This window comes from Prevotella sp. P4-119 (genome assembly GCF_002251345.1).
GTDB lineage: Bacteria > Bacteroidota > Bacteroidia > Bacteroidales > Bacteroidaceae > Prevotella.
The window spans coordinates 1-51,024 of sequence record NZ_NPJB01000007.1 but is presented as its reverse complement, the minus strand read 5'-3'; the positions used below and the strand labels follow the sequence as shown (position 1 = coordinate 51,024).

49 protein-coding genes and 1 riboswitch are annotated in these 51,024 nt (G+C 42.3%); of the genes, 11 read left to right on the top strand and 38 right to left on the bottom strand.

The genetic code is table 11. The features are described 5' to 3' along the window. Positions 1 to 330: 330 nt before the first annotated feature. The gene (locus CIK89_RS00975; RefSeq protein ID WP_094389569.1) at positions 331 to 1,080 is read left to right on the top strand and encodes a replication initiation protein; all 750 of its coding nucleotides are present in this window, start codon (positions 331 to 333) and stop codon (positions 1,078 to 1,080) included. A gap of 11 nt (positions 1,081 to 1,091) precedes the next feature. Here CIK89_RS00975 and CIK89_RS00970 read toward each other — a convergent pair whose 3' ends face one another. The 5 genes from CIK89_RS00970 to CIK89_RS00950 form a co-directional block, all read right to left on the bottom strand. Beyond that, positions 1,092 to 2,075: a leucine-rich repeat domain-containing protein gene (locus CIK89_RS00970; RefSeq protein WP_094389568.1), complete on the bottom strand. Its 984-nt coding sequence runs from the start codon at positions 2,073 to 2,075 to the stop codon at positions 1,092 to 1,094. 20 nt (positions 2,076 to 2,095) lie between these two features. After that, positions 2,096 to 3,292 (bottom strand): toprim domain-containing protein, encoded by a 1,197-nt coding sequence (locus tag CIK89_RS00965; protein WP_158214950.1) that lies wholly within the window; start codon positions 3,290 to 3,292, stop codon positions 2,096 to 2,098. Between the two features lies 1 nt (position 3,293). Further along, positions 3,294 to 3,875, bottom strand: a complete 582-nt coding sequence (locus CIK89_RS00960) for a DUF4099 domain-containing protein (protein WP_094389566.1) — start codon at positions 3,873 to 3,875, stop codon at positions 3,294 to 3,296. Positions 3,876 to 4,383: 508 nt separating this feature from the next. Continuing rightward, positions 4,384 to 4,788 carry a helix-turn-helix domain-containing protein gene (locus CIK89_RS00955; protein ID WP_094389565.1) on the bottom strand — a complete coding sequence of 135 codons (405 nt, stop codon included), beginning with the start codon at positions 4,786 to 4,788 and terminating at the stop codon, positions 4,384 to 4,386. A gap of 396 nt (positions 4,789 to 5,184) precedes the next feature. After that, positions 5,185 to 6,948, bottom strand: coding sequence for a DNA topoisomerase 3 (locus CIK89_RS00950; protein WP_094389564.1), 1,764 nt, complete (start codon positions 6,946 to 6,948; stop codon positions 5,185 to 5,187). A 194-nt stretch (positions 6,949 to 7,142) separates the two neighbouring features. On the opposite strand from CIK89_RS00950, the gene CIK89_RS00945 reads away from it, so the two are divergent. After that, positions 7,143 to 7,742: a hypothetical protein gene (locus CIK89_RS00945; RefSeq protein WP_094389563.1), complete on the top strand. Its 600-nt coding sequence runs from the start codon at positions 7,143 to 7,145 to the stop codon at positions 7,740 to 7,742. On the opposite strand, the gene CIK89_RS13275 is transcribed toward CIK89_RS00945, so the two are convergent. From CIK89_RS13275 to CIK89_RS13745, 4 genes are read right to left on the bottom strand one after another with little or no spacing between them, the layout of a single operon-like run. Then, a complete protein-coding gene (locus tag CIK89_RS13275; protein WP_144007319.1) occupies positions 7,699 to 7,881 on the bottom strand; it encodes a hypothetical protein in 183 nt (60 codons plus the stop codon). The genes CIK89_RS00945 and CIK89_RS13275 overlap by 44 nt on opposite strands. A gap of 14 nt (positions 7,882 to 7,895) precedes the next feature. Further along, positions 7,896 to 9,656 carry an AAA family ATPase gene (locus CIK89_RS00940; RefSeq protein WP_094389562.1) on the bottom strand — a complete coding sequence of 587 codons (1,761 nt, stop codon included), beginning with the start codon at positions 9,654 to 9,656 and terminating at the stop codon, positions 7,896 to 7,898. A 19-nt stretch (positions 9,657 to 9,675) separates the two neighbouring features. Further along, a complete protein-coding gene (locus tag CIK89_RS13750) occupies positions 9,676 to 10,182 on the bottom strand; it encodes an exonuclease SbcCD subunit D C-terminal domain-containing protein (RefSeq protein ID WP_254046580.1) in 507 nt (168 codons plus the stop codon). Then, positions 10,122 to 10,841 carry a DNA repair exonuclease gene (locus CIK89_RS13745; RefSeq protein ID WP_254046579.1) on the bottom strand — a complete coding sequence of 240 codons (720 nt, stop codon included), beginning with the start codon at positions 10,839 to 10,841 and terminating at the stop codon, positions 10,122 to 10,124. Before CIK89_RS13745 ends, CIK89_RS13750 begins: the two co-directional genes overlap by 61 nt. A 136-nt stretch (positions 10,842 to 10,977) precedes the next feature. On the opposite strand from CIK89_RS13745, the gene CIK89_RS00930 reads away from it, so the two are divergent. The 5 genes from CIK89_RS00930 (at position 10,978) to CIK89_RS00910 (ending at position 13,656) form a co-directional block, all read left to right on the top strand. Continuing rightward, positions 10,978 to 11,418, top strand: a complete 441-nt coding sequence (locus CIK89_RS00930) for a SprT-like domain-containing protein (protein ID WP_094389561.1) — start codon at positions 10,978 to 10,980, stop codon at positions 11,416 to 11,418. 121 nt (positions 11,419 to 11,539) lie between these two features. Beyond that, complete coding sequence (locus CIK89_RS00925) at positions 11,540 to 12,286, top strand: hypothetical protein (protein ID WP_094389560.1); 747 nt, start codon at positions 11,540 to 11,542, stop codon at positions 12,284 to 12,286. Between the two features lie 125 nt (positions 12,287 to 12,411). Beyond that, complete coding sequence (locus CIK89_RS00920) at positions 12,412 to 12,957, top strand: 2'-5' RNA ligase family protein (RefSeq protein ID WP_094389559.1); 546 nt, start codon at positions 12,412 to 12,414, stop codon at positions 12,955 to 12,957. 13 nt (positions 12,958 to 12,970) lie between these two features. After that, on the top strand, positions 12,971 to 13,162 hold the full coding sequence (locus CIK89_RS00915) for a hypothetical protein (RefSeq protein WP_092069963.1): 192 nt from the start codon (positions 12,971 to 12,973) through the stop codon (positions 13,160 to 13,162). 26 nt (positions 13,163 to 13,188) lie between these two features. Then, complete coding sequence (locus CIK89_RS00910; protein ID WP_144007317.1) at positions 13,189 to 13,656, top strand: hypothetical protein; 468 nt, start codon at positions 13,189 to 13,191, stop codon at positions 13,654 to 13,656. A gap of 14 nt (positions 13,657 to 13,670) precedes the next feature. On the opposite strand, the gene CIK89_RS00905 is transcribed toward CIK89_RS00910, so the two are convergent. Together CIK89_RS00905 and CIK89_RS00900 are read right to left on the bottom strand one after the other, a co-directional pair. Next, the gene (locus CIK89_RS00905) at positions 13,671 to 14,057 is read right to left on the bottom strand and encodes a hypothetical protein (protein WP_144007316.1); all 387 of its coding nucleotides are present in this window, start codon (positions 14,055 to 14,057) and stop codon (positions 13,671 to 13,673) included. Positions 14,058 to 14,254: 197 nt separating this feature from the next. Next, on the bottom strand, positions 14,255 to 15,886 hold the full coding sequence (locus CIK89_RS00900) for a tetratricopeptide repeat protein (RefSeq protein ID WP_158214949.1): 1,632 nt from the start codon (positions 15,884 to 15,886) through the stop codon (positions 14,255 to 14,257). An 81-nt stretch (positions 15,887 to 15,967) separates the two neighbouring features. Between CIK89_RS00900 and CIK89_RS00895 the strand changes: the two genes are divergently transcribed. Together CIK89_RS00895 and CIK89_RS00890 are read left to right on the top strand one after the other, a co-directional pair. Further along, positions 15,968 to 16,288, top strand: a complete 321-nt coding sequence (locus CIK89_RS00895; protein WP_094389554.1) for a hypothetical protein — start codon at positions 15,968 to 15,970, stop codon at positions 16,286 to 16,288. A 33-nt stretch (positions 16,289 to 16,321) separates the two neighbouring features. Then, positions 16,322 to 17,521, top strand: a complete 1,200-nt coding sequence (locus tag CIK89_RS00890) for a WG repeat-containing protein (RefSeq protein WP_094389553.1) — start codon at positions 16,322 to 16,324, stop codon at positions 17,519 to 17,521. Positions 17,522 to 17,745: 224 nt separating this feature from the next. On the opposite strand, the gene CIK89_RS00885 is transcribed toward CIK89_RS00890, so the two are convergent. The 10 genes from CIK89_RS00885 to CIK89_RS13740 all read right to left on the bottom strand — a co-directional run bounded on the left by CIK89_RS00885 (position 17,746) and on the right by CIK89_RS13740 (position 32,683). Then, complete coding sequence (locus CIK89_RS00885) at positions 17,746 to 18,054, bottom strand: hypothetical protein (RefSeq protein ID WP_094389552.1); 309 nt, start codon at positions 18,052 to 18,054, stop codon at positions 17,746 to 17,748. Beyond that, positions 18,051 to 18,767 (bottom strand): restriction endonuclease, encoded by a 717-nt coding sequence (locus tag CIK89_RS00880; RefSeq protein ID WP_144007315.1) that lies wholly within the window; start codon positions 18,765 to 18,767, stop codon positions 18,051 to 18,053. Before CIK89_RS00880 ends, CIK89_RS00885 begins: the two co-directional genes overlap by 4 nt. Positions 18,768 to 18,827: 60 nt before the next feature. Further along, complete coding sequence (gene brxL, locus CIK89_RS00875; RefSeq protein ID WP_254046578.1) at positions 18,828 to 20,864, bottom strand: BREX system Lon protease-like protein BrxL; 2,037 nt, start codon at positions 20,862 to 20,864, stop codon at positions 18,828 to 18,830. A 13-nt stretch (positions 20,865 to 20,877) separates the two neighbouring features. Further along, entirely contained in the window at positions 20,878 to 23,433 is a 2,556-nt protein-coding gene (locus CIK89_RS00870) for a PglZ domain-containing protein (protein ID WP_094389549.1), read from the bottom strand. 6 nt (positions 23,434 to 23,439) lie between these two features. Further along, positions 23,440 to 26,937 carry a BREX-1 system adenine-specific DNA-methyltransferase PglX gene (gene pglX, locus CIK89_RS00865; protein ID WP_094389548.1) on the bottom strand — a complete coding sequence of 1,166 codons (3,498 nt, stop codon included), beginning with the start codon at positions 26,935 to 26,937 and terminating at the stop codon, positions 23,440 to 23,442. A 13-nt stretch (positions 26,938 to 26,950) separates the two neighbouring features. Further along, positions 26,951 to 30,637, bottom strand: a complete 3,687-nt coding sequence (brxC, locus tag CIK89_RS00860) for a BREX system P-loop protein BrxC (protein ID WP_094389547.1) — start codon at positions 30,635 to 30,637, stop codon at positions 26,951 to 26,953. 20 nt (positions 30,638 to 30,657) lie between these two features. Then, complete coding sequence (locus tag CIK89_RS00855) at positions 30,658 to 31,263, bottom strand: BREX protein BrxB domain-containing protein (RefSeq protein WP_094389546.1); 606 nt, start codon at positions 31,261 to 31,263, stop codon at positions 30,658 to 30,660. A gap of 12 nt (positions 31,264 to 31,275) precedes the next feature. Next, positions 31,276 to 31,866 (bottom strand): BrxA family protein, encoded by a 591-nt coding sequence (locus CIK89_RS00850; protein ID WP_094389545.1) that lies wholly within the window; start codon positions 31,864 to 31,866, stop codon positions 31,276 to 31,278. Next, positions 31,867 to 32,121, bottom strand: coding sequence for a helix-turn-helix transcriptional regulator (locus CIK89_RS00845; protein ID WP_094389571.1), 255 nt, complete (start codon positions 32,119 to 32,121; stop codon positions 31,867 to 31,869). A 292-nt stretch (positions 32,122 to 32,413) separates the two neighbouring features. Then, a complete protein-coding gene (locus CIK89_RS13740) occupies positions 32,414 to 32,683 on the bottom strand; it encodes a hypothetical protein (protein ID WP_254046577.1) in 270 nt (89 codons plus the stop codon). Further along, positions 32,681 to 32,792: riboswitch (SAM-I-IV-variant riboswitch) on the bottom strand. (Overlaps the previous gene by 3 nt.) A 97-nt stretch (positions 32,793 to 32,889) precedes the next feature. Between CIK89_RS13740 and CIK89_RS00835 the strand changes: the two genes are divergently transcribed. Further along, positions 32,890 to 33,348 carry a hypothetical protein gene (locus tag CIK89_RS00835; RefSeq protein WP_094389544.1) on the top strand — a complete coding sequence of 153 codons (459 nt, stop codon included), beginning with the start codon at positions 32,890 to 32,892 and terminating at the stop codon, positions 33,346 to 33,348. 78 nt (positions 33,349 to 33,426) lie between these two features. On the opposite strand, the gene CIK89_RS00830 is transcribed toward CIK89_RS00835, so the two are convergent. From CIK89_RS00830 to CIK89_RS00770, 13 genes are all read right to left on the bottom strand, one after another. After that, complete coding sequence (locus CIK89_RS00830; protein WP_094389543.1) at positions 33,427 to 34,068, bottom strand: hypothetical protein; 642 nt, start codon at positions 34,066 to 34,068, stop codon at positions 33,427 to 33,429. A gap of 116 nt (positions 34,069 to 34,184) precedes the next feature. Further along, on the bottom strand, positions 34,185 to 35,669 hold the full coding sequence (locus CIK89_RS00825; RefSeq protein WP_094389542.1) for a hypothetical protein: 1,485 nt from the start codon (positions 35,667 to 35,669) through the stop codon (positions 34,185 to 34,187). A gap of 61 nt (positions 35,670 to 35,730) precedes the next feature. Next, positions 35,731 to 36,366: a hypothetical protein gene (locus CIK89_RS00820; protein WP_144007314.1), complete on the bottom strand. Its 636-nt coding sequence runs from the start codon at positions 36,364 to 36,366 to the stop codon at positions 35,731 to 35,733. A 223-nt stretch (positions 36,367 to 36,589) separates the two neighbouring features. Next, on the bottom strand, positions 36,590 to 39,427 hold the full coding sequence (locus tag CIK89_RS00815) for a leucine-rich repeat domain-containing protein (RefSeq protein ID WP_094389540.1): 2,838 nt from the start codon (positions 39,425 to 39,427) through the stop codon (positions 36,590 to 36,592). A 94-nt stretch (positions 39,428 to 39,521) separates the two neighbouring features. Next, the gene (locus CIK89_RS00810; protein ID WP_094389539.1) at positions 39,522 to 40,052 is read right to left on the bottom strand and encodes a leucine-rich repeat protein; all 531 of its coding nucleotides are present in this window, start codon (positions 40,050 to 40,052) and stop codon (positions 39,522 to 39,524) included. Positions 40,053 to 40,065: 13 nt separating this feature from the next. After that, positions 40,066 to 40,443 carry a hypothetical protein gene (locus CIK89_RS00805; RefSeq protein ID WP_094389538.1) on the bottom strand — a complete coding sequence of 126 codons (378 nt, stop codon included), beginning with the start codon at positions 40,441 to 40,443 and terminating at the stop codon, positions 40,066 to 40,068. Positions 40,444 to 40,519: 76 nt separating this feature from the next. Further along, a complete protein-coding gene (locus CIK89_RS00800) occupies positions 40,520 to 40,963 on the bottom strand; it encodes a SprT-like domain-containing protein (protein ID WP_094389537.1) in 444 nt (147 codons plus the stop codon). Positions 40,964 to 40,969: 6 nt separating this feature from the next. After that, positions 40,970 to 41,386 (bottom strand): hypothetical protein, encoded by a 417-nt coding sequence (locus tag CIK89_RS00795; protein ID WP_094389536.1) that lies wholly within the window; start codon positions 41,384 to 41,386, stop codon positions 40,970 to 40,972. Further along, positions 41,383 to 41,775 (bottom strand): SprT-like domain-containing protein, encoded by a 393-nt coding sequence (locus CIK89_RS00790; protein WP_094389535.1) that lies wholly within the window; start codon positions 41,773 to 41,775, stop codon positions 41,383 to 41,385. The genes CIK89_RS00795 and CIK89_RS00790 overlap by 4 nt, the downstream gene beginning before the upstream one ends. Continuing rightward, the gene (locus CIK89_RS00785) at positions 41,768 to 42,685 is read right to left on the bottom strand and encodes a leucine-rich repeat protein (protein WP_094389534.1); all 918 of its coding nucleotides are present in this window, start codon (positions 42,683 to 42,685) and stop codon (positions 41,768 to 41,770) included. Before CIK89_RS00785 ends, CIK89_RS00790 begins: the two co-directional genes overlap by 8 nt. A gap of 10 nt (positions 42,686 to 42,695) precedes the next feature. Next, a complete protein-coding gene (locus CIK89_RS00780) occupies positions 42,696 to 44,450 on the bottom strand; it encodes an ATP-binding protein (protein ID WP_094389533.1) in 1,755 nt (584 codons plus the stop codon). A gap of 89 nt (positions 44,451 to 44,539) precedes the next feature. Then, positions 44,540 to 45,238 carry a sigma factor gene (locus CIK89_RS00775; protein WP_094389532.1) on the bottom strand — a complete coding sequence of 233 codons (699 nt, stop codon included), beginning with the start codon at positions 45,236 to 45,238 and terminating at the stop codon, positions 44,540 to 44,542. Between the two features lie 13 nt (positions 45,239 to 45,251). Next, positions 45,252 to 45,809 carry a hypothetical protein gene (locus CIK89_RS00770; protein ID WP_094389531.1) on the bottom strand — a complete coding sequence of 186 codons (558 nt, stop codon included), beginning with the start codon at positions 45,807 to 45,809 and terminating at the stop codon, positions 45,252 to 45,254. Between the two features lie 214 nt (positions 45,810 to 46,023). Between CIK89_RS00770 and CIK89_RS00765 the strand changes: the two genes are divergently transcribed. Next, positions 46,024 to 47,400 carry a hypothetical protein gene (locus tag CIK89_RS00765; RefSeq protein WP_094389530.1) on the top strand — a complete coding sequence of 459 codons (1,377 nt, stop codon included), beginning with the start codon at positions 46,024 to 46,026 and terminating at the stop codon, positions 47,398 to 47,400. Positions 47,401 to 47,439: 39 nt separating this feature from the next. Here the strand turns inward: CIK89_RS00765 and CIK89_RS00760 are convergent, their stop codons facing one another. The 4 genes from CIK89_RS00760 to CIK89_RS00745 form a co-directional block, all read right to left on the bottom strand. Further along, entirely contained in the window at positions 47,440 to 48,756 is a 1,317-nt protein-coding gene (locus tag CIK89_RS00760; RefSeq protein WP_094389529.1) for an ATP-binding protein, read from the bottom strand. 261 nt (positions 48,757 to 49,017) lie between these two features. Then, positions 49,018 to 49,662, bottom strand: coding sequence for an HAD family hydrolase (locus CIK89_RS00755; protein ID WP_094389528.1), 645 nt, complete (start codon positions 49,660 to 49,662; stop codon positions 49,018 to 49,020). 173 nt (positions 49,663 to 49,835) lie between these two features. Then, complete coding sequence (locus tag CIK89_RS00750) at positions 49,836 to 50,543, bottom strand: Sir2 family NAD-dependent protein deacetylase (RefSeq protein WP_094389527.1); 708 nt, start codon at positions 50,541 to 50,543, stop codon at positions 49,836 to 49,838. Between the two features lie 83 nt (positions 50,544 to 50,626). Further along, positions 50,627 to 51,024: YafY family protein (locus CIK89_RS00745; RefSeq protein WP_144007313.1), on the bottom strand; the 398-nt coding region annotated here is incomplete at its 5' end.

The window sequence follows — 51,024 nt, the reverse complement described above, 5'->3', positions numbered from 1 at the left end:
GAAATATAGCAATATATAACATCATCAATTTATAATTTTTTTTTTTAAAGAATTGCTTTGAATATATTATTCGGCCTTAATTTTGAATTATATCTTTAATAAAGAAAAAAACATATACTTTAATAAAGAATAAATAATACATGAGATTCGAAATACATGAATTATGAACAACTACATATTACTTTTTGATTGTAAAATAGGGTAGGGGAGGGGAGTTCAAATAGACCATTAACACCCCATTCCTATTACAAATAACCTTAAAATTTTGGCGATATTTTCAATCAATTGAATTTTTCTTCGTAAATTTGCAAGTTATAAAGGGTTATAGAGATGCCTACGAAGCGAGAATCGAAGAAAGAGCAGGGTAGGGGAGAGTCACTAATCGTCCCTATGACTGTTATTATGATGCGCCAGGGTTATGACTACTGGCAGAACAAAGTATTGCTCGCTATCATTGATAAATTACAGCCTTATATTCGTGAAGGGCTTCAGATAGATTTGTTTGGAATTCAGGAGGACATTATTCTGTCTATCCGCTATAAGGATTTAGGTATTCGCAGAGCAGATTATTCTAAGTTCCGTTCCCGCTTGGCTACGCTTTCTCTCATTCCTGTTATTATTCCAAGCACGCTCAATAATGAGTCTTATCATCGCTATCATCGCCTTGGTACTGTGTTCTTCGAAGAGGGAGATAGTAAGGACTTCATGATCCAGTTGGATAAAGATGTGGTACATCATATCATATCAAAGGAGTATGGATATTGTGAATTGAGTAAAGATGCTTTCCTGGCGTGTAAGTCACGATACAGCCAGCAGATCTATCTTATGCTTGCCAGTTGGAGAAATGAAGTTGAACATAGGATTCCATTAAAGGAATTAGAGGCACAGATGAATCAAGATGGTAATAGCCTGGAGTTGAGTCGTACATCTTCAAAGAAAGCTCAGCCAGCACCCACGATTCAAAACATTCTCAATGATGTCAAATCTGAACTCGACGCACTGAAAGCAGAAAATAAAAGTGACCTTTCCTTCACCTATGAAGAGGGTGGGGGAGAGGTCACCTTCAAGATACTGGTTTGAAGCCTTATTGCCTAATTGTGTAGGTGCATCGTAACACCTTCCATGTTGCTTTCGTAGCTATCGATGATACAGTTCTCGCGCGTACTACGAACTCCCTTTCTTAGACCGGCTTTCTGCATATCTTTCAAGTTCATGAAATTTGATTTTCTCGGACCTGAAATACGTGTAAGTGACGGACAACCACTAAACACGTTATACACTATATTCTTCAATGTCTTTGGGAAGACGACGGTTATCAGATTATCGTTATGCCCCAACGCACTATCATCGACATTTACAACTCCTTCAGGAACGATAAAAACCTCCAGCCGGCAGTCGTAAAAACATTCTGCTGGAATGCGGTCGATATTTTGTGACAGCTTCACTTTCTTCACCCCAGAGCAATGGAAAGCGCCGTCACCCATAACGGTAACAGAATCTGGTATAGATACAGATCTAAGATGTGCGCGATGACTCATAGCACCATTGGCGATAGCCTTTACACCTTCAAGAATCTCAAGTTCTTCTGGATAGTCTTCTGTCACTGCTCCATAGAATATGACGTTATCCTTGCTGTAGAGAATACCTTTAACCACTTTGAAGTATGGTGACAGACATTCGAACTTGTCAAGCAACAATTGATTGGTGGCGATAGGATTCACAGGCGCGATATGTCGCACGTTCCTTGGGATGGTGAGTGCCGTCAGTCTTGTGTTGCCAAAGGCATTACATCCGATGGCCAGCAGTGAATCGGGTAACTTGATGCTTTCCAGCCCGCTAAAGCAAAACGCTCCGTCGCAGATGACCTCCACGCCCTCTGGAACCTCGTAGTGTTTCAGTTGACGGACAGTATCGAGCAGCCGTTTTCCATCAGGGCTATACATAACACCATAATCATCAATAATGGCGTGAAACTTTTCATCATCGCTTGCATAAGTACAGATGCACTTATGGTTCATATAGGTTCTGGCACTAAAATTGATGATAGTGCCAGTCTCGTTATATCTATTCATCATTCAATCTTTTTACCTATCTGTTACCTATTTTGTTCTTTCATTAGGACATCGTTCCAGTCCTTATATCCGTCAGGAGCTATCCATTCCTCCACCTTATTCTTATAAAGTCCTGTCATGGCCCGGAAGGTGTCGATATCCAAGAGGACTGCTGCAATTTGCATATTACGATTGCCGATCTTGAAGTTCACGATGCCGTTCTTCACCTCGCATTTCAGGTCGTCCATCTTCCATTGTCCTTCGAGCAATGCTATCATCCGACATCCATACAAACGTCCCTGCAGATCATTGTCAAAGCAGTCGACGGCTGTAGCTCTGGCGAAATAATCCATTGTTCCCTTCACTTGCAAGTCAGAGAAACTGCCACCTGTCGATGCAAATACGCATTGCTCCAGATACAGCTCTTCCTGTTTCTGCTGATAGAAGGCCATCGCATCGAGCGCACTTTCGAAGAAGAACACCTTTCTCACTCTGCTGGGTCTGCCACCAGAGAAGTCTGCAAGCCATAATCCGCTCCGGCTATTCGTTCCCTCGGCCTTTCCTTTGAAGCCGCCGAATCCTCTCAGTTCGTAACCAGCAATGCAGTTACTCCTGGGCACTCTGTAAGGGAATCCGATATTAGTAGGGTAGGGGGCACCGTCTGGCATCTGGCCTTTGTTCTTCACCAGTTCGATAAACTCAGCGAAGTCCTCGACCGTTTCATGTGTAATTCCTCGGCCAGTGAAGAATCCCATCATATCGTCGATATGCTCTTTCCCTGACAGTCGTTCCCATTGTGCCAGATCAAACTCCTTTGCCTCACGAATACCGTTGTCATCGAGCCACTGATCCAATTCGTAGTCTTCAAACAAATCTTGCTCTGAGGTATCTGCAGATGCCTTCTCCTTCTTTCTTTGTTCTTTCTCCTCCTCAATGTTCATCAACTTCGCCAAGACCTTCGTCACTGTGTCCGTCTCGTTGCGTCCTACCACACCAAACTGGTTCAGGTTCTCCTTGATGAACGTAATCAGGTCTCCTTTCCCGCCGTCGCGCCTCCAGTACCCCTGTTCCTCTGATTTCTTGGGGTTGGTGATGATCACGCGGTCTATCTCCTTGCCGTGTTCATCGCGCAGCACGAAGTTTGGACTGATTTTTCCCTTCGACTTGTCGAACTTGTAGCCCCAGTCCCTTAGTATGCTGATGATACTTACTTTCTTCTTTGCTTCCTTATAATCAATCATACTATTCCTCTTTTCGCTTTTCACTGACATTGAATCCACCTTCCGACAGCAGGTCAATACCTATTGTATATTCTTTATTACCGCTTTTCACTGTAACCTGTTTCCCTTCACGTATCTGGTCACGTAATTCACGGTCTATCTTCACTCCAAAAATGTCTTCAGGAATATTCTGCCCAATACGATCTGCTTTCTCATACAGCAGGCAGTTGGTCTCTCTATCTAATTGCACGAAATATCTGTTCCTGCTGCCACCGATGTTCAGCTCCGTGTAGATTACACCTTGCTCCTGTATCTTTTCCAGGTCATTCTTCGACAGCTTTAATTCATCCGATTTCACTTCATCGTTGCGGTAGTAAACCTTCATTTCTACGCTGCCGTCAGGGTTCTTCTGCATCCTCAGTCGGCCAACTCTTTCTATAGTTTTGCCTTCACCGTTTTCTGCTTTTAGCGTCACGTCAATGGTTTTGCCTTGCGTCAGTCGGTTCATGTCCTTCCACGAAAGGTTCCAAAACTCGCACTCTGAGATGCCGAACTTCTCAAACTGCGGTTGAAGATTGTTTGTGACCAAATGAGATTTGCTCATTAAATTTTATTTATATGAAAAAACTCCCAAATTTGCGTGCAAAGATAGCAGAAAAATTTCATGTTACTGTAATAAACCTCGTAATATTATCATTTCTTAACAATTCGAGAATATGGATTATTGAAATGCTCATGGGCATAGGGAAGCTGCATTCTACAATATTCTAACAGCAAAGTTGGATAATTATAGCCTACTATTGAAGATGATTTATTAGAAGGACTACAAAAGAAAAGAGTGCTTATAACTGGCCAAATCAATGCATCTTTGCCGCCATTTGGCCATATATAGACATATCGACAGCGATCCGAATGGGAGGGTGCCTAAAAACTCTATTTATCATAACAATAATTATGCGCAATTTCTAAGACGTCGATTTTCGGCTTTACAACTTTCACCGAGAACCACAATTATGATAAATAGAGTGTAAGCAGAACACCTAAAAGAATAGCGTTTATTCCGCTAAACATCGTCACAATTATGGTGCTGTAGCGAAATAAACGCATTCATGTTACTCTGGCTCAGACTTACAGAAGTCTATAGTGTTGTTGATGATTTCCTCGCACTTTTGACTGTATTCTCCAGAAATCTTTCGGAGTTCCTCCAATGCGAATCGACGGCGATTGTCGAGAACGATATCCCGGACTTTGTCATTAGAGAAACGGTGACGTTCATCATTCAGGCTGTAGTCATCGCCTGGTTGGAGCAGATAATTGATGTTGATCCTGTCACGGAAATAACAGAGCACATCAAGCAACACTGATGCATAGACCATACCGCCATTCTCGAATTTAGACAGAATCGCCTGGTTCATATCCAAATCCTGTGCCAACTGTTTCTGCGTGATTCCTAACTCCTGCCGAATGAGTTTCAGCCGGGGACCTATTTCTGCTATTGTTACTTTACCATCCTTCATACCTTCTTTATATTAGGATAGCCCGTTGCACCATTCACAGGCTGGTTCTTAGTTAAAAAGCGTGGTGCCATACAGATTCCTAATTAGGCATCGCCAAACACCCGTGTTAAAATCCGACGCACCACGCATGAGATATAATGAATCCTTGAGGATACAATAATCCCATCTGGCGCATCTTTCTGTCTAACACTTATGTCTAGGGAAATTGGCGATTTCTTTAGGACATCAGAATGCGCTTTTGCTCATGCAAATATTCGCTTTAAACGAAATTATGCCATATTGCGAGTGCAAATATACAACAAATATTTCATTTAAACGAAAAATTATACTGTTTTTTTATGGTTATCTGTGCAAATCCATTTGTTGCACACAGATTAATCCACAAAATCGAGCTGATTATGTAGATTGTACCTCCCTAATCATAGTCACAAGTTGGTGCTCCAGCTCTTGCATGAAGTCATGAAGCGAATAGCTTCCTCGTTCTATCTGGCGCAGTTTGTGTTCCCACTGGCCAGTGAGTTCAGGACTCTTCAAAAGAGTCGAATGAATCTGTACTATCAGATTTCGACCTGCTTGATTCGAAATCAGATTGCGATGATCACGACGAACATAGTCACGCTTCACCAATGTTTCAATGATAGAGGCACGACTTGATGGGCGGCCAATGCCGTTTTCCTTCATGGCCTCTTTCAAGGTCTCGTCCTCGACGAACTTTCCGGCTGTTTCCATTGCCTGAAGGAGCGAGGCCTCAGTATAATGTTTGGGTGCAGCTGTCATCTTCTTCTCGATGGAAGGAGTGTGCTGACCTGACTCGCCAATCCTGAATGACGGGAGGGTTACCTTCCCATTGCTCTGACTGTCATCGTCTATAAGTTCCTTACCATAAACAGCACGCCAACCTTCGAAGAGGATGGTACGACCTGTGACCTTGAACGTAAGAGAACCAGCATTGGCCAAGACAGTTGTATTGGCATATTCGCAAGCCGGATAGAACCCCGCACAAAAGCGACGGACTACTAAGTCATAGACTTTATGCTCAAAGTCATTGAGGGTGCCAAGGTTTCGAGTGTCACCAGTCGGGATGATAGCATGATGATCTGTCACCTTACTGTTGTCGAACACCCGCTTGCTCTTTGGCGGCTGATGGCCTACCAAAGGTCGTGCTCCAGCACACACATCCGTCAGATTGGCGATAATGCCAGGACACTTGGGATAGATATCATCCGTCAGGAAACGGGTATCGACACGCGGATAGCTGGTCAGTTTCTTCTCATACAGGCTCTGCAGATTCTTCAACGTCGTATCGGCAGAGAATCCGAACTTCTTGTTGCAATCGACCTGAAGCGACGTGAGGTCATAGAGCTGTGGCGGTTGTTCACTGCTGCGTTTCTCCAGCACATCTTTTATAATTAAAGGACTGCGACGGGCAACGGCCAAGGCTTCTTCAGCAGCTTGCTGAGTCTTGAACGAACTGTTGGTAAACACCGTATCGCGGTATTTCGTAGTCAACGTCCAGTAAGGTTTTGGCACGAAATGCTCAATCTCATTGTCACGAGCAACAATCATCGCCAATGTCGGAGTCTGCACACGCCCAACACTAAGCAGCTGTTTGTACTGACCATACCTGAGAGTATAAAGTCTGGTGCAGTTCATACCCAACAGCCAGTCACCCTCGGCGCGAGCCAGTCCTGCCTCGAAGAGCGAGTCATAATTGCTCTGAGGTTTCAAATTCTGGAATCCCTGACGAATGGCTTCTTCTGTCAGCGACGAAATCCATAATCTCTTGACGGGACACTTCACTCCCGCGAGCTGCATCACCCACCGTTGGATGAGTTCACCCTCCTGACCGGCATCACCGCAGTTAACTATGTTATCGGCCTTCTTATACAGATCCTTGATGACCTTGAACTGTTTCTTAATGCCTGGGTTATTGATAAGTTCAACCTCATACTGAGGTGGAATCATCGGCAACACGGACATGCTCCACTTCTTCCACTGAGGATAATACTTATCCGGCGATTTCAGTTCACACAAGTGACCGAAAGTCCACGTTACCTGATAACCATTACCTTCGTAATAGCCATCTTTCTTCGTTCTCGCTCCCAATACCTTGGCGACCTCCAAGGCCACCGAAGGTTTCTCACAAATACATACTATCATATCGTTTTTTCCTGCAAAGGAACTGCAAACCGATGGAACATCAGCCTTACGAAATTATCATTCCTGGTTTAACAATTCAGATTGGATTTCATTCGTGAATTGTTAATTCACGCAAGAAAACTGAAACAGCAGGCCAGAGCCAGCAGATTGTTGTAGTTTTGCGCCGCGAAAGCGATAAAGAAACAAACAGCGAAATGAAACAGAGAAATCCACAATGGAAACGCCACCTTATTATATTAATAGGTGCAGCGATGATTGCAGGTCTGACGGCTTGCAACAGTAAGAAACAGAAGTTCGAGTTCGACCACGCACAGGAGGCCATAGCCGCCTGTCATCAGGAGTTGGCGACAGTCAAGGACCAGAAGGATGCCACCATCGACGAACTGGTGGCCCGCATCAACATCTGGCAGGAACTGCAGGACTCGACACTCACCCTGATGGTGCGGGATTCCACACTCCAGAACGATGCCCGACTCGCCTCGGAGTTCTTTGCCGTAACCGACAGCTTCAGGATGGTTATCACCCGTCTGGCACTTGCCAAGCAGCGCTCGATGGCCGACGTAGTAAAACTGAAGGTAGGCACCTCTGCCAGTCGCAAGGCCATGCTGACCTCCGATGAATTCCGTTCGGCGCGTCAGTATTACCTTGACTTCAACCGCCGCATCCTCCAGAGCGCCGAGACATGCCGTAACGACATCAAGGCCCAGAAACCGTTGGATGCCAAACAGTCGGCCAACTACCGATGGCTGCTCATTCAGCCTTTCCCTTCAACTCATTCAGAGCCGCAGGAGTAGCATCATCATACTCACCAATGCCACAAGCCTTACATGCAGCCACAACCCTCTGTTCGGCAGTCTCAACAGACTTGTCTTTATCAAAAGCCTCTTTGGAGGTCTGATAATTCTTAGCCGCTGTCTTTACCTCGGCCTCCAACCTATTTCTCTCATCTACCAGTTTCTTGTACGCTGTCTCTGCTTCATTGAATGCATCACTGAGGCCACGAACAAGTTTGGCCAGTTCATCTTCATGAGGCAGTTCACTCTTGATTTCTGTCGGCAAACAGGACAGATGTCGCCTATATGTAGTTTTTGGCGCAATGTCTTGGCAAACTTGTTGATGGTGTCGCTCTGCTTGTCAAGCATCTCCTTACGGTCCTCCATCTTCACCTTGGCATCATGGATCTGTGGTTCCATCAGCTCCAAGGCTTTCTGTTTCTTCTCTGTTTCGACACGGGTTCCTTCAAGAGACGCTGAAGTTTCTTGTTTGCGTTTCCTTTCTTTGTCAAGCAAGTCTATACGGTCGAAAGCGATGCCAATGTTTTGGATCAGTTCTTTGTTCTTGTCACGCTGTGTACGCAACCCACCAAGATTGAGTGCAACAAGAGCTTTTTCCTGTTCGTTTATCTCTGCCTCTTGTTTTCTATAGGTCTCTTGTGCCTCTTTCAAGATCTCTTGGGCCTTGTCAAATGCAGGTTTCAGTTCTTCCGTCAGGGCCTTGTTTTCGTTAGCGATAGCCGTTTGGCTCGCTGCAATCTTCTTCCGGCCATCAGCAATCGTGCTCATATAGCCAGCAATAGTTTGGCCATTCTCATAAACCTTGTGCTTGTCCTTCTCAGTCTCAATAAGAGCAGTTATGGCCTTGATGTCCGCCTCCGTCTGTTGCTTCTCCTGCTCTGAAAAGGCATACCCGCTAAGCACACCGACATAATCCGATTCCAATGCTGACAGAGCCTTCTGCTGTTGTACCTTGCTGCTTTCAGCACCTTTCTTCGCTGTCAACCAGCTGCGGGCATCAATTGTGGTGTTCCATTGCCTGACCAACAACTCCTTTGTCTTGAAGTCATCACTGTCCACTACAGACTGAGCCTGTTTGTGCTCTTCGGTAGCCTTGTCGATGGCCTTTGCTAGGTCCCAATCAGTTTTTATCCACTGGAGTTTGGCTCTGTCCACATCGACACTATCCTTGAGAACTTTATACTGTGCATCAATGCCTGCAATTTCTTCTTTTTTGGCAGCGACCTCGCCATCTGAGAGCGTTCGAATACCCTCCACCTGCTGCTTGGCATCTTTCCACAATTGTTCCTTCTGGCCTGTCACTTCAAAAACCTTCTTACCGACCTTCGCATAGATATCCACGCCGGTTATTTTCTCCAGGATAGCAGCTTTTTCATCATCCTTACTATTCAGGAACTTGGTAAATTCTCCCTGGGCCAGCAACGTGGTACGGCAGAACTGGTTGAAGTCGAGACCAATGGCAGCCTTCATCTCAGCCCTGATTTGAACGTCTTTATCGATGGTGTAGCCCGTATCGAGATTCTTCAGACTCCACGATTTTCCTTGAAGATTACCCGTGGGTTTGTTCCTGGAGCGCCATACCTTCCATTGTGCTTCATAGTGAATGGCATTGCTGCCAGTAAAGGTCAGAGAAACATACGCTTCTCCAGTATTTCTGCGCATCAGCTGGCGGGTGTCGTCTAATTCCAGTTTACTATCCACATCCTTGGTTTTTCCTTGCATCTGCGTGTTCTCCAGTCTTGGAGTGTCGGCAAAGAGTGCCAGACAGATAGCATCCAGAATTGTTGATTTACCCGCACCTGTTTTACCCGTTATCAGGAATACCTCACTGCCAGCCAATGGCTGTGCCTCGAAGTCAATGACGGCATCCTCAATAGATGCAATATTGTGTATGATCAGTTTTTGTAACTTCATCGTGACGGTCCTCCTTCATTTAATCATTACGTGATTCTTCGGCCACCATATCCATGACCTCATTAAACATAGTCTGCATCTCCTCATCGAAACTGATGCCCTCGTATTCTGCATAACGTCTGGCAATCTCGATGGGTTTCTCCTCCTGGAACTCTTGTACGGTCAATACCTGTACATCGTCTTGTCTGACAGCCTTTCTCTTGGCATTGATACAGCAGAACCGACATTGTTTCCCCTCCGCTAGGCTTGCGGCTTCAGCGTTGGCTTCTACAGGCAGGAAATCCTCAATCTCCACGTTCAGACGTATATAGGCAGGAATATCGTCAGGGAATTTACTCAATAGTTCCTTTGCCTCTTCCCACGTAGCCAGTCCGTCAGTCGGCAGCGTCACCAGAGGATGCGGGTTCTGAATCTCAATCTCCTTGACCGCTGGTGTCTCTCCATGCTGGCCTATCTCCACGATACTCACTGAGTGAGTGAAATTCTCGTCGAAGCTGACAGGCAGCGGGGTGCCGCTGTATCGCACGTTGTGCTCCCACTATGTACGAACTGCTCATGGTGAATGTGTCCGAGAGCCAGATAGTCGTAACCCTCTCCCATTTCTTCAAGTTCCAGTGAGTCGATACCGCCTACCGTATATTCCGTTGCATGGTCATGTCCCGTAAAGTCACAGCCTTTCACAGTCGTATGGGCTGTCATCACCACAGGAAGATTCTCGGTATTCTTTTCTGCTACTCTATCCAGCAACTGTTGGAAGAAACCTTCAGGGATGTTTCGTTCATTGGCATATGGAACAGCAACAATCCACCCTTTTCCAGACACTTCGATGATATGCTCATCCAGGTCTTCCTTTTCCAGTTGACCGATGGCATACACTTTCAGCGCTTTCCAGGGAGTCTGGAATATCTCGTGCTTTGTACCGCTATCGTGGTTGCCAGCAGTCATCACTATCGTCATCTGAGGGTTTGCCTCATGAATTCTTACGAGTCCGTCAGACAGCATGGTTTGTACTGCAGCCGATGGCTGTGGCGTATGATAAACATCTCCACACAATAGGAACACATCAGGCTCCTGCTCTTCTACGATGCTAACCATCTGTTCAAGCATAGCCTGTTGCTCTTCCGCCCTATCATAGTTGTATAACGTATGACCAAGATGCCAGTCGCTAGTATGTAATATCTTCATATACTGATGAGTTTGCAATTATGGTGCAAATATACGAAAAAACTTTGAGAAGAAATAGTACCTATACCTATAAACTTACAATGTGATTGCAATTTAATCGCTAATTTTGCAGCGTCTTACTAAATATTGATTGATAATGATAGCAGATTACAACACGATGCCTCACATGTTCTGGGAGTGCAACCGCCTGTATTTTGACCACCAGTTGCGAACGCCCAAGTTCGGTCTCATGCATTCCTATCGTACCCTGGGGAAGTTCGCATATCAATGGGGAGAAAAGAACAAGCCGGTCAAAAAGCGTCACATGGCGATTCTTATGTCCGACTACTTCGATTTCGATGAAGAGACATTCAGGAACATCATGGTTCATGAGATGATTCACTACTATCTGTATCTTAATGATCCCAGTGAATGTTCTGCCTTTAGCCATTTCCTTCGTTTATTTGGTTTTAAGAGTTCTGACCATGGCCCTGAGTTTATGGCGATGGCTCAGAAGTTGAACGAGCAATATGGGCTGAACATCACTGTGACCTACGATGCTTCGTCCATCCCATTAGCGCCCAATGCTCCACACTAATCATTGTGACGTTAAAGAGAGCACTGTGTGTTATACGTATAAATAAAAAGCCTATCCCAATTATAATTCGTAATTTTGCACCACGAAACAAATAGTAGTAACAGTATTAAATATAATGTGTATGCAAAAAGTAGAGAAGAAGTTGCCCAAGGCAACAGCCGAGATTGTAAGAGAGTATGATGAACTGCAGCAGAAGCTGAACGGTCTTGACCCTTCATGGTCTGACGAAGAGGTGAAAGCAGCATCTGAGCGACTGTATGAGTTGGAAAACAACTACGACTGGTTCAACGTCGAGTTCACTGACTCTGCAACAGGGAAGAAGGGGCTGAAGACTGTTTCTGGTGAGGTGATTGCCCCTGCGCTTTATGACGGGTTCAATGAATTCCATAGCTATACCTTCGCCCCTCATTCGCCTGTAATTGCCATCAAGGATGGTAAGTGTGGCATTGTCAAGGGTGATGGTTCTGGGTTGCAGCTCTGCGATTTTAAGTTCGACTTCATTCAGTCCCTCCCTTTCTGTACGCTTTTCGTGGCTCGTTGGGACGGGGAGAAGGAACGTTTCGGTATCATAGCAGGCAATGGTGAGATTATCTGCCCCAACATTCTGACAGGTGTAAGTGAGGCTGTCAACGGTATCATGTCTATTGAGAGTGGTGACAAGTGTGGTGTCATTGATATCGATACCTATCAGTGCGTACTCCCTGAGTATGATGACCTGGAAATGGATGCCGAGGCAGACATTGTCTTCGTCAAGGGAGATAAGAGAGGCTATGTCACTGAGGATAAGGGTGAGTTCGTTACTGTCGAGCAGTATGAGACCGACGAGAACTTCATCGATGTGCCAGTATTCGCAACTCGTCTGCCTTGATACTACGCTTTCCCAGCCCAGGCCAGATGAGGTTTGGGCTGGGGGTGTTTGTTATAGGTATAAATAGATGGTCAATTCAAAAAGCTTTTCGTACCTTTGCACCATCAAACAATAAATGTTAGTATATGGCAAACTTTTTTGAGATTAAGATTCCTGTAAGAAAAGATGAGGGTTGGAATGAATGGGCCAAAGAGATGCGGTCAAAGATCAAGGCTGCAGGAATTCCTGTCAGATGGCAAATGTTCCATTACCACATGACCCTATTGTTCCTCGACGATGACAACTGGATAGAGGATCTAAACCAAGAATTTGAACAGTGCATGTCTGTGTTCTACTCTTTTCCAATAACTATCGATAAACTGGATGCCTTCACTACAGGTGACGGTGCCAGCCATATCATTTACTTAACATCTTCTCAGGTTCCGTCACAGATTCTTACTCTTGCAGAGGATGCCAGAACGCTGGCTGATAGTATGAATGCGAACTACGACAAACGTCCATTTAAGCCCCACGTAACGTTGAGCCGGGTTCCAGCCGACAAGGTTTCGCTGGAACAACTGCAATCAGTCCTTCATAGAATAGAACAACCTGTGTTCAGATGTGTTCTCAATGAGGTGGAACATCGTTATTTCAAGGGTGATATAATTAAAACTTGGAAACTCAAATATTAAAAACTTCAGAATTATGTCAAGACAAACTTTAAGAGACCGTAACCAGCATGTCATTGGTTACATCGACGTAGAATTCAGTGGACGCCAGTGCCTGCGTGATAGTAACAACCACGTCCTTGGCTATTATGAGCCAGGGCGCAACCAGACTCTCGACTCCAACTACCATGTCATTGGTAATGGAAACATCCTCACAACTCTCCTATAAGAGGTGATAACTCGGTAACAATACAGGTGAATATCATTGAAATAACAGGATCAAATTATAGGGAGTATCAGTCTCTCGATATTGTGGCTTTTTCCTTTGCCTATGAGGGGGCAATGGGAGAAATGGGTGCCATCTATATTATTGATAGGGATGGGAAGATATACCATGCTAACTATTGTCAAGGAGATGAACGTATCGATCCAAGCCACATCAATGATATCATTCCTGTATTTAAGGACATCTCGTGGCGTATGTTTGATTGTCTGTCAAATAATCCTGATTGGAAACCTGTCGACCTGTTCGCTGGGAATAATCTTCTGATGATTAATGAAATCTATGATGATTTTATGAAGAAGGTTCAAGAAGCAAACTTAGAACACCCCAGCAGATTATTTCAACGATGGCCCGGATTTGTATTGTGCTTGCTTGGGAAAGAGCGTGGAAGCCTTACCATGAAGGATATATGGAATCTTAGGAGAGCCCAGAGAGGATAATTCCTAACAAAAGCCTATTCTTTGACAGGTAACCACACAGATGCTTTTGGCCTGTAGTTAGCGATTTCTTTCTGGGCCGGGAGGCAGTCCAGATATACCTGAAGCGAGTTGGGCAGCTCAATCTGCGATGAATCAAGTGATATTGTTGTAACTGCAGACCTTCCTCCAGTACTTCTTAGCTTAAAAGTTTCAAACTCTTCATTGGTCAAACAGCAGGCCTTAATGGCCCTGTTTGCTCCACTAAAGGCGTTGGAATATCTATAGGGGTTATATGAGCAATAACCGAGTGTTTGGAATTGCTCTACTCTACGCATGCTTTGCGCATTTTCATCTTCTGCATAGATGAATTCGTCAATCCATTCCTCGTACGATTTAGTGTCCACTCTGACATCACTTGCCATATCCGACAGGTCATCGCGCATATAACTAAAATGCTTCGTCGTCAGTCCATTTACCGACTTCCCTTCGTGTCCTACCAACAGTGCCAGCAGGTATAAGAACTTATTCCTGCCTTGGAATCTGACAACACTTTCTTCGCCATCAGCATGATGCAAAACGACCTGGTATCGCTCCCCCTTATGACTGTCCTCTCTTACTTCTACGTAGCAATCAACGGTGTCACTATATCTTCTTTCTCCGATTCCTGAATAACCTTACCGAGGAATTTCTCTGCAGTTTCTTCAGGTTTCTCCTCATTGGTATAACCTAATCTGTCGGCCATACGAAGCAATCTTATGGCCTCTCCTGTATTTTTGTCAGTGCCGCTTCCGGAATAGTACAATGTTGCCAACAGATAATATGCTTTGGCGTAAAGAGGTAGATCTTCTTCGTCCAAGGGATTCCTCAGGAACATGTGGCCATTCTCGTCCTCACGTATGACCATTGTTACCAGATTCTCTCTGAAACTCTCTTCGTCACTACATACAGATACCAGAATCTGATGCGCTTTACCATAGTCGATAGCTGTCCCCCAACCTTCAATCAGACTTTCTGCCATAGACACTTTCGACTGAAGATCTCCCATGTCTGATCCTTTTCGATAGAGTTCAAATGCTTTCTTCACATCCTTATCCAGGCCAAGTCCCTTCCTGTAACAGTCGCCCAATGGTCCGTATGCCGATCTCTCACCATTCTCACAACTCTTTTTCAGCCAAGAGGCGGCTTTCGTGTAGTTCTGCTCGACGCCATCCCCTTTCATATACATCTCGCCAAGCACTTCCTGACTGTTGGGATAACCTAGATTTGCAGCTTTGGTATGATATGCAACCGCTTTATCATAGTCTTGTTTTACACCTCGTCCCAAATAGTAATAATTGGCCACATTGCCCATTGCCTCCAAATGCATCCTTTCAGCTGCCTGAGAATACCAGTAAAAAGCCTTTTCATAGTTCTGACCGACGCCAATGCCAAAAGCATACAGATTACCAATGTTGTTCTGAGCATGGTCAAATCCGTTCTTTGCTGATTTCTCATACCATTCTGCTGCTTGCGTATAGTCTTTGTTAATACCGATCAATGGCATTCCTGAGAAATAAAAATTGCCCAGTCTGAATTGTGCTTCGCTGTTATCTTCAGTAACGGCCTTTTCATAATAGAAATCGTATGCTTCTTGGTCTAAAGCTTTTGCTTTCTCGAGGTCTTTCTCAACAACAAGACCTTCTTCATAGAACGTGGAAAGCAGCAACTTCGATGTGTGGTCACCTAACTCGGCACCTTTTTTGTAATATTGGAATGACTTTTCCAAATCTTTCTCAACATACTCACCTACGAAATACAAATCGCCAAGTTCCACAAAAGCAGTAGGATATTCCTCTTCGGCAGCCTTCTCTAACCAGTATAATGCTTTCTCGATGTTCTGGCTTACGCCATAGCCTCGTTCATAGTTCAGACCGGTATCGTACATGGCCCTTTCAATACCAGCTTTAGCGGCCTTTTCAGTATAAAAAGCAGACTTCTGGATATCTGTATCTACGCCGTGTCCCCAGAAATAGCACATACCCAAATTGTCCATGCAATAAGGTTCTCCAGCTTTAGCTCCTTTTTGATAATAGTCAAAGGCACGCTTATAGTTCTTTTCTACTCCGTTTCCTTCAAAATAGAGGTTTCCCAAATCGCAATAAGCCTCTATTTCTCCTTCTTCAAGAGCTTTCTCCAGATACTCTTTTGCTTGTGCATAGTTTTCTTTTTCCATGCACTCCAAAGCCTTATCATACCATTCTAATTCAGCCATAACTTCATTTTTCCTGCAAAAATAACTAAAAAATCTCATATTCTGAGGAATTTTTTGTATTTTTGCAGAAAATTGTGAGATATGGCCAAAAAGGAAACTACAAAACCGAAAAAAGATAGCGAACTCGACGATTCCATCCCTTTAAGGGTTTCTCATGGAGAAAGGGCAGATATTGGAGTCGCTCGTGGTATAAGAGCTTGTAGAGATGACAAGCCTGAATCACCTCGAAAAAGAAGAATTCCGAAAGTAGAGGATGATGTTACATTAGACAACAAACCAGATTTCGGCTTTGTACTAGACCGCGCTCCTCATAGGAACCCTGACGTTGCTACAGCAGCTCGTTTGAAGAAAATGGTAGAAAGAATGGAAGTGAAGAAGAAAAAGGATGATGACATAAGGTAATAAAGAATCTATTTATAACATAAAATTACGACAATGAATAACAACGAAGATTTAAAGCTCCATTCTATATTGGATGAAAATATAGGGAAATTTGGATTCGCAGATGAAGCAGGGAATGTTGTTATTCCTTGCAAATGGAGAGACGTTGGAGAATTCTCAGAGGGTTTGGCACTGGTAGCTGATGATGAGATGAATTATGGTTACATCGACAAAATAGGAAAGGTCGTTATACCTTGTAAGTGGGCCGATGCATGGGAATTTGATAACGGCATAGCTCGTGTGTTTGATGAAAACTTCGACGATTTTCTCATTGATAAGTCAGGTAATATAATAGATGATATGGAAGAACTATCAGAAATGAGTTTTTCTGATGGGTACGAACTGGCTGAAAAGGAGTACAGCAAACTGACAACACCTCCTCAGACCAGCGAGGAATGGGTGGCATTCTTCCATCATGTTATTCGAGGTCATTCTGACTTACAAGGAATCAGCGGTGTCGCAGCCTTTATTACGTCAGAGGAAATAAAGGCAATTAATGTTGGCCAGTTTAGTAAAGAATTAAAATCGCTGGGAAAAGTGGCAGAACAATACGGCCACGACACTCGAATGGTCGACTGTTTGTTGCCGCGTCCAGATGATTATGAAGAGAATGGGCCGGTCGTTGAGATTCCTAAGGATCTCCGTCCAGACTATCATTATGACTCAATTTTCGATGAAGGAACTGGCAAATTAGGAAGAATATACATGCAAGAGGTTGGGATGCACATGTATCTTCCCCACTGCGACATCTATGATGTAGATGACCCCGACACAATCATTTGTGAAGGTGATCAACTTGATAGTACATCTGTAAAAATATCAGAACTTTTGTCCGTCCTTCAGGGAATCCTTGACCCCGAAAAGGAGAATCAGAAATTAGCTCAGGCAATAGAACGATGCAGACAATATGAAAATGGCGGTTCTCCCCTTCCTGCACTACTGAAGAAATATGGAATAGGTGTGGTTAACCTTTCCTCGAATGGCTGGCATCGTGTCAACTATCAAAATATACATGCAGAGGCACTATATGTGGAACTCGATGAGGATAATCATCTTCAAGTCGTGTTGCAGCCTGAGCCATATGGCGATGATTTTGACAATCCATTCGACGCAACCGAGACCGGCTTCGGGGAACTCTCTGATTTCATAAAAGAAGCTCTCAATAGAGCACGCAATACTCAAAGAGTAAAATAGATGATTTGAATTCTCACTTAAATACTTTGCTTATGTTTATACCGTGTATGTGTTGTGGAAAGGAACTGCCAGACAATTGGTCTTGGTGGGTATGTGATACTTGTGGCTATCGTGTCTGCCCTTCATGTTTCCCCAGTTATAAATGCCCGAAGTGTACTTGGGGCCATATGAAAAGAACATAGGATTAACAAGAATGCCGGGTCAATATGACTCGGCGTTCTTGTTTAAAATACATCTTCGGTTTCTTTCGAAATCTCCCAATACACATTTATTGGATCTGCAAAATCTGGCTCATTTTTCTTAACCAGATCGTTCAATGCATTAATGGCAGGAGTATTTATTCTCTCAAACAGTTCGTCATGTCCATCCCATTTCGAATCCCAACTGTTAAGATGACTCCCATTATCAAACCACACCTGATACAGTTCCTCATAGGATACGTCTTCAAGTTCTATTTCAAACCAATACCTGTGACATACGTTCGCATCACCTGCTTCGAGCAGCCAGTCAACCCAAAATTTCACTTTCTTCATATTTTCTCATTTTGCAAGTTATAATCTTTATTGAACTCTATGCGTCGCGGGTTATATGTAACCTTAAACATGGGTATTTGACCAAAAATCAGAGTGACAAAAGATGATGCTTGGGTGTGAAACTCATTTCTAAGGTCTACTGCTTCTGCAAATCCATAGTGCCGAATCCGATCTACAATCCACTTGAACCAGTCCTTCTTCACCCTTGATTGATTGCCTTTCTCCGATTCTTTAAGAATATATGCATCTGTCACTTGTATCACCTTATTCCCAAAACCTTGTGTGTTCACAAATGACTGTCCTTCTAATGGGCGGATAAACGTATCCCATATGTAGTCAATAGTTATTTCATTAGGAATCGCATTCTCTTCGAGTTTCTCATCCAATTCCATATGATTCACTTCATACCACTCTATTCCCAACTTTTCTGCTGCAAGAAGCGCCTCAGAGGTTCTTTTCCCGCTATACAAGAAAAAAGCGCCCTGACAATCGAAATATGCCATCACACCATAAAGTTCCATCACATCCTTCCGGGATATCTTGGTTTTTGATGTTCCATACATCTTCACTTGACCAACATATTTTACACCATCTTTTTCGCAAAACACATCGGCACCCCAATCGGCAACGCCTCGGGTGACATCAATGTTCACATAGCCCATGCCTTCTAAGACTTTGGCAGAACACAATTCAAAACTTCTATATCGTTTCACTATATAGCACTATGACTGGTTATAACCCATTTAAGTGACGATGTATCCGTCGGCACAAATTCATTCTTCCAAATAAGTTACTGAGAATGCTCTACATCTTCTTAGTTCTTGTCGCTGATTGGACAGCGAGAATCTGTCAAACTTCTCGAATATATCAATACCGCGACTTAGCACCATACGCCATCCATTATCCAGTTTAATACACCTGTCGTGATCTGCATCGAATGCATATGTAAACTCAATATTATATCTTGCGAGATCATCTTGAATTTGATCAAGATTGTCTATAAGATTAGGACGTTTTTCATCCGTTTCATAGGTATGTAGCTCAATCTCTAGTCCTTCAAGCTCTGTTGTCGACTCGATAAAAGTACGTATCAGGTCAACCAGATTGTCGATTTGGAATACTGCACGTATATAAGGGTCAATGATGGTCATCTTTTTGGCTGTACGCATATAGTCACCAAAGAGTGACTTGTAACTGACACCTTTTTGGTTTTCCCTGATGTCAATATGCTTGGAAGTAAGTTTGGGCTCTTCTTTAACTGGCTCAGGAGCAGGAGCTTCTTCAGGCTCAGTTTCTGGTTCTGGTGTAGATTCACCAGAATACTTAATTATAATATTGGGATTCTCCAACCGCTCCAATGTTTCCACCTGTACTTTCTGGCCATTTGGTTTTGTGTATTCAAATTGGGCGATTCCTTGCTCTACGAAAGTTGCATCAATAATATATATTTGGTCTTTTACACGTTTACGACATTCTGTAGCATAGTCAATAATTTCGTATGCTTCTTCATCCGTGAACTTCCCATCAGGATAGAGCAACTTTATGAAGCCAGAGAAAGTCTTGTTGATTCCTTCCATGTCACGTTGCGACAACGTCTTGCTGAAATCTGCATATTGCGAAATGAGCTGAGAGTAATCTACTTTGCGCAGTTCGTGTAATACAGCAGCAATATAATCAGTAATCAATCCATAGTCTTGTGAGAAAGAAGATTTCTTTAGAATGCTTACCTCCCATCCCGGATTATATAAGTGAATACGGTCAAGGAACGCACTCTTTATGAAAGAGTTAGGTATTGACTCAAACAAGTGTGAATTCCTGAGCATATAAGGAACAGTATGCTTGGTGTTACCAACAAAGCACATTGAGGCCGATGCTTCGTGTGTTCCCTTTCCTCGATTAAACTTCTTATTAGCCAGATAATTCTGCATTATGTCAATAAGTTTGCCGTCAGTTGCCGTTCCTTTTTGTTGTTCAAACTCGTCCCATGCCACAACATCCCAGTAGCCCACAAGTCCAATAATTTCTTTATTGCCGCTCATCTTTACGAAAAGACGGGCACTTGTCACATCGCCACCACTAACTAATACACCGTATGGAGAAAGTTCCTGGTAAATATGGCTCTTACCTGTTCCCTTGGGGCCAAGTTCCATCAAGTTAAAGTTGTTCTCAACATGCGGGAGCAGACGACTCAAGCAGATAAACTTCTCTCTTCTGTTCATAACGTCAGGATTCAGTCCGACAGTATGTATCAGGAAATCAATCCATTCATCTGTAGAGAACTTTTGCCTTTGTGCGATGTAATCCTGTACATCAATGTTGGATATTTGAATGGGTTTCAATGTTTGAATCTCCCATCTCACCTTGATGTTCTCACCAGGAATATAGCCTACAGTTACAATACACCACACGCCATTACCGCTGAGCAATTTGGGATTCTGCTTTACATATTGTGCACCTATGGGAACGTGGGAGATACCCAAATTGGCAAAGCTGGCATGATACTCGTCATCACGTTCGCTTAATTGAACGCTTATGTTGTCAATAATGCGGTAACGGCCTTGATCGTGAATCAGGCCTTTTATCATTTCTGCATCTTGCCGCTGGACATAGTTGTTGGTGATGACTTCCTTCACTTTTTCCAGTCCCTGTTTAATCTGTTCCTGATCATCGCTGGCGCAATATTGTCCCAACAAATACTCGAGTACATACGTAGGAACTGGCAGGTTACCACGAACCAGAAAAGCTAAATCTTTACGGACAACCTTTCCTATAAAGGCATCCATTATCTTTTTTTGTAATTCCGTATTCATAGTTCTATCTTATTTAAAAGTCCATTTCATCATATATCCCAGACATACTGTTCCTAACATTTCTATTAATGATAGGATTCAGTGGGTCTTCTTTATCATAGACACGCAGTTCTATAACGTCCTTACTGCTTGGTATTGTTGTCAGTCTTATTGTCAACTCTTTCACTCTATCTTTCCAGTCCTCGCTCTTCATGTCCAAAGTCATTTCTTCGAGTTTTCCCAAAGGCTGACCATTGATATAGACACCATAACTGATGTCAAGTGCTCGAAGATTGGCATCCACTGGATCGTTTTGGAGTAATGCAAACTTAATAGCACTTGATACTAAAGTCAGATCATTATTACCTGTCAAGCTCACAGAAACTTTGCCTCGTCTTTCCCTTCTTACAAGTTTGCTATGGATCACTGGGGTGATAATCTCTTGTAGCGAGCCGCCTCCGTGTGCAAAATTATAGCCGCCTTGTCCATAAAGTCTATTTGTACCATTAGGCACTGCAATGTATACACCAGGATCTGTCATGCCAGAAACATTCTCTACCTTAAACTTCGTAATTCCTTGTACAGTCGAATCGCTCTCAGTCAAGTAATAGCGTGTTTTCTTATCTACATTATCTTCCTGGACTTGATGTTTGTCCTTCTCTTCAAACTTCTTGTCCTCAAACAAAAAACCGTGGTCAGAGGTGATATATACGTCAGCAACGTTATAGCTCATGTGAATGCTGTGCACCAAAGCAGCCAGATCTTTGATAGTTTCCCTACAGGCTTTTGTCATCTCGATAGCGCTTTGATCATGTCCTTCCTTGTCTATCTTATCATGCATGACATAGACAACTGGTTTCTTAAATAATTCGCGCATGTCTTTTTGACTCGACTCTGACACAAATTTATAGTCTTTGCAATCAGAATCGGGCTTGAATTGCGATAATTGTTGGCCTCGTTGCTCATTTGAGGTTAGTACCTTATCGTCAATGAGCAACTTTGCTCCATCCAATTTCAGTTCATGGTGAGGTAACAATGCCGTTTTGCAATAGGCCGTTTCAGTTGGCATCATTGCAATCTGACAGGAGAAGTCGATATTATGTTTGTTTTTCTCCATTTCTTTTATCAGTTCAGCCGCTACCTCATAGCGTAGGGCATCACTGACAATAACAACTTGCTTGTTGTCTGCAGGTTGAATTACGGTTTCGTAAAAGTTCTCCTGTCTCGGATAAGTAAGCACACTATATTTACCACCAAAATCGCGTAAACAATTAATCCACTCCTCATTTAATTCATGCTGCTTCCTCGTATAATGGAGATCCACTTCCTTTTTCAGACCTTCAATCTTTGCGTAAATCGGGCAGTCTACAACCTTAATGGCATAATAAGCTTCCAAATACTTACGATAATAGAAGTCCATCAGATAGAATGAATCAGTGTATCTCTTAATGTATTCATCTGGAGTGTTCAATCGTAGCGTACCCGTCTGATTTGCTGATACCAGATATTGGCTCATATTAAGAACTGCATCAATGGCTGTTAAAGCAGATGAATCTTCTGGGAGCTTGGCTCTGAGGTCCTGAAGCCTTTCTGTAGCACGGATGGCATCGCCGGGCAACAAGTCTGTTATAATTTGCAGAATGATAGGCCATACCAAAGCTGCCGTTACCATGCTGTACGGCTGGTCTGCACCATAAATCTTGATGATTTCCTCTTCCTTAATGCCACTTGCCAACTGCATGACAGTCTCAAAGAATGGCTCTCCCAGCTGGGCATCATTCCTAATATTTTCAATAAACTGATTAAAGCGTCCCTGTTCTATCTGGGTCTTTAGTTTATAGAACCGGTAGTTGTCGTGCTGATCTTCGCTAATGAACGACATAATACAGTTGTACTTGATGGATTCTGCAATCTTGCGAACTTTCTCTGTAGTATTCATCTCGCAAAGCTGACCAGTTATTTTTTCCAAATAATTCTGTAGGGATTCTGTAGCATCCATATTGCTCTGCAACTGCCGGAAGAATGTATCACGTTTCTTTTCCTCTCCTTTCTTACCTAGGCACACAACTCTTGCAATGATTCTATCCCAGTTGAGAATCTGCTTCTGGCCTAAGTACACAGAGATAAATCCACGGTTCATTATGTCTATACTGAAGTCCTGGGAATTGAAATATGGAGCAAGAACGTCGTTGAACTTCTTAAATTCAAAGTCCTTCATGTGGTTGCTTACATACACTTGTATCTCTTGTGTGCGCGGCAGATTATGCTGTTCGATAAAAGCAGCATAGCTTTCTTCACGAAATACAGAATTAGCCGTCAGAAGGTCTGCCAAATAGAACTGACTAAGAGTCGTTGAGTTGGTAGGTTCTATCATCCTGAATAGCAGTATCATTTTTTTATGTTGCCATTCATTCTCAACCTTGTATTTCAGGTTAAACCACGACTTACCGTCAAACTCATGATAGATATAATTATCTGGCCAGTCCTCGTTCTCCAGCTCATAGCAGAAATCTCCTCCTGGATCGAAAATGAACAGGATATGAAGCTGGGGATTGTTATTGAAATAACTATATATTTTATCTTGTATCATACGCTTTTAACTGATTGCTGCTAAAACATCACCAAATTTTGCATAGTTCACTTTCACACCGTCGTCAAGGTCGAACGCTATCTGCTGATTGGCCACATGATGAAGTCGCTCTTCGTAACTCAGGCATTCCTTCAAATTATCTTTCATTTTGATCAACTTTCGGGTTTCTGCAGGGCTAAGAGTACCTTCATTCTGCTCTAACTGATTGATACGCTGCTTCAGGTAGTCTATATAGCTAAGCAGATAGGTACGTACCTTTTCACAGCTATAAGCATCCATACGGTGCATGTAAACGACAACCTGGAAAGCAGGATTTCTATTGTTACTTTGGAACAACCAGTAAATAGGTCGCTTTTGATATCGAGCCAAATGGTCTTTCCAAAATACTGTCTGGAAGAACTTCTCCAAGGTCATTCCTAAGCATTCACGGATGTAATTCAGGTTTTCTGCTAGATGATCTTCTCCGAATACTGCGCCTACAAAATCCTTCATTCGACTAACTGCATTATCGGCAAACGGTGACTCTTCGTCCATCAAAGGAACGATACCATCGTCATCTATATCAAATGTCTTTCCATTCACCTCATAAGTAGCAAGTTCCTCAGCAGAAGGATTGGGATGTGCTATATTTAAGCCAGGCTTGTCCAAGCGATAGCGTCCCATCCAGCAGCCCATAGCATATGAAATAAATTGTTTGATAAGAACACTTTTATCCCATTGAACTTGTTCATTCTCAATCCTTATTTCTTTCTGCTGGAGAATTGAGATTTGATCAAGAGGTACATTAGGGATTAGTTCATTCTTAAGACCATAAATGTCGATGAGCTGACGGTTAAGTTCCTCCTCGTTATTATGGAGTTTTTGGAACAGATCTGACCACTTCTTAATGTAGCGATTAACTGTATCCTCTAATTTTCCACCATACTGTGTATATATTTGGATTAACTCATTTTCTCTAAAATCCCATGATGTTTCATGAGCATCCCAATCTTGTTTGGAGATTTTGAGACAGTCTTCTGCTAAAAACTTTAGAGAGTGGATGTCACAAAGATTGTTATAACAAAATGGTAGATCCTCAAAATTTCCTGGAGTAAAGTGAAGACCAGGATTTAATACTTTTTTAAAATATGGTGCTATACAAGAATTTGCAAAAGCAAGTAATAAATCTGTATATTTGTGATTATTAGGGAATGCCGCATTTGATGTGAATAAAAAGCCTTCAGGATAGTATCTAAAAGTGTTTGCACCAGTTGTTATATCCGACCATCCTATATGTTCGCGGAATATTTGGTCGAGATTAAAATTATGTGCCCATATTCTTTTTCCAGAAGGATCCAATGTGTTTTGCATCTCAAATCCATCATTGTACCAATTTATAATATCTGTTTGAAACCCATACCATTTACGGAAACCACCAGCACAGTTATAAGGGAACCATTTTAATTGCGAAGATTGCGCAGAAGTACGATTCATAAATCGCCCAATCTTAGAATAGTTAACCTCGTGCCATTTCCTTATGTAGTAATCGTTTCGACCTGTTGCTAAACCACAACGGGTAGTACACAACGATGATAGTTCTCTATTTGCGAAAGTAGATATCACGTTGTCATTCAACCAAAACCCAAAGACATTATTTGGAATAGAGTTGAATTTTTGTTGGTCTATGTTCTGGAATACCCCATGCTTATTTAAGAATAAGGCTTCTTTTTCGGAACAATTCTTACCTTCAATAAGTCGGAAATATGTTCCGCCAGTTGTACTAATATGCTTTGTTATTATGAATGATACACTTTGAACTCTTTCACCGTTTAATTCATCAAAAAGATGTGTACCAAGTTGTATTAATGAATCAATATGGTATTGATCTATAATTGTTGGACGCAAATTCTTAAATGCAGGAATAAACATCCAATTTTGCATATTAATCATTCCATATTTTGCATCATCTTTTAATCTTTCTATCGCGACGTCCATAAATACTGCAAATAAGTCAGCTTTAGTGTCTGGATAGTTGTCACCCACATAAGATTTCAAGAATGTATTCATATGGGTACTACCCATATATGGTGGATTCATACATATAGCAGAATAGTGCTCTGTAAGGGTCAACATAAGATCTATAGACTTGATAATCTCTGTTTCCGCATTCAAATCTTGTCGGTAAGAATTAACTACGGAAGATAACGCTTGACGAGAGGATTCAGAAAGTTTAAATTTCATAATTGATCCTAGCTCATTGGCATTCTCCATCAGTTTAAACGCATCTACAACTTCTTTTTTGATATCTGCATTGTAGTTAACAAATAACTTGTTAATTATTGGTAGAATGTTGATATATTTAACTGATGGCATGTCTAAAACTTGTGGCATTACCTCTGCATCCACAAAAGATTCGTCTTTCTGACAAGCTTTTAATAAGAGAGAAAAAGTAGATAGTTGTTTGGCACGTGTATCAAGGTCAATTCCCACAAGATTATATTTGAAAATGTTTTCTATAGCTGTCCTATTGTCATACCATTCTTCTTCATATAGACGAAATAGCAGCTCAAAGAATTCTGCTAATATGTGTCCAGAACCACTACTAAGATCAGCGCAGCGAAGATCTTCAATTCTTTCAAATTTGTAAATAGAAGCATTTTCAGCACTTTGCTGCACAAGATACTTTAATTCATTTTTTAAACCGGCGTCAGGATACTTGTCTAAATAGATTCGCCCTAACGTATTCTCAACCATATACTTTACAATCCAGTTTGGTGTAAATATCTGGGTGCCAGCCTCGACTTCCTCTACACTCCATTCACCATTGTTTTGATATGCTTCAACTTTGCGATCAGAGATATAGAATTGGTATAGCCATCCAATTAACTCTGTCTTTAAATAATCTTCATCTGTAATATAGGTGGAATTATTTAATAAATCTATAAATCCTCCTGAATTTAAGATATCATTAGGCAACAGCAGTTCTGTGTAGTCGTTAATGCGTCCGAAGATCTTACTTAGCAATGGTGTATCCTCACAGAATGCAGAGATAAGAATGGAGAATTGCTCGGTGGTCTTAGTATCGTCGAGCAACAGACGATCCAACTCTCCTCGCATGGCATCACTAACTCCATTTATAATACCATGACGGGCATCATGCACAATGGCCGGAGTGCGACTGTCATCTACGAAATCGAGCACATTACGAATCAGGTTTTTCTCTTGTTTCTGCAAAATACGTATGGCCACAAGGCGGTTGAACCAAGTATATGCCGCTTCCTCGCAGATGTTACTGATGCCTTTCTCGTTGATAGCACGTTGAAGGGCAGTCCATTGATAGTAGAAACTCTTTCCTGGGATAATGCGACCATTGAAGTTGGTGTCATTATAAGCCAAAACCGGCAGCTGTGCTAATGTCACCTGTCCCTGCTCATTGAAGCCAAGAGTCAACAGTTTATCTCGTACGCCTTGCAGTAATAATCTTCGAGCTGCAGTGGCAAATTTCTTTATCTCTGATGTATTCATATTATAATGTATTTTACATGATGATGACGGCCTGCTTGCCTTCAATCAGTTTTGCCATGATTTGCTGCTTCAAACCAGCAATATATTCATTCACTTCCTGCTCATTGTGAAGCGTCTTGTTAGGCGTAACTAATGAAACAGGCTCAATGGTGATAGGAGAAGCTGGCTGAGTTGGCTGTGATGATGGTGAAGAACCACCAGACGGTGTGCTACTGTCAGCTGCAGCTGCTGCAGTTGCTTTACGCACACGATCATTGTGTTCGTCGATAACCAGTTTCACTTTCTCGTCACGATATTCATCTGTGTTGGCATTCTGCCTGAGCAATAACAGATTCTCTTCCTTCTGCTTTTCCTCCACTATCTGCTCGATGGGAGCTAGGAATGAGTGTTCGATACCATTCTGGTCACAAATATCATAGAGTTGCTTATAGGTTGCCTGATATGCAGTGAGTATCTGTTTGCGGTATTCCGTCTTCTGCTCATTGATGGCCTGTTCCATCTGTCGCATGAGTTGTCCGTAGGTCTGCATTGTAGGCAGGGGGTCTTGTTTCAGTGCCAACAAAGCCTGTACTCCTTGTTGTCTATCTGTAGGCAGACAAGTGAAGTTGACAGAGTTGCGGTCAATGAAGTCGAGTACTTTACGGTAGTTCTGCAATTGGCTATCAACGAACTTGATACATTTCTTTGCCTCTTCGATAACATTACGTCCAGTATCACTGCCGGTGATTATCGTCTCGAAGAACACCTGCGGGTCACGAACCAACTTCCAGGCTTCCATCGTCCTTATGGCATCTACGATAGGTGCAGCAAACGGATAGTTACCAGCGAGACGTGCCTTCTCGTTGTATTCCTTGATCCGACTTTCCAAACTGTTCGCGTCAAGTCCTTCACGGCAATGTCGGCACAGTTGACGCCCATCGGTCGTAGTGTTGGTATTTGCTAAACCGAAGATATTGTTCCATGCTGCAATGAAATTATTGATTAGCTGCTGAGGTATCAGTTTGGCAGCTCGCAAGGTGATGTTCTTTCCTTGACTGTCAATCTGATTGGCAATTGTTGACAGGTCCACATCGGTACTGTTGTTCATCACGTAGTCGTACTGACGACGACGTACTAGTTCGTTGATGATATAGTAAGTGCAATGATCAACCCATCCGAAAGGAGGTTCAGCAAATTTACGCTTCAGCTCGTCAATGGTTATCTCACGTGTGGCAGCAGCGCGGTTCACAACAAGCATTACCTCATTTTCCGCATCGGTCATTGGGTTCTGAGGTCCATACTCACCATCGTTGATAGGACGCAGGATTTTACTCCTTAGTTCTACCATGTTCTTGGGCATTTCAATACCTTGAACCAGATGTGCCTTATGGAATAGACGGTTGAAATGTATGTCAAAAGCCTTGCGCAAGCGGTCTGTTCCTTTGAGATTACCCAGCTCAACCGAGTTTACTTCGCTGGTTCCTGTTGCTACTGGACAACTGTTGAACATCTCCTTTAGTGCTGGTATTATACGCTCCTTACGCATTTCTGACGCTCGCGTGATAAAGCCTTGCAAGACCTGTCGCTTTTGAGGATCTCCTGATTGTGAGCTAAAGGCCTTTTGTACCTTGCAATACCATTCGAGGTCTTTGACAAGTGCTTTGTTATCAGCATACAACGGATAGAGGAAGAACGTTAGCTGGTTGGGGGTGACATTGGTATGAATAACATGCTTATTGATGGTGTCCTGCCCTGAATCAAAACAGAAATCTACAAGCACGTCTTTGTTACCCGGGTATAGTGCCGTCTCTAAGAACTGGTATCGCATGGCAAAGTCACGACCCAGATATCTTTCCTTATTCTTTAACGAGCCTACAATGTCTTCAGTAAAGAATTTCAGTAACTGTTCTCCCTTATAGTTGAGGTCTATCAGCTGAGACTCGATATTCTTGGCCACCTCACGTTCTGCTTCCGTAAAGAATGTAAAGCAGTCAATGCCTTCCTGATTCTTTTCAAGTCGAATGACATGGCGATCAATGAGGAAATCAGTTACTGCCTGTATGCGGTTCTTCAGTTGCAGTTTGTTTTCATCAATGTTGTCCATCAACAAGATGGTGATATTATCGAGTGAAGCTGGGAAATCTTTTCTGTCGTTTTCAAGCAGATTGCAAACCATGAACAAGACATACACTACTCGTTCACCAAAAGCAGCATCGGTGTGAGTCCTCACTACTTTCAGGGCACTGTCAACTGCCTTGGTTCCCAAATTTTGGAGCGAGTTCTTGAACATGGTGTTGTAGAACTGGTCAAACGACATAAACTTTCCGACCTCCTCGTTCTGATTCTTCTTGGCTGTAGCATGAGTAACGCGGATAATGGAACGTGAGTTGTCCTTAACCTCTTTCATCACGTATCCATGATATTGGAAGGCTTCGAAAACCTTCAGTATCAAGTCAAGCTGGAAAGGAACAAATGGATAATAACCCACAAATGTTTCCTTATCTTTGAATCCCTCGTATTTAACGGGCAGATTATATTGGGCTTCAAGTGCCGTTCTCTTGTCATTATAGATTCTTTCCAGGCTACCAACCACTTCGGGCTTCTTATCAAGAATGCGCTGCTGAGTAATGTATTTGGCACTAGTTGACTCCAGAGACTGACGTACTTCAAAGCGCCCCATAATCTTGCCATACTCTTCTGTGGTTTTCTGAACGTGGCAGTCGGTAATAACCTGTTCTAGATTTTGCTGAGCTGTACAGAATATCCAGACACGGTTGTCGCAGACCTCAGACGTGCGGGTAATCATTTCTTGAAGCTGACCTAGAATGGAGTGGTTGCCATCAATAAACATACTGACCTCATCAGCAAGGAATATGATACGGGTATTATTGCCATTGTCGGGCTGTTTATTCAGATATTCGCGCAACTCATCTGCAAATGTGTCATTGCTAACCACATCTTTTTTGGCAAGAATACTGGCACGGATGGCTTCGTAGTCAAGATCCGGAGCAAGTTTCTTGGCTTCCTCAATGGCAATGTTCAGACGCCGGGTAGCCAGGGCTGACGCGCCTGCAGCTGTATTCCAAGCATAGTTCATCTCTTCCATACGATGGTGCCACTGACCAAGGACTCCCTCTTCATCGAGGGCTTTCTCCAAATGCTGTGCCAATTCGAATTGGGTGTAATTGTAGCCACGCATCTGATTGAACAGACTCCAGAATATTTTCAGGAAGGTATGCTGTTGTCCTTTATCATTGTCATCTTTATATGTCAGAAGATTGATATTGCAGGTTTTTACAATGGCAGTTGATACCCACTTCTGAATGTCACGCAAATTGTCTGCCGATGGCTTTATATCATGACTGCCGTCCAAAGGATCAATGGCTTCTACGGCTGCAATATAGCGAGCAAAAGCATCAGCACTATGTGCAGGATGAAGACAATAGCTGAGATATTTCAGGAAATGGGACTTACCTGATCCGTAGTAACCATCTATCCAAGCTCCAACATGTGCATGAATATTGACCCAATCTCCGTGAGTATTGAGCTTCTTCAGGTCTTTAACAGTTACAAGAAGATCATAAAGATTGTTGATGATGTCGTCGGTAAAGACGTATTCATTAATCTCCGTCTCAATGGTTTTAGCATTGTCGTCAGTGATTGATACGGCAGGATTTACATCGCGATCAATGTCATTGAAAAATAGGTCTTTATATTTCATATTACTGGTGCTTTGATTTGTTATTCTTCGAAATTAAGTAATGTGGCACGGTAGGCATGCATATCATCAAGCCGACCAAATAAGCGGTAAGAATTGTCCTTACTCACTCCTGGATAAAAAATAATTATCTTGTAACGGCTGACTTGATTAAATTGCTCCATGCAGGTCAGAAAAACGTTGGCACGCAAATATGGGAACATGCTACCAACACCGTATACAAAGATGTAAGGAGTGGCACTTCCTGTATGTTGCTCTTCAAGATGCTTTTCTATTCGTTTGTTAATGAACTCATAGAATTCTTTCGAGCGACATATGTCCGACAGCTCTTCTGCAATTTGATCAGGGAATTCACTTTCCCCTTCCAAAATGTCTTGCAAGGCTGTTGTATCTCCCAATGGGGTCTGCTTTAGGTATTCACAAAACTCTGTGAAAAGGTTGAGAGCGAGAACATCCACATAAATGGCGGGGCGTGCTAACTTGTCGCAGAAGTCAACAATGTTCTCACGCATGGCATATTCCTTTTCTGCGGGATACTGATATATATAAACATTGTAGTTAAGACTGCCGTTGGCGGTGTCTTGAAACTCTGGCGTGCAGAGTTTGGCATATAGCTGTTGAATGGTCATAAGCACTTCTGTTTATAATAAGCAGGCCTCGAGGAACCAGCTTTCGCCGTTCTCCTTGAACCAACTGTCATCTATTAATCTTATCGAAGTCAATTTGTGATCTTGGCGAGACAATATCCCAACCTGTATTAAAACGGTTTGATACCAAGAGACGATTTTCTCTTTAGTCTTGTCCGACCACGAATCAACAAACTCATCGCGAGAGGATATGTTATAAAGTTCCATCATGAGATTGTCGCTTGTTAGTGTCCTCTCAATTGACAACCATTGCCGCTGAACAACATTTTGATGGAGTTCTTTAAGAACCAAATATGCCTTTAGAAGCGAATAAAGTAGTGCTATGCGTTTGTCTTCTTCTGAGAGGTTCGTATAATACTCCCAGAATGATACAGGCACAGCATCATAACGCTTCTGCAATTCAGAGGCACAACGTTTTCTTGTGTTTTCTGAGTTCATCATCAAATAACGGTTCTCGCGAACCTCGTTCTTCAGCAAATCTTTGCCATTAGGTTCCATCAGTAGTGGAAGAACGGCATTGAATTCGTTGAAGACTAAGCCACAGCCTGTCATTGATGCTGAATATGGACTTTTATTTGTTTTCATTTATATCTCAACTTTTTCATTATGAGTTTTTAATGATGCTTTGCCTAACACTTTCTCAACAGGCTGTAACAATTCTTGTACTTCAATCCCTAAGAGTTTGGCTATTTGATATAATGTTTCAAGACCTGGCTGACTTGTATTTGTACACCACTTTGATATAGTCGCTTGGTCTTTTCCGAGTTGTTCTGCCAACCATCTGTTGGTTCGCTTCTTTTCCGCGAGAACAACTTTGAGACGATTCATGTCTTTATCCATCATTGTTTGTTGTTAGAGTAAATATGGCACAAAGATAGCGAAAAAGATTCAGATTATTATGTAATAGAGCAAATTTTTAATGAAATTCAACTATTTTTTTGCGAATTAGGCAAAAAATGACCTCACAACCACGCCTTTTTCTAATCTACATATTCTCTTTTTTTACCTCTTTACCATATTCATGCCACCATCGGGCTGAGTCGTTCAGGGCGCACACAATACACTTGATGTTGTCTGGATATCTCATGGGCAGTTCTTCGCATTTACAACCAGCAAATGCACTGATAAACGATTAGTCATCGCGAACAAACTCATGCAGTTTCTGATGTCCGATAAACCAACCGAGGATACGATCAAAGTCACTCTCGTCCTTGGCCAGTTGAATGTGTACCACAACATGTGGTTTGGCCTGCTGATGCAGTAACCAAAAGTCACCATGACCTTTTACATGCCGCTGTTCAGCCTTGAAAGTGTCGCGCTCCACATGCTTAAATTCAACACCTTGCTCCTGCAATCGCGGGAACATCACGTAATCACACTTTTCAATTTTCTTGATTTCCATATCGTTAATCTTTAGTGGGTAAAAAATCTCACTCGCATCTTTTTACCACCGCTGCCAACGATATATCAGAGGCCGGTTGGTGGGCATTTCGCCACTCTTGATGCAAAAATCTGCTGCAAAGATACAACTTTTCCGTCAAACGACAAAGAAGATAGAATTATTTTCGTATCTTTGTCCCAATTTTATTTCAAATATAACAATGAATTATGAATATCATTGAAATCTCAGAATCAAATTATCAAGATTATTTTTCTCTTGATATCGTTGCTTTCTCTTTTGCCTATGAAGGGGCAATGGGAGAAATGGGTGGTATCTATATTATTGATAGAGGTGGGCAGATATATCATGCCAACTATTTCATGGGCGATGATTGTCTTGGCCGAGACCATATTAAGGATGTCATTCCTGTGTTTGTGGATCTTGTGCATGGCTTAATGGGCAGTGAGTCTACAAATCCCAATTGGAGTTCTGAATATTTGGGATTTGGAAACACTTTGCTGGTTTCAAATGAGATCCGTGATGGCTTCAAGAAGAAAGTTGAAGAAGCAAAATTTCAAAGAACTGGCGAATTGTTCCAGCAATGGCCCGGCTTTGTTTTGGACCTGATCGGGAAAGAGCATGGCAGTCTTACCATGAATGATATATGGGAATTACTGAAAAAATGAATTGGTATTATAGCCGTTGGCACAATCTTCGAGATTTATTTGGCGCCAACAGCTATATTATTCCTTAGTATTATTGTTTCATACGCCAAGAGTAAAATAGTACACAAATGTGTCTATCATGTCACCGATTTCTTTCAGGTGCTTGACATAGGCGTTGTCATCAGGATCGCCTCCTAATTCGTCACACTCAAACTCTTCAAGGTCATCCAGAAACTCTTGTTTAAGAGTTTCATAATCAGCATCCACCTCTTCATCGAATAACTTTTCACAGATGTCAGTGATGATGTAATGGGAAAGCATCCAACTTTCGTATGCCGTAAGAACTACCAATACAGCAGTTAGCTGGTAAAGATTGTACATCTTGAAACACTCAGGCAATTCTTTTTCAAAATATACTGCTATTGCCTGTCTAACAGGACTGGGTTGGCGGAACATCAAATAATTGTCACCCATCAGCGCATCGTAATTAGCACTGTTTGAGAAATCGTTGACAATAAACTCTTGGTCATATTTTTCCTTCAAGTTACTGTAGGTGTAGTGGTAGGTCAAGATTGACTTCGGTGAGGTATAGCCCTTGCGTTTCTTCAGGGCTTCCTCCATCTTCTTCGCAAGTTCTTCGTTGTCTGTCGTTATAACGATACCATGTGGGTTCGTTAAAGGCTTTCCATCTTTATAAACGACGTATTTGTTATTCTCCTGTTTGTAGGTGTATTTAGCCATTTATCATTCTGTTTTATAAGTTTATTGATGGCAAAGATAGTAAAAAATCGATAAAGCGGAAAGAAATAAGTAAAAAAGGTGAAAGATGGGCCATAATTTGTGGCATTATTACCGCACTATGCCTTCCACTCCTCAGGTATAGGACAAGAGTATTCATTACCTATAAGTTCTACATTCTCAGCTTCTTCACGAGTCATACCATCATTAATGCCTTCCTGTACATAATACTCATGAGCTGCCTTTATAAGTTTTTCCTGAATAGTGGCATACAGATAATCATCTTCAATGATCTGTCTAAGGTCATCACATTCAGGATGTTTCTTGATTTGTGCTTTTATCTGTTCAAGTTCATTGTCAGTGAGTTCTACATCTATATCGACATAATGTTCATTCCAAGTTCCAATTATCTTACCCTTGATAGTGTATTGTTTCTTAGGATTGCCTGTTGGGTTCTTCTTTTGCTGATTATTATTCTGACATTCCTCATATATCTCGTTTGCTATCATTGTCGGGACAATATCCTCGAAAGGTTCAAAATCTTCAGAAGCTAAAGATGACTCATCATTTTCCTCGATTGACTTTGTGAGAATAGAAAGAAGTCTGTTCTCGATAACTTCATTATAATGGTCTTGATTGGAAACGGGAATATCATGATAACAGGTTATATTATCATAGATGTCGTTTCGCATGCTACTCCATTTCCTGATGTATTTGAGCATCTCATCTTTTGACATTCCTTTTGTCAACGTCATCTTCGGCGGCATCATATCTTCGGGAATATAACAAATGTAAGCATCATCAAAACAGTAGCCATCGCCATAGGTCTCCATCAGATATATAACATCTTCTTCCTCCCATTTTTTCCCTTCATCACCTGGTATGGGTTCAAACATCTCGTCCCTTTGGAAAAGTTCGTAGAAAACAGGTGGGTATATCTCGCTAAAGAACTTATTGTACAGATGGGCGTCTCCTTCTTTGAGAATGGGCATTAACCCACAGGACAAATCAGAGTCGTACTCTCTGACAAGTCTCTTAATTGTCTCGACCTCATCGTCTGAGAGCATAATCTCTGCTTCAATTTCCTCATCTTCATAGTAATAATTACCATCAATCCAAACCTTAAACTCATAAGATTTTAATTCCTTCGACGAAGAGTCTCTGTCTGTCGACATCGTTTCTTCTACTTTCTTTGCGTCTTCAATGATCTCATCGAAAGAAACTACATACGGAAGGCAATTCACAGTGCCGTCCTGTTTTCCAAAGCTTGACTCAACTTGCTTATCAATAGCCTGGATGATGTCTGGTGCGATGAATAGAATACGGTTATACGTCAAGCCTTCCTTATCATACAATTGAAGAGTAAGGAGGCGAACATAATCTGTTTCTGGCAGCCGGACTTTAAAAGCTGTCGGACCTTGGATCTGGCCCTTTTCGCCGTCATAGCAGATATAACTGAATTGATAACTATCCCGTTCTGCACCTTTTGAAGACTTCTCATTATTCTTCTTAATGTAATATTCCTGAGCCCTCACTTTACATTCGAAGTAACGATCCACTCCGGAATAGTAAATCTCACTGTAGTATTCTTTACTTGACTTCATAGTTTAAGAAATAGCTGCTATAATTGTTACTAATTTCAATTTTTCTGCTCTTTAATACTCTCTACCCTTGTTCCTTGCTACGCCCTTCCAACGACCTTGCTACGATAGCCGGACAAAAGACAAATAAGTCACGCCTGTGTTGGTGCATACCTCCATACACAGGTGAAACATCCTTTATTTGTTTATATCCGTTCCAAATGCGGGTGTTGCTGGCGCATATAACATATTGGGGATAGCAATGGTTCTCCCGGATGATACAATCTAAGAGGCCACCTCTGCCAAAACAGTCATAGTTACAGCCAAACCCATGATCCTGGAGAAGGAAGATCCACGGAGCCTTTGAGTATTCTTTCACAAATAGCTGGTAATACGTTGCTATACCATCGGCATAAAGGAATGTAACAACAAAATGCTCTGCACCCCATGAGTCATCTCTATCCGTATCTCGTTCCATGATGAGAGAGAAACAGTAGGGCTTCTCGTCTGGATCAACAAAAGTGTTAGGTTTGCCATGCAATGGCTCCTTTGTAATGTTGAAGGGATACTGACCATTAGACATTATATCACGTTCCTGCAACTCCACCTCTCCTATAGGGTGATATCCGCGAATACTATTTTTCTGTGCAATATGGTCCTCCAGCTCCTTTCTCTTAACCAAATAGTCCACATAGAGGAAAGAATGTACTGAATGAGACATGTTACCCACTTTAATTAATGTCCCATCGTATCCACTTCCAGGATAATACCCTACCCTCGAAGACATAATGTCCTTAAACGAGAATTGCTTCCCTTGGAGGTAATCACTAAGCCAAGCGGGAACTTCTTCACGATAGTCTTTTAGATAGGAGATCATCTCATTCATTTGATATGAAATCTAATTATACACTAACCTTTCATCAATTCTTTGAGCTGGGCGACTATTATTCTCGTCTCTTGGACTCAAAAACAGTCAGGGTTTTCTTCTTATTCATCAATTTGCCATCAACATAGGAGAACAACTTACATGAGTCACGAACTATCAATTGCCTAATATACTTGTTGTTCTTTGCAGCATTGATATGACGGCGCTGAACGTCATCAGGGAGTACAAGTGTGGCCACTTTGACACTAGAGATAAATCTCAATAGGATGTCAACCTCTCGTATACCACTATTTCCATAAACCGGCCCAGAGTGGCTCATTCCCAAGAACTGAGACCATTCTTCCATCTGGGAGCCGAAAGTAGCCTCTGAAACGTCTAAATAGTCATATATGCGGGAGGAGATGGTTTCAATATCTTCAAGATGGAAGTCACCCGTGATTTTTGTTTTCTTTCCGAGTTTCAAGGCATAACCCTTCTCATCAACACTTACTTCCACTATCACTTCTGAATCGGGATCATCACCCGCTTCCAGCTCTTTAAGAGAATACACATCAAAGTTTTCGATGGCTGATCCTCTGAATCCATATCTGAACGACATCTCAGGAACATATACCTTACATTTCTTCTTATCCAATTCAGTGAAAGTATACCAATAGAGGTCGGAAAGGGCGCAAAGTAACTTTAAAGTTGTTATTCCTTTACAGCCATCAAAGATACTATGACCTATTTCTGAGACACTTTGGGGTATCGTAATCGTCTGTAGCTTTCCACATCCCTTGAAGGCGTGATCGTGAATCTTTTTAACACCATCCGGAATTATATAATCTTGTACTTGGGCTTTGCGGAACATCTTTACTAGTTCCAGACCATCCTTGCTAAAAAGAACTCCATCCTTTACCTGATACAACTTGGACTCCCCACCAACAGTGATACTGTCCAAATTAACCAGATCACCACTAAAAATATCAACGGGGAAAGATTCTATAGCATTGTTTAAACTTATGCTCTTGATGCCAGCACATTTGTGGAAAGCATCTTTAGAGACAGATAAAACACTATCAGGAATCTTGAAGTCTTTGATGTTAGTATTGTATGGGACACAGATAAGTTCTGTCATATCCTTGTTATACAACGATCCTTCCAAAGATGCGAAATAAGGATTTGCTTGGTCAACTATTATCTCCGACAACTGGCCACAGCCCCTAAAAGCGTTTGGGTCAATCCTCTTCACGCTTGATGGTATGAATATCTCTGAAACAGACACTTTTTCAATAATTCCATATCCAAGCCTTCTGACACCCTCTGGCAAGAACTTACTGGTTACCGAGCTACACTCAGCAAATGCAAAATTTTGTATCTCACGAAGACTACTGGGGAGAGACAAATCTTTTAGACTGCGACATCTTCTAAATGCCCCGACTTGTATGGTTTCAAGTGTCTCTGGGAATAAAATGTGTTCAAGCGAATAACAATCCTCAAATGCATGTTTGCCTATAGTCGTAACTCCACTGGGTATGTCAAAATGGGTGATGTATGGCTTAAATTGTTCTTTCACAGAAATAAGAGTCTTCCCATCAGAACCGAGCTCAACCATATCTAATTCCGCCATATTATTCTCTTGAAGTGCTTCTTCTTGAATGTTTTCAAACGAAGAGAAGGCAGGATGTCTACGATAATCGTCAGCAAGTCCTTGGGGGACATAGAGCACACAACTCTTCTTATCTACGCCATAGAAAGCATCCTTATCTATTGGAGCATTGGCAAGCCTATAAACACCCATATGAATTGTACATAAGGATGAACAATTATGGAAAGTCTTTGACTCCAGAGACACATAATCATGGATATGGATATCACGAAGATTTATGCAGTTATAAAATAAACCACTACGTAAATGATTAACTGAATTTGGAATTGTATAACAATCCTGAGGATGTGCTGAAGGATAGAGCACAATTTTAGACAGATCTTTGCTATAAACAATTGCGTCAACAGAAGCAAATTTTGAATTGTCTGGACTGATATCAACTCTTTCCAAGGATTTACAGCCTGCAAAAGCTGAATTGTTTATGACGCAAGTGCTGGCAGGTAAAGAGACGTTTTTCAAAGAGATACAGCCTTGGAATGCAGTATCTTGAATGCCCCAGAACTTGCTTGGGAATTCTATCTTTTCTAGAGAAGTACAATCCTTAAAACAATAGTAAGGCAGATAAGTTACATTATCTGGTATTTTTATCTCCTTAAGTGAACTACAACCAGAAAAGACAGAATCCTCAACCTGACAAATAGTATCAGGTAAGTATATTTCCCTTAAAGATTTACATCCTTCAAATACACTCCTACGCAAAACTGTTTCTTTTTCAGGAAAGTTAATAGTTTCAATTGTTGTACAACCAAGGAAAGCAGTCGCCTCTACCTTCTTAACCTTCTTGTTAATCACAAAATTTTTTTGTTTTGTCTTTGCAGGTACTCTATATAGTATATTTTTGTTACGATTGTATATACTGCCGTCTACGGAACAGAACTTATAATTGTCTTCTGATACTACAAACTCCTCAATCCGCTTACAATCAATAAAAGCAGTCAAAGCGATTTTATCAACGTAATCTTTAATATAAACTTTGCGAAGAGAAGTACACCCAGTAAAGACATTAGCTCCTATTTCACCAAGGTTTTGTGGTAAAACTATTTCCTTCAGTGACGAACATCCTTCAAAAGCATTTGACCCTATGGTATCTACACAATCAGGTATCTTAACTGTCTTAAGATTCTTGCACCCTTTGAATGAATTAGGTTTGATGACACGCACACCATCAGGGATGACAATTTCAGTCACCTCTGTGTCAACAACACCATATACTTGATTTGATCCGTTTATTTTAAGTTCTGTATCCATAGGGCCCTTATTCAGTAAAGATCGTATCCTAAGTTTTAAATTTGAGACAAAGATACAAATAAAAGTGTAAATAATGCGATTTCTATAACATTTATTAATCAGAAATGACGGTTCTGGTTGTAAAATCGGAGTAAACTATGATCTGAACGCCTTTATCGCTTGGAGAACAAGGACGGCCGGAAAGGTTGTATCTGGCCACTTCCTCTGACGTATCATTACTACTTCCTTCAATCCCCCTGACAGCAGACGGGGAGCTCTCCCCAAAGTAAATACCTTGGAGGGAGGTACAACCGGCAAAGGCATCTTCACCTATGAAGCTAACTGTCTCTGGGAGATAAATCTCACGGAGATAGGCAGCACCCTCAAAGGCTCCGCGGGCTATACGACGACAGTTCGGGTGAACATTGTAGGTGGTGTTTCTACTACCAGCAGGATAGCGTACCAGGATCCAGTCCTTGGTGCCTTCGTAGCCGACGGCATAGAGGACACCATCAATAGTTTTATACTTGTTCATGTAGGTTCCGTTAATGTAACCTGACGTGAACTTGTCGACCTTCTCAATCTCTTGGGATTTGACAGCTGCGCTCATCATAAGAGCGACCAGCAAGAATAATACTTTTCTCATATCGTTTTAATGTTTATTGTTTCTTTTCTTTTATTTCTTGGTAGGTTATGAGGAGCCTTTTTGCCTCTGTAAAATCGTGTTCCTTGAATTTCTGAATAGTCTTTTCCAGCAGTTCGTGAAGTGTGAGACCCTCAAAGACAATAGGGGATGGAGCATTCTTGATTTTTTCCTGCTCGGCTCTGTACTGTTCCAAGGCCTGGGTACAGCACTCTTTGAATAGAATGTCGAGCTGAACAGAAAATTCTGAACGTTGCTCGTCAGAAAGCTCAGGATACTTTTCGTCAAACCACGCGAGTGCTTCAAGATCCCACGTTTCATCACCGCTCAGCAAAAAGTCGTTGGTAAAAAACTCTTCACCATACTCTTTTACTATATCATTTATCTCCTTCATATTTCTATAGCATAATTTTCTGTACAAAGGTATGAATAAATATTGGTCTAGAGTCTCATTTTATAGGTATAAAGTTTCAGAATAGATGGAGTTCATTTCTTAAAAAGCCGATGACTCTGAGAAAGAAACTGGTTTCGAACTTTTCATTTCTGAAACGCCAATCAGGGTAACATATCAGAATTTCCAAGCCGTGTTCCTTTTTTATGCGCTTGACTTGGCGGACAAAGTGGCGTCCGTGACAGAAAAAGCCATTGAAGCTCACACCATCTATTGTATGGACATAATGATGAATCATCTCGTGAACCAACAGCTCACTTAGCATATCCTCATCCAGATCGATGCTTTTCGATATCCTGATGTGCCCAACCTTCTGTCCATTGCTTTTGGTGTGGGTGGCGTATCTTCCAAAGGCATCTTTCATATAATTATAGGAGAAAGTACACATAGGCAGTTCGTTGTTGAAGTACAGTTTGTTGTACTCTTCAAACTTCTGTTTCAGTAGCTCTTTTGTAATTGTCATATATGTTTAGCAACCATCGGCTCTACGTTTAGCCATTGTATAGCGACCGAAAGAATCTCTTAGATATAGTTCAGGGAACAAATACCCATCGATAGTTAAGGAGATATTACTCCCACTTCTGGAGAATCGGAGGGTATTGCCATAGTAGGCATAGTTGTAGGTCTCTGTGTACCATTCGGTGTCATGTTGCTTGGCCATCGTGATGTCGGCCTTGCCTCCAGACATGAACTTAATCTGTTTAAACTCCACCCCACCAATAATCATGGAATAATAACACTGCCAGGTCCCCAATAGCACATCAGCATAGAACATATCGCCTGTAGTTTTACGCTGTTGAGCACGGTCCAACTCGTCCTGATATGGGCATTCACAGGATACCAATATCAAAGCAAAAAGAGAAAAAAGATGTTTCGTCAATCTCATATTATTTTACGTTTATTGTATATTCTTGGTAGTTTGGAGTGAATAGTGATAGTCAGCCCATAGTCCCTCTTTAGTCGTTTGCATTGTCGCCGGAAAAGACGGCCATGTCCGAAAAGGCCTCCCCACTGGCGGTCGATAGTCCTGACATAGTGGTGGATCATCTCATGGATAATGGTCTCACGGAGTGTCGCTTCCGTCCAGTCAATATCGTTGGTAAGCCAGATTCGTCCTTCGATGATGCCGTCTTTCTCCTTCTTATAGGTGTACATCCCTTCGCACCACGACATCTTCTGGACTGAAAACTTACAATGCTTCAGCTGATTGCCAAAGTAAAGCCGGTTATACTCCTTATAACGGACTCTGATATCTTCTTTTGTGATCTTATTCATCTCTGAAATTAATTACTCCACTATTTCCAAAAATGTAGTCACCAATCTTCTTAACAGAGCGAGGTATAGAGAGTTCCACGTTATGACGACAAGCTAAAAAAGCGAAGTCTTCAATTTCTTCAACTCCATCAGGTACCTCATAACGGATATCATTGAAGGTATAACGACATCCTGTCAGAATCTTACCATCTTTTGAATAACCAACTTCATGATCATCGAATATGGGCATATCATCGTTAAAGTCATCCTCTTCTTCAATAGGTGTTCCGTCATAATGTGTATCCCATATTTTGACCTTCAGCCCTTGTGGGTATTCACGGAGCGATCCGTTGTCAAAAAGCATCTCAAAAGGGATGTCCAATTTTTGGAGTTCAGTACAATGCCTGGCTGCCATCGGTGAAATATAGAGGGTACCTTCCTTGATACGATAGTGAGGAATATTAGGAATCTGTATGAGATATGAGCCAGAGGGCGAGTAGATGGCATCCTTCTCAGTCAGACCATCATCAACAGCACAGATAACGCCTTCCAGACTGACACTCTGATAGTCGAGAGCATGGATAAATGAAGCCATATCGAAGATGTCAATGGCACGGAAAAGGACGCGGGAAGTACCATTCTCGTTCTCAACCATGAATCCGTAAAGTTCATAGAAGTTCTCACATGCCTCTCGGAAATTCTCCAGTCGTTGGGGAGTTGGATTGTCTATAGTATATGCCAATTCAAGAGTCATAACAACTCCTTCTGATAGCTCGTATGAGAGAGTAGGAGCAATCACTATGTCTTCTCCGTAGTCTTGTTTGTAACAATGTGTGAGTTTATTGTCAACCCTTTCATGGATTGCCGTACTAATCCATGGGGCATTGAAATGCCCGTCATGGAGTCCCTTGGTACTGATAAGTCTCTTCATGATAATACTCTTATGAAATAAAACCTATACACTTTCGCTCCTTGCCACCCAGGAACTCTGCGCGACAGTAGCCCTCTATCTCGTCGAGAGAGGCGAATTTCCCTGAGAGGATGTAGTCAACTGTGCGCTTACGGGCGATGTTCTCAATCTGACCTCCAGAGAAGTCGAAGTGAGAGGCCAGCTGACGGGCATCATCAGCACTGATATCCTTCAGCATGGAGCGCCAAATCTTGGTCTTCACGTCCGTATCAGGCTTGTGGAACTCCACCTTGTAGAGGAAACGACGCTCAAAGGCCTTGTCGAGATTACTCGTCAGGTTGGTGGTGGCAATGAGGATGCCGTCGAGGTCTTCAATCTCCTGCAGGATAATGTTCTGCATGGCGTTGTCCATCTTATCAACAGAGTGCTCTACGTTCTCAGTACGCTTGTTGATGATGGCATCGGCCTCGTTGAAGAACAGAATGGGCATCACCTCGCTGTTCTGACACAGCCTGCGATAGCGGGCAAACACCTCCTTGATGTTCTTCTCGCTCTCACCAACCCACTTATCGCGCAGTCCGGCGATGTCCACCTGCATAAGGTCACGTCCCGTCTGACGGGCTATCTGAAGGACAGTCTCGGTCTTGCCTGTACCAGGAGCACCATAGAACAAGCAAGCAAAGCCCTTGCGCATACCCTGTTCTTCGAGTCGCTGCTGGATAGATGGCAGGGTCTCGGTGCTAAGCAGATTGGTAAGACGGTCTATCTGCTCTTGCTCAGAGGTATTGAAGAACAGCGATTTCTCCTTGATGGACGTGTGTCCCTTCAGAAAGCGGTCATCGGGTCTCATCCTTCTGCACTTTGAGTGACTGGGGGTATATGCTGAAAGAAGTTCAACCTTGGCCTTACGAGTGAGCATATACTGCTCTGTATCGGCCTGACCCTCATTACACTTATGCTCAATATAACCGCATTGAATGAGGGGATGAGTCCCGTTTCTAAGCCCCTCACGCATGAAATCACAGTCATACTCCTCAGGATAAAGGCCATCGATGGTCTGGAAGGTAAGGCCTTCTCCGTCTGAACCTTCCCACTGCGCATAATCGACAACAATCAACAGCAGGAGTGACTGAACATGAATATCATCAAACCTCAGAACCTCATGACAGAGTGGAAGATGTGGGTTGGCTTTAGCAAGCTGCAGCATCCATTCCTCGTCATCATTAAAAACGGCATTGCGGTCGTTCATGTTCTTATCAACATGACTCTCCAGCTTATCCACAAACTGCTGCTCGTTGAGACCATCAATTTTCTCTGGGACGAAGAGCTTGTTATGACGGAGAGCCGTGACGACACCGCGTGCCAAAGCAATTCCCTCGAAGAAGCCACCTATCTCATGGACACCCTTGCGAATAGCCCAGCGCTTGGCAATAAGTCCCTCAATCTCTTCAGAATATACCATGACAGACAAGCGCGAGCAGCCAAGATAGTTGCCCATGCCTTTCCAAGACATCGGTTCGCCTGACTCGATGAGCATGGCAAGTGCAACAATCTGGACGTTGGTCAACCCCAGTTCTTTATTGAGGAAAGCCAAGGGATTCTTGACTGACTCCCAAAACTCGTCAGACAATTGAGAATCCTGAGCCATGTCGAGAATTCTGTCAAGAGCAGTGATGATGGTCCAAGTGTCAGGTTCCTTGAACTCGTCCATAATCTCACCTGGGAGATCTCCATGACCTCCGATTCCTGACTTAAGTCTGCGTACTGGTTTCTTTCTAATATTCATATTATACTATTTTTGATTTCGTGGTGCAAAGGTAGAAATATTATTTCAGTTCTTCTTTCCATTTATACGTATACCGACTGAGCGCAGCCTTATGCTGCAGCCTTTAGATAATGGCGGCTCTCAGCACGCACCATATCAAGGAAACGACGCATTTGTTGGTCGTTCAAACGGTATTTACGAGCGAAGTCAGAGGTGGTAAGTCCCTTCTCCATCATGGAAAGGTAATCGTCCAACATCTCACCTGTGCCCTGCCAATATTGCTTGTCGAGCCCACTTTTCAGTGCGTTGAGTGTATCGTCATAGCGGACTTGCCAATCCGGTGAGACATCCGTAGAGGAGGGCAGATAGCTCATCATGGTATCTGAGTCATCCTCATCAGCATATATCGGTTCGTCCAAAGACACGGTAGCACACTTGTGTTTGAGGTGGTCGTATGCAGTCTTTTGAACCTCACTCTCAATGTACCATGTGGCAAAGGAGATGAAGCGAAAGCCCAGACTTGCATCAAACATGTCAGCAGCTTTTGTAATACCCAAAGAGCCTGCCATGATGAGGTCTTCGAAGGCTGTGCCAGAGGCAAGGTACTTCTTGGCAACGGTCACCACATAGCGCAGATTGGCATGGATGAACTTGTCACGAGCATGTTTGTTGCCCTGACGCATGAGAAGCCAAAGGTCGTATTCCTGCTTGTTGGTGAGAGGCTGCGACTTCTTGATGTCCTTGAGGAACATGTCGACGCTACTGTTGCTACGGTCGGTGAATGTGATGTTTCTGCCGTTCTGATACATGATGTGACAATATTTAAAGGTGAGACATTTGGTTACGAAGTGAATTGTCAAGGATGACCGTACCACCCTGTGCTACGAATGGGATAAGCACCTTACCGTCGTGAGACTGCGGACGGTCAATGGCAAAATCAGAGGCATGAGGCGTAGCCTGACGGATGGCGTTGCGCGATTGGGCAATGTAATGACTGAAGAAGTGGTCGAAGTCTGTGCTCTCAATAGTCTTCACCAGTGCATCACCCTCTTTGAAATAGAGCAGAGTGTAGAGCTGTCGCAGTGCCTTGTAGTTGTTGGCAGCTGCCAGACGACGTTGATAGCCTTGTGGGTGGAGTAAGGTGTAGATGTAAACGAGACGCGAATAGCGATCACGGAACTTCACCTCTGTCTCTTGTCCGTTCTCAGCAATAAGCAGCACGTCATAACGACACCTGACATTTTTGATGTTGCTGAGTCTTATTTCAACAGCAATAGGGCGTGGGGCCAACTGCTGGTCGGCGGCCATATACTCAGCCAGACGCTGCTTCATCTCGTCTGTTGTCATCGACTCAATCATTTCCTTAATATTCTCTGTCATAAAATCTATATAAGTTAATTTAAATCTTCGAATAATCGTCGCATTTCCGGCTGCGAAGGTCGGACTTTTTGAGCATATTGTCATGTGAAATATAGGTATAAAAGGAAAGATGAACGAAAAAAAACTAAATTGATAGAATTTTGTATAATAATAAAGGAGTTATAGTGGGATATTACATATTTATTTGTATCTTTGTATCCAAAATATAGAGTTTATGACAACAATTGAATGTACTGACGAAAAGCTTGCATTGAATCTGAACCCGTATCAGATATTTGTCTTTGTCAACGAAAAGACGAAACCATATCTTGATCAAATTAAAAGAGATCATATTGGAAGATATAACATAGAATTGATTCCTTTCGATGCTCTAAAAGACAGCCAAGCTGTAGTAGGAGAGGATGTGGATCCATTATTGTATTATAACATCACGCATTCTGATTTATTTGCAAGGGTCATGCCTTTAAAAGAAGGTGATTACAGATACACGTCAGAGATTCTATTTCAAGGGAAGGACTATAGTGGCGATCTTTTTTTTAACGTGGTCAACAACTTTGCCCGCTCCTTGAATAACAAAAAGAGCAAAAGCTTTGTAAATACACTGAGGAGATATTTCCAATATGGCAATGAAGAGTTCTACGATTTCCTGATGGAAGTATATGATGGGGATTTATCAAAGATACTGGAAATGTCAAAGTATTACTCCCATATTGTCAGTTCAGCTGTGCAAACATCTGCAGAGAATTTCTTGGCAGACTTTATGCGTCAGTTGTCGAAAGACAAAAAGGAAGAACTCATTTCAATCATTAAAGATACGTTGGGATTTGCCTGTGAAAAAGACTCGAAACTATTGCTTTGCAATTATCTGCAATATAAGTATACACCTGGTATAGGTGGCTTCAGCAATCTGTCTAAGGTGGCAGAAGTCAAGAGCGAACTTCTAAAACCGGATTTTTCTCTTGTCATAGAATATAACAGGAAAGATAGACTTATGGATAAAGATGGTGATTACTCCATCATCTTGAAGAAAGACGACGGCAACCGAATAGAGTTAGAGTTTGGACACAGAGGTGACAAGATGCTCTATCTACTTACCTTATTATGTCAAAAAACCAGGGGAGGACTTCCTACTGCATACTTTAAAAATGAGCAAGCTAAACAAGTTATAAAAGCAGTTTATGACAGGATGTATCGTAGCGGTGGTGACGAATGGGTAAATAAGTGTTCTAACAATACACATACAATCTCTACATACCGCTCCCATGCCAAGGAGGTGATTGAAAACGATGAGAGGCTCGAGCCATATATGGCTTATTGGTGCAATTTTGAAAACCAAACGATCTTTATTGGCAAGATGGGCAATAAACCCCTAGAAATCAGAAAGATTCGTCTTCCAGAAGAAAGGATAAAAATCTATGATGAGAACGAAGAAGCTGGGTCTTTCTCTGATATTCTCGAAAAGTTACCGCATCTGAGATGCTTATATAGCTTAAACAAGGTTAACTTCCCCGAATTGTTTGAAATACACAAAAACCTGGTTTGTGGTGTGGATCAACGGGAAGATGATGCCATAAATGCAATAAGAGAATAATTTGTTGACATATAATTCCAAGGCTATAATTTGTCACCACTACGCCGTAAAACCGGCGATGTGGTGATGTTCTGTTTTGCAGTCAAAGGCCTCTGAGCGGCAATAGGTTTCTATTTCATCCAAGGAGGCATATCTTCCAGAAAGGATGTAGTCAACGGTGCGCTTGCGGGCAATATTCTCTATCTGACCACCTGAGAAGTCGAAGTGGGTAGCCAAGTGTAAGGCGTCTTTTTTGCTGAGCTTCTTCAGCATGGAACTCCAAATCTTAGCTTTTACCTCGGTCTCCGGTTTGTTAAACTCAATTTTATAGAGGAAACGACGCTCGAACGCTTTGTCTAAATTGCACGTCAGGTTAGTGGTTCCAATGAGAATGCCGTCAAAGTCCTCCATCTCTTGCAGAATTACGTTCTGCATGGCGTTCTCTTCTTTATCGCAATATTGTTGAATTCTCGTTGTGCGCTTGTTGAAGACACCATCTGCCTCGTTGAAGAAAAGAATGGGTGTCACATCAGATATGTCGCATAGTTCGCGATAACTATTGAATACATTCCTAATGTTCTTTAAGCTTTCGCCAACCAATCTGCTACGCAGGCCCGCAATATCTACCTGCATGATGTCGCGACCAGTCTGACGGGCTATCTGAAGCACCGTCTCGGTCTTACCCGTACCAGGGCCGCCGTAAAACAGACAGGCGAAGCCCTTTCGCATTTTCTGCGCTTGAAGTCGGTGCTGAATAGAACTGAATTTCTTGGGACTCAGCAAGTTGGTAAGATGCCGTACTTGTTTCTGTTCAGCGGGATTGAAGAAAAGGGGCTTCTCTTGAATCTCTGTATAGCTCTTCAGAATAGAGAGGTTACCCTCTTGTGTAGTATTGTCGTAATTATCATCGTAGTCATAGTTGTGGCTGTTGTCATCGTCATCGACGTCCTCAGCAGAATCCTCATCCGCTGAAGCGATGGGTGCCTCAGGTACGAAGACTTGGTTATTGACAAGAGCCTTCTCAGCCTCTGGAACTAGTTCGAAACCTTTGTCATCCCTCATGATGTTGTCACTTATAGTTAACCAACCCTTTTTTACGAGTTCGTCCAGTTCGTTTGCATGGGTTCTTGCTTCAAAGTTTGTAATATCAAGATATAATGCGAAGTCACTCCAACTCATAACATAATTACGCTCAATCAGCATGGAAACAAAGACAATCTGAATGTTTGTCAGACCGAGTTGAGTACGCAGGTATGCCAGATGAGTTTCGCAGTTTTGCCAGAATTCATCAGAAAGGTGAGAGTTTAGCGATTGCTTGATTACATGAATCAAAGCGGTTACAATTGACATATTATCAAACTTTGTTTTGTCTGTCATATAATGAATTTTATAGTTTACAAAATATTCTATATTGAAAGCGAGAGAGTTTGGGAGATCATGCAGTCAGCATAAATACTTTCTGCCAGATAGATATAGTAGTTTGAAAAACCAGCCGTATCTGGTTTTCAGAGTTGTAGCAACAAGTCAAAGAGCGCTTCATAAGCGTCGAGTTGAAAGGTAATAAAAAAGGGAGAGAAAACATAATTTTTTGAGTTAATAATTATAAATACACTGCAAAAACCAGTACACCTTATTTTATTATGCGCATACGCGCGTGTGCGCGCTATACTCTACCTTCTCTGATCGCAGGATGTCAATGATTTGGAGCGGAGATGTTATACATTGGTGCTCTGAGTCTGCGAGCATCTGTTCTTTCTCCTTCACATCAGCACCCCAAAGACAGTGGTATGCCTTGATGCCTGCATTAGCAGCAGCCTGTGCATCACACATTTCATTGCCAAACGCGATGACGTTCTTGGGATCTTCATTTAGCTGTTTCAGCGCATAATCAAAGAGAGCTGGATTGCCACCACGTTTTCTTATTCTGCGACCTGTGGCATCTTTGCAGCCGATACGATTGATTTTGTCCTTAGGGAAGATTTCCTGCAACCCAAAGGTGCTAACCGCTACGTTCAGAACTTCGCGGTTATTGCCTGACACAATAGCAGCTTGGATGTTGTTCGCTTTGATGTAATCGAAGACCTGCTGCCAACCATCATACAAGGGACATTGCTTTATATGTTCGAGATACTCCTTTCTGGCCTGTACCCACTCAGGAGAAAAACGGCGCAGAGTTTTCTGTCTGGCCACGTACTGGTCAGCTCCTGCGGTGTCAAACATCGTCCCGTCGTAGTCGAAAAACACTGTCTTAAACTCTCGATTGATTGTCTTTTGTTTTGCCATATATCGCTTGTTTTATGATTATGGATGCAAAATTAGACATTCTTTTTTGAAGAGTCTTTGCTTTTATACGTATACCAAAACTTATACAAATCGAAGAGGAGTCATAGACTCCCCTTCTTTAGACATAGTGACCGGTCACTTGTGGCTTCAGTGCTCACACTCGCTGCATCATCCTATGTCCTTTCTGATAACTTCACCAACGATTGATAAAGCATTTCCATTCCAACAGTTGCTGTTTCCTTGATATGAAGGAACCCTTCTGGTATCTCAACCTCTCCAGGATCAATAACAATGTTATGGCCTGCACCAGAACATGCTGTAAGGGTATTGGCTGGAGATACCAAAAGAGATGTGCCAATAACGACAAAGATGTCTGCCTCAAAAGCAGTATTCATAGCAAGAGGCATGTTGGGAACTGGTTCGCCAAACCACACAATATATGGACGAAGTTGACTACCGTCTTTGGCTTTGTCACCAAGGTGAATATCATTAATTAGGGGACGGAGCTCAATACAGTCCGCATTCTCCTTATCGATGGACGAACAGGCCTTGGAAAGTTCTCCATGGAGATGTACGATGTGAGAAGAGCCTGCACGTTCGTGGAGGTCATCTACATTTTGGGTAATGATGCTTACATCGTACCACTTTTCAAGTTGTGCCAACAGTTCATGTGCCTTGTTTGGCTGTACCTCCAGTAACTGGCGACGACGGGCATTGTAAAAGTCAAGCACAGCCTGAGGATCGTTATTCCACCCTTCGATACTTGCCAATTGCATTGCATCTTGCTTCGTCCAGATGCCATCCTTATCGCGAAACGTATCAATTCCGCTCTCTTTGCTTATCCCTGCTCCTGAAAGAATAACTAGCTTCTTCTTATTCATATTGCTCGTTTTTTAACAACTCGTTGCAAAATTAGGAATAATAATCTATATTGTTCTTCTTTCTATACGTATAGTTAATAACGTTACATACGTTGGTCGTATAAAGATGCAGCAGCTTTCAGTGTTTTGCTCATGTAGTTCAAACATCTGCGTGGAGATAAGATTTTCACTCCAGCACCATAGGACATAAATACAGAATACATCTCGAAATTGATTACCACATCAATACGAAAGATACAACTGCCATCGGTAGGATTCTCGCTTATTACGCACTGAGAGGGGTGCAGGGGCTTTGTTTTGATATACCTGCTCTGTTCCGCACTTGCCCAAAACTTGACGCACTCTGCTCTCTCATGAATATTCTTGCTGACTCCTATGACATCATCAAAGAAATGTTCGGAGTCAAATTCCGGGTTCTCTCGGAATGGTATATCTATCGGTTCCACACTTACCATTCTGTCAATGGGGAGATTGAACAAAA

Excerpts from the sequence above, each read along its gene's own strand:
- CIK89_RS00975 (WP_094389569.1), top strand. The coding sequence starts at position 331 with ATGCCTACGAAGCGAGAATCGAAGAAAGAGCAGGGTAGGGGAGAGTCA.
- CIK89_RS00970 (WP_094389568.1), bottom strand. The coding sequence starts at position 2,075 with ATGATGAATAGATATAACGAGACTGGCACTATCATCAATTTTAGTGCC.
- CIK89_RS00965 (WP_158214950.1), bottom strand. The coding sequence starts at position 3,292 with ATGATTGATTATAAGGAAGCAAAGAAGAAAGTAAGTATCATCAGCATA.
- CIK89_RS00960 (WP_094389566.1), bottom strand. The coding sequence starts at position 3,875 with ATGAGCAAATCTCATTTGGTCACAAACAATCTTCAACCGCAGTTTGAG.
- CIK89_RS00955 (WP_094389565.1), bottom strand. The coding sequence starts at position 4,788 with ATGAAGGATGGTAAAGTAACAATAGCAGAAATAGGTCCCCGGCTGAAA.
- CIK89_RS00950 (WP_094389564.1), bottom strand. The coding sequence starts at position 6,948 with ATGATAGTATGTATTTGTGAGAAACCTTCGGTGGCCTTGGAGGTCGCC.
- CIK89_RS00945 (WP_094389563.1), top strand. The coding sequence starts at position 7,143 with ATGAAACAGAGAAATCCACAATGGAAACGCCACCTTATTATATTAATA.
- CIK89_RS00940 (WP_094389562.1), bottom strand. The coding sequence starts at position 9,656 with ATGAAGTTACAAAAACTGATCATACACAATATTGCATCTATTGAGGAT.
- CIK89_RS13745 (WP_254046579.1), bottom strand. The coding sequence starts at position 10,841 with ATGAAGATATTACATACTAGCGACTGGCATCTTGGTCATACGTTATAC.
- CIK89_RS00930 (WP_094389561.1), top strand. The coding sequence starts at position 10,978 with ATGATAGCAGATTACAACACGATGCCTCACATGTTCTGGGAGTGCAAC.
- CIK89_RS00925 (WP_094389560.1), top strand. The coding sequence starts at position 11,540 with ATGCAAAAAGTAGAGAAGAAGTTGCCCAAGGCAACAGCCGAGATTGTA.
- CIK89_RS00920 (WP_094389559.1), top strand. The coding sequence starts at position 12,412 with ATGGCAAACTTTTTTGAGATTAAGATTCCTGTAAGAAAAGATGAGGGT.
- CIK89_RS00915 (WP_092069963.1), top strand. The coding sequence starts at position 12,971 with ATGTCAAGACAAACTTTAAGAGACCGTAACCAGCATGTCATTGGTTAC.
- CIK89_RS00905 (WP_144007316.1), bottom strand. The coding sequence starts at position 14,057 with ATGGCAAGTGATGTCAGAGTGGACACTAAATCGTACGAGGAATGGATT.
- CIK89_RS00900 (WP_158214949.1), bottom strand. The coding sequence starts at position 15,886 with ATGGCTGAATTAGAATGGTATGATAAGGCTTTGGAGTGCATGGAAAAA.
- CIK89_RS00895 (WP_094389554.1), top strand. The coding sequence starts at position 15,968 with ATGGCCAAAAAGGAAACTACAAAACCGAAAAAAGATAGCGAACTCGAC.
- CIK89_RS00890 (WP_094389553.1), top strand. The coding sequence starts at position 16,322 with ATGAATAACAACGAAGATTTAAAGCTCCATTCTATATTGGATGAAAAT.
- CIK89_RS00885 (WP_094389552.1), bottom strand. The coding sequence starts at position 18,054 with ATGAAGAAAGTGAAATTTTGGGTTGACTGGCTGCTCGAAGCAGGTGAT.
- brxL (WP_254046578.1), bottom strand. The coding sequence starts at position 20,864 with ATGAATACGGAATTACAAAAAAAGATAATGGATGCCTTTATAGGAAAG.
- CIK89_RS00870 (WP_094389549.1), bottom strand. The coding sequence starts at position 23,433 with ATGATACAAGATAAAATATATAGTTATTTCAATAACAATCCCCAGCTT.
- pglX (WP_094389548.1), bottom strand. The coding sequence starts at position 26,937 with ATGAATACATCAGAGATAAAGAAATTTGCCACTGCAGCTCGAAGATTA.
- brxC (WP_094389547.1), bottom strand. The coding sequence starts at position 30,637 with ATGAAATATAAAGACCTATTTTTCAATGACATTGATCGCGATGTAAAT.
- CIK89_RS00855 (WP_094389546.1), bottom strand. The coding sequence starts at position 31,263 with ATGACCATTCAACAGCTATATGCCAAACTCTGCACGCCAGAGTTTCAA.
- CIK89_RS00850 (WP_094389545.1), bottom strand. The coding sequence starts at position 31,866 with ATGAAAACAAATAAAAGTCCATATTCAGCATCAATGACAGGCTGTGGC.
- CIK89_RS00845 (WP_094389571.1), bottom strand. The coding sequence starts at position 32,121 with ATGGATAAAGACATGAATCGTCTCAAAGTTGTTCTCGCGGAAAAGAAG.
- CIK89_RS13740 (WP_254046577.1), bottom strand. The coding sequence starts at position 32,683 with ATGGAAATCAAGAAAATTGAAAAGTGTGATTACGTGATGTTCCCGCGA.
- CIK89_RS00835 (WP_094389544.1), top strand. The coding sequence starts at position 32,890 with ATGAATATCATTGAAATCTCAGAATCAAATTATCAAGATTATTTTTCT.
- CIK89_RS00830 (WP_094389543.1), bottom strand. The coding sequence starts at position 34,068 with ATGGCTAAATACACCTACAAACAGGAGAATAACAAATACGTCGTTTAT.
- CIK89_RS00825 (WP_094389542.1), bottom strand. The coding sequence starts at position 35,669 with ATGAAGTCAAGTAAAGAATACTACAGTGAGATTTACTATTCCGGAGTG.
- CIK89_RS00820 (WP_144007314.1), bottom strand. The coding sequence starts at position 36,366 with ATGTCTCATTCAGTACATTCTTTCCTCTATGTGGACTATTTGGTTAAG.
- CIK89_RS00815 (WP_094389540.1), bottom strand. The coding sequence starts at position 39,427 with ATGGATACAGAACTTAAAATAAACGGATCAAATCAAGTATATGGTGTT.
- CIK89_RS00810 (WP_094389539.1), bottom strand. The coding sequence starts at position 40,052 with ATGAGAAAAGTATTATTCTTGCTGGTCGCTCTTATGATGAGCGCAGCT.
- CIK89_RS00805 (WP_094389538.1), bottom strand. The coding sequence starts at position 40,443 with ATGAAGGAGATAAATGATATAGTAAAAGAGTATGGTGAAGAGTTTTTT.
- CIK89_RS00800 (WP_094389537.1), bottom strand. The coding sequence starts at position 40,963 with ATGACAATTACAAAAGAGCTACTGAAACAGAAGTTTGAAGAGTACAAC.
- CIK89_RS00795 (WP_094389536.1), bottom strand. The coding sequence starts at position 41,386 with ATGAGATTGACGAAACATCTTTTTTCTCTTTTTGCTTTGATATTGGTA.
- CIK89_RS00790 (WP_094389535.1), bottom strand. The coding sequence starts at position 41,775 with ATGAATAAGATCACAAAAGAAGATATCAGAGTCCGTTATAAGGAGTAT.
- CIK89_RS00785 (WP_094389534.1), bottom strand. The coding sequence starts at position 42,685 with ATGAAGAGACTTATCAGTACCAAGGGACTCCATGACGGGCATTTCAAT.
- CIK89_RS00780 (WP_094389533.1), bottom strand. The coding sequence starts at position 44,450 with ATGAATATTAGAAAGAAACCAGTACGCAGACTTAAGTCAGGAATCGGA.
- CIK89_RS00775 (WP_094389532.1), bottom strand. The coding sequence starts at position 45,238 with ATGTATCAGAACGGCAGAAACATCACATTCACCGACCGTAGCAACAGT.
- CIK89_RS00770 (WP_094389531.1), bottom strand. The coding sequence starts at position 45,809 with ATGACAGAGAATATTAAGGAAATGATTGAGTCGATGACAACAGACGAG.
- CIK89_RS00765 (WP_094389530.1), top strand. The coding sequence starts at position 46,024 with ATGACAACAATTGAATGTACTGACGAAAAGCTTGCATTGAATCTGAAC.
- CIK89_RS00760 (WP_094389529.1), bottom strand. The coding sequence starts at position 48,756 with ATGACAGACAAAACAAAGTTTGATAATATGTCAATTGTAACCGCTTTG.
- CIK89_RS00755 (WP_094389528.1), bottom strand. The coding sequence starts at position 49,662 with ATGGCAAAACAAAAGACAATCAATCGAGAGTTTAAGACAGTGTTTTTC.
- CIK89_RS00750 (WP_094389527.1), bottom strand. The coding sequence starts at position 50,543 with ATGAATAAGAAGAAGCTAGTTATTCTTTCAGGAGCAGGGATAAGCAAA.